Source organism: Nostoc commune NIES-4072 (genome assembly GCF_003113895.1).
GTDB classification, from domain to species: domain Bacteria; phylum Cyanobacteriota; class Cyanobacteriia; order Cyanobacteriales; family Nostocaceae; genus Nostoc; species Nostoc commune.
This window is the reverse complement of sequence record NZ_BDUD01000001.1, coordinates 3,747,271-3,804,941: the sequence shown is the minus strand read 5'-3', so window position 1 is coordinate 3,804,941 and position 57,671 is coordinate 3,747,271. Positions and strand designations below refer to the sequence as shown.

At 42.2% G+C, this 57,671-nt stretch carries 40 protein-coding genes and 1 pseudogene (2 of these 41 only partly in view); 20 read left to right on the top strand and 21 right to left on the bottom strand.

All coding sequences use genetic code 11. The features are described from left to right. On the top strand, positions 1–743 hold the 3' portion of the coding sequence (locus CDC33_RS16900; protein ID WP_109009449.1) for an AI-2E family transporter. 409 nt of this gene lie to the left of the window's left edge; only the last 743 of its 1,152 coding nucleotides appear in the window; the start codon falls outside the window, past its left edge; it ends in the stop codon at positions 741–743. A gap of 221 nt (positions 744–964) precedes the next feature. Here CDC33_RS16900 and CDC33_RS16895 read toward each other — a convergent pair whose 3' ends face one another. The 3 genes from CDC33_RS16895 to CDC33_RS16885 all read right to left on the bottom strand — a co-directional run bounded on the left by CDC33_RS16895 (position 965) and on the right by CDC33_RS16885 (position 5,456). After that, positions 965–1,786, bottom strand: coding sequence for a DUF928 domain-containing protein (locus tag CDC33_RS16895; RefSeq protein WP_109009448.1), 822 nt, complete (start codon positions 1,784–1,786; stop codon positions 965–967). A 199-nt stretch (positions 1,787–1,985) separates the two neighbouring features. Further along, complete coding sequence (locus CDC33_RS16890) at positions 1,986–4,319, bottom strand: CHASE2 domain-containing protein (protein WP_109009447.1); 2,334 nt, start codon at positions 4,317–4,319, stop codon at positions 1,986–1,988. A 168-nt stretch (positions 4,320–4,487) separates the two neighbouring features. Beyond that, positions 4,488–5,456 (bottom strand): DUF1822 family protein, encoded by a 969-nt coding sequence (locus CDC33_RS16885; RefSeq protein ID WP_109009446.1) that lies wholly within the window; start codon positions 5,454–5,456, stop codon positions 4,488–4,490. A 745-nt stretch (positions 5,457–6,201) separates the two neighbouring features. Between CDC33_RS16885 and CDC33_RS16880 the strand changes: the two genes are divergently transcribed. The 4 genes from CDC33_RS16880 to CDC33_RS16865 are packed head-to-tail and all read left to right on the top strand — an operon-like array spanning position 6,202 to position 11,060. Beyond that, on the top strand, positions 6,202–6,897 hold the full coding sequence (locus CDC33_RS16880) for a sigma-70 family RNA polymerase sigma factor (protein ID WP_244919252.1): 696 nt from the start codon (positions 6,202–6,204) through the stop codon (positions 6,895–6,897). 34 nt (positions 6,898–6,931) lie between these two features. After that, positions 6,932–7,903: a DUF1822 family protein gene (locus CDC33_RS16875; protein WP_109009444.1), complete on the top strand. Its 972-nt coding sequence runs from the start codon at positions 6,932–6,934 to the stop codon at positions 7,901–7,903. A 26-nt stretch (positions 7,904–7,929) separates the two neighbouring features. Further along, on the top strand, positions 7,930–10,266 hold the full coding sequence (locus tag CDC33_RS16870; RefSeq protein WP_109009443.1) for a CHASE2 domain-containing protein: 2,337 nt from the start codon (positions 7,930–7,932) through the stop codon (positions 10,264–10,266). Between the two features lie 38 nt (positions 10,267–10,304). After that, the gene (locus tag CDC33_RS16865; protein WP_181374042.1) at positions 10,305–11,060 is read left to right on the top strand and encodes a DUF928 domain-containing protein; all 756 of its coding nucleotides are present in this window, start codon (positions 10,305–10,307) and stop codon (positions 11,058–11,060) included. Positions 11,061–11,208: 148 nt separating this feature from the next. Here the strand turns inward: CDC33_RS16865 and CDC33_RS16860 are convergent, their stop codons facing one another. The 3 genes from CDC33_RS16860 to CDC33_RS16855 form a co-directional block, all read right to left on the bottom strand. Continuing rightward, complete coding sequence (locus CDC33_RS16860; protein WP_109009441.1) at positions 11,209–11,583, bottom strand: hypothetical protein; 375 nt, start codon at positions 11,581–11,583, stop codon at positions 11,209–11,211. Positions 11,584–11,723: 140 nt separating this feature from the next. Continuing rightward, positions 11,724–11,942: a hypothetical protein gene (locus tag CDC33_RS37850; protein WP_146195829.1), complete on the bottom strand. Its 219-nt coding sequence runs from the start codon at positions 11,940–11,942 to the stop codon at positions 11,724–11,726. Positions 11,943–12,011: 69 nt separating this feature from the next. Beyond that, positions 12,012–16,502 (bottom strand): two-partner secretion domain-containing protein, encoded by a 4,491-nt coding sequence (locus CDC33_RS16855; protein ID WP_109009440.1) that lies wholly within the window; start codon positions 16,500–16,502, stop codon positions 12,012–12,014. A gap of 156 nt (positions 16,503–16,658) precedes the next feature. On the opposite strand from CDC33_RS16855, the gene CDC33_RS37845 reads away from it, so the two are divergent. Next, positions 16,659–16,886: a hypothetical protein gene (locus CDC33_RS37845; protein WP_146195828.1), complete on the top strand. Its 228-nt coding sequence runs from the start codon at positions 16,659–16,661 to the stop codon at positions 16,884–16,886. Here CDC33_RS37845 and CDC33_RS16850 read toward each other — a convergent pair. Beyond that, entirely contained in the window at positions 16,837–20,865 is a 4,029-nt protein-coding gene (locus CDC33_RS16850) for a two-partner secretion domain-containing protein (protein ID WP_109009439.1), read from the bottom strand. The genes CDC33_RS37845 and CDC33_RS16850 overlap by 50 nt on opposite strands. A 174-nt stretch (positions 20,866–21,039) precedes the next feature. On the opposite strand from CDC33_RS16850, the gene CDC33_RS16845 reads away from it, so the two are divergent. Beyond that, on the top strand, positions 21,040–21,279 hold the full coding sequence (locus tag CDC33_RS16845; RefSeq protein ID WP_244919251.1) for a hypothetical protein: 240 nt from the start codon (positions 21,040–21,042) through the stop codon (positions 21,277–21,279). 66 nt (positions 21,280–21,345) lie between these two features. Here the strand turns inward: CDC33_RS16845 and CDC33_RS16840 are convergent, their stop codons facing one another. The 6 genes from CDC33_RS16840 to CDC33_RS39870 form a co-directional block, all read right to left on the bottom strand. Beyond that, positions 21,346–23,928, bottom strand: a complete 2,583-nt coding sequence (locus CDC33_RS16840; RefSeq protein WP_109009438.1) for a CHAT domain-containing protein — start codon at positions 23,926–23,928, stop codon at positions 21,346–21,348. Positions 23,929–23,981: 53 nt separating this feature from the next. Continuing rightward, positions 23,982–29,306, bottom strand: coding sequence for a two-partner secretion domain-containing protein (locus CDC33_RS16835; protein WP_219930040.1), 5,325 nt, complete (start codon positions 29,304–29,306; stop codon positions 23,982–23,984). Positions 29,307–29,445: 139 nt separating this feature from the next. Beyond that, positions 29,446–30,828: an HlyD family secretion protein gene (locus CDC33_RS16830; RefSeq protein WP_109009436.1), complete on the bottom strand. Its 1,383-nt coding sequence runs from the start codon at positions 30,826–30,828 to the stop codon at positions 29,446–29,448. Between the two features lie 6 nt (positions 30,829–30,834). Beyond that, positions 30,835–33,051 carry a peptidase domain-containing ABC transporter gene (locus CDC33_RS16825; protein WP_109009435.1) on the bottom strand — a complete coding sequence of 739 codons (2,217 nt, stop codon included), beginning with the start codon at positions 33,049–33,051 and terminating at the stop codon, positions 30,835–30,837. Positions 33,052–33,320: 269 nt separating this feature from the next. Further along, positions 33,321–33,650: an SH3 domain-containing protein gene (locus tag CDC33_RS16820; protein WP_109009434.1), complete on the bottom strand. Its 330-nt coding sequence runs from the start codon at positions 33,648–33,650 to the stop codon at positions 33,321–33,323. A 112-nt stretch (positions 33,651–33,762) separates the two neighbouring features. Beyond that, the gene (locus tag CDC33_RS39870) at positions 33,763–34,071 is read right to left on the bottom strand and encodes an SH3 domain-containing protein (protein WP_109009433.1); all 309 of its coding nucleotides are present in this window, start codon (positions 34,069–34,071) and stop codon (positions 33,763–33,765) included. 641 nt (positions 34,072–34,712) lie between these two features. On the opposite strand from CDC33_RS39870, the gene CDC33_RS16810 reads away from it, so the two are divergent. After that, complete coding sequence (locus CDC33_RS16810; RefSeq protein WP_109009432.1) at positions 34,713–35,207, top strand: helix-turn-helix domain-containing protein; 495 nt, start codon at positions 34,713–34,715, stop codon at positions 35,205–35,207. 251 nt (positions 35,208–35,458) lie between these two features. Here the strand turns inward: CDC33_RS16810 and CDC33_RS16805 are convergent, their stop codons facing one another. After that, positions 35,459–36,127: a DUF6875 domain-containing protein gene (locus tag CDC33_RS16805; RefSeq protein ID WP_109009431.1), complete on the bottom strand. Its 669-nt coding sequence runs from the start codon at positions 36,125–36,127 to the stop codon at positions 35,459–35,461. A 782-nt stretch (positions 36,128–36,909) separates the two neighbouring features. Continuing rightward, the gene (locus CDC33_RS16800; RefSeq protein WP_109009430.1) at positions 36,910–38,583 is read right to left on the bottom strand and encodes an alpha/beta hydrolase; all 1,674 of its coding nucleotides are present in this window, start codon (positions 38,581–38,583) and stop codon (positions 36,910–36,912) included. A gap of 762 nt (positions 38,584–39,345) precedes the next feature. Here CDC33_RS16800 and CDC33_RS16795 point away from each other — a divergent pair. Continuing rightward, positions 39,346–39,801 carry a hypothetical protein gene (locus CDC33_RS16795; protein ID WP_109009429.1) on the top strand — a complete coding sequence of 152 codons (456 nt, stop codon included), beginning with the start codon at positions 39,346–39,348 and terminating at the stop codon, positions 39,799–39,801. A gap of 69 nt (positions 39,802–39,870) precedes the next feature. Here CDC33_RS16795 and CDC33_RS16790 read toward each other — a convergent pair whose 3' ends face one another. Together CDC33_RS16790 and CDC33_RS16780 are read right to left on the bottom strand one after the other, a co-directional pair. Beyond that, positions 39,871–40,923 carry a M28 family peptidase gene (locus CDC33_RS16790; protein WP_109009428.1) on the bottom strand — a complete coding sequence of 351 codons (1,053 nt, stop codon included), beginning with the start codon at positions 40,921–40,923 and terminating at the stop codon, positions 39,871–39,873. A 699-nt stretch (positions 40,924–41,622) separates the two neighbouring features. After that, on the bottom strand, positions 41,623–42,915 hold the full coding sequence (locus CDC33_RS16780; RefSeq protein WP_181374040.1) for a hypothetical protein: 1,293 nt from the start codon (positions 42,913–42,915) through the stop codon (positions 41,623–41,625). 427 nt (positions 42,916–43,342) lie between these two features. Between CDC33_RS16780 and CDC33_RS16775 the strand changes: the two genes are divergently transcribed. Together CDC33_RS16775 and CDC33_RS16770 are read left to right on the top strand one after the other, a co-directional pair. After that, positions 43,343–44,614, top strand: coding sequence for an urease accessory protein UreH domain-containing protein (locus tag CDC33_RS16775; RefSeq protein WP_109009426.1), 1,272 nt, complete (start codon positions 43,343–43,345; stop codon positions 44,612–44,614). Next, on the top strand, positions 44,589–45,284 hold the full coding sequence (locus CDC33_RS16770) for a hypothetical protein (RefSeq protein ID WP_181374039.1): 696 nt from the start codon (positions 44,589–44,591) through the stop codon (positions 45,282–45,284). The genes CDC33_RS16775 and CDC33_RS16770 overlap by 26 nt, the downstream gene beginning before the upstream one ends. A gap of 121 nt (positions 45,285–45,405) precedes the next feature. Here CDC33_RS16770 and galE read toward each other — a convergent pair whose 3' ends face one another. After that, on the bottom strand, positions 45,406–46,404 hold the full coding sequence (gene galE, locus CDC33_RS16765; RefSeq protein ID WP_109009424.1) for a UDP-glucose 4-epimerase GalE: 999 nt from the start codon (positions 46,402–46,404) through the stop codon (positions 45,406–45,408). A gap of 410 nt (positions 46,405–46,814) precedes the next feature. Between galE and fraI the strand changes: the two genes are divergently transcribed. From fraI to CDC33_RS40525, 4 genes and pseudogenes are all read left to right on the top strand, one after another. Further along, a complete protein-coding gene (fraI, locus tag CDC33_RS16760; RefSeq protein ID WP_109009423.1) occupies positions 46,815–47,441 on the top strand; it encodes a septal nanopore formation protein FraI in 627 nt (208 codons plus the stop codon). Between the two features lie 251 nt (positions 47,442–47,692). Continuing rightward, positions 47,693–49,444: an ABC transporter ATP-binding protein gene (locus CDC33_RS16755; RefSeq protein WP_109009422.1), complete on the top strand. Its 1,752-nt coding sequence runs from the start codon at positions 47,693–47,695 to the stop codon at positions 49,442–49,444. 88 nt (positions 49,445–49,532) lie between these two features. Continuing rightward, positions 49,533–49,949 (top strand): annotated as a pseudogene (locus CDC33_RS16750) (sensor histidine kinase); the annotation flags it as partial. A gap of 774 nt (positions 49,950–50,723) precedes the next feature. Continuing rightward, on the top strand, positions 50,724–50,912 hold the full coding sequence (locus CDC33_RS40525) for a helix-turn-helix domain-containing protein (RefSeq protein WP_244919250.1): 189 nt from the start codon (positions 50,724–50,726) through the stop codon (positions 50,910–50,912). Here CDC33_RS40525 and CDC33_RS16740 read toward each other — a convergent pair. Continuing rightward, positions 50,846–52,684 carry an endonuclease gene (locus CDC33_RS16740; protein WP_109009421.1) on the bottom strand — a complete coding sequence of 613 codons (1,839 nt, stop codon included), beginning with the start codon at positions 52,682–52,684 and terminating at the stop codon, positions 50,846–50,848. The genes CDC33_RS40525 and CDC33_RS16740 overlap by 67 nt on opposite strands. Positions 52,685–52,949: 265 nt before the next feature. Between CDC33_RS16740 and CDC33_RS16735 the strand changes: the two genes are divergently transcribed. Next, entirely contained in the window at positions 52,950–53,693 is a 744-nt protein-coding gene (locus CDC33_RS16735; RefSeq protein WP_146195827.1) for an SGNH/GDSL hydrolase family protein, read from the top strand. Between the two features lie 93 nt (positions 53,694–53,786). After that, entirely contained in the window at positions 53,787–54,458 is a 672-nt protein-coding gene (locus CDC33_RS16730; RefSeq protein WP_109009419.1) for a HupE/UreJ family protein, read from the top strand. Positions 54,459–54,465: 7 nt separating this feature from the next. On the opposite strand, the gene CDC33_RS16725 is transcribed toward CDC33_RS16730, so the two are convergent. Beyond that, positions 54,466–55,716 (bottom strand): RNA-guided endonuclease InsQ/TnpB family protein, encoded by a 1,251-nt coding sequence (locus CDC33_RS16725; RefSeq protein WP_109009418.1) that lies wholly within the window; start codon positions 55,714–55,716, stop codon positions 54,466–54,468. Positions 55,717–55,776: 60 nt separating this feature from the next. On the opposite strand from CDC33_RS16725, the gene CDC33_RS16720 reads away from it, so the two are divergent. Continuing rightward, entirely contained in the window at positions 55,777–55,965 is a 189-nt protein-coding gene (locus CDC33_RS16720; RefSeq protein WP_109009417.1) for a hypothetical protein, read from the top strand. Positions 55,966–55,989: 24 nt separating this feature from the next. Here the strand turns inward: CDC33_RS16720 and CDC33_RS38835 are convergent, their stop codons facing one another. Then, entirely contained in the window at positions 55,990–56,157 is a 168-nt protein-coding gene (locus tag CDC33_RS38835; protein ID WP_181374038.1) for a hypothetical protein, read from the bottom strand. A 260-nt stretch (positions 56,158–56,417) separates the two neighbouring features. On the opposite strand from CDC33_RS38835, the gene CDC33_RS16715 reads away from it, so the two are divergent. After that, a complete protein-coding gene (locus CDC33_RS16715; RefSeq protein WP_109007605.1) occupies positions 56,418–56,813 on the top strand; it encodes a four helix bundle protein in 396 nt (131 codons plus the stop codon). 3 nt (positions 56,814–56,816) lie between these two features. Next, positions 56,817–57,671, top strand: the 5' portion of a protein-coding gene (locus tag CDC33_RS16710; protein WP_109006963.1) for a transposase. The gene runs 333 nt beyond the window's last position; the window shows 855 of its 1,188 coding nt (coding positions 1–855); its start codon is at positions 56,817–56,819; its stop codon lies off the right edge, out of view.

The window sequence follows — 57,671 nt, the reverse complement described above, 5'->3', positions numbered from 1 at the left end:
CCTTTGCCTTTGTATCTGGGTCTTTGGAAGTTGTCCTCAAGATTTTGCTAGTGTTGGTTTTAACGGGAATGATCTTAGCCGACCCCGTGGCTTACCGCAAAGTATTTGTGCGGCTTTTCCCCTCATTTTATCGGCGGCGGGTAGATGGGATTTTAGATAAATGTGAAGTCTCTTTGGAGGGATGGATTACAGGCGCTTTAATTGCCATCTTTGTAGTGGGGTTGATGAGTCTGATTGGCTTATCAATTTTGCATGTCAAGGCAGCATTAGCTTTAGCGGTTTTAGCGGGATTCTTTAACTTAATTCCCAATCTGGGCCCGACGATGAGTGTAATACCAGCAATGGCGATCGCTTTCTTGGATGAACCTTGGAAAGCGATCGCTGTCTTAATTCTCTACTTTTTTATTCAACAGGCTGAGAGTAATTTCATCACGCCCGTTGTTATGGCGCATCAAGTCTCATTGCTACCAGCCGTAACCTTAATTGCCCAACTATTTTTCGTCACTTTCTTTGGCTTTTTAGGATTATTTCTGGCGCTACCCCTAACTGTTGTTGCTAAGATTTGGTTGCAAGAAGTACTCATCAAAGATGTTTTGGATGAATGGGGCAATGACCATAAAAAAGAAACTGAGCTTGTAATAATTCCTGAATCGCTTGGAGGAGATGATAATTGGACATCAGAAAATCCCGATGTTAATCGGGAGCGACGCATTGATGATGATATCTTGCAAAAAGAAGATTAAAACAGCTTAGACCCCTAATTCGCCAGCAGTATCCTTGAAGAAGTCGGGGATCTAGTAGCCCTGCAAAATTAATGGGACAGACCATTAGGTTAATCAATTTTAGATTTTAGTTCTGAAAATCCTACTTGGTAGTGGTCGATTTACCGCTCACTACCAACTAGAATTTTATTTTATGTTTAATTATGGCTACCTACTTAGTTGCTGAGAATGTGTTTCTTCGTCTAAAATTTTTCCGAAACAATCGGTTCTGTTGCAATATCATCTAAGCGGATGCTGCTTAACAAATTCCGCCACTCTGCTTGTAATCCTGCATTTTTAGGATTTTGATCGCGCAGTTGGGCCAGTGTCGTCAGTGCCTCATACCATATCCCATTTTGGGCATAGATAGCATAGCGCTTTAGAGGTTCTGTGGTTTGTAGCTCTTTGAGAGCGGCTGGTTTGAGTTCGATTCGTTGTATTACTCCTTCGACGAAAGTCGGGGGAGAATTCTCTTGGCGGTCACAGTTAACAGTTAAAAACCAGCGATATTGTTTATTTAGTGCTAAGGCAGGAGCGTTGGTAGGCAGAGAAACGCGGATAACTCCTGCTTTATCTGGTAGAGCGATCGCTTCTTTGTAAATGTCCTTCAAGTCCTGATCTTGAAGCACAAATTCAACTGCGTAGGGCAAATCTTTGGTATAAGGCACGTAGAAAAACCAACTTGGGTGTTCTACCGTTGTCTGTCCCCAGACATTAATCACTGAGTTATCTTCCTCAGTAAAGGGCACTAAAGCAGTCAAGTCAGTTTTAGTAATAGGAAGTGGACATGCATCCCCGCCGTCGCGCTTTGCTCCACCACGAACCCGGCCTCCAGGAGGCGGGCCAGATGGAAGCGAAGGTTGATTAAAGGCTGTAGCTTGAGCAAGGTTCGTTTTAGCACCACGAGCGCTAGGTGAAGAACTAAGAGTTGGTTTTGCCAGTACTGGAGTCAAGCTAACGAGTAAACTGGTGCAGCTAAGAGCTACTACTAAAAACAGTTTTATCTGTTGTGAATTTGACTTCATAAAAACCTTCCCTTAAGTATGCAAACCTTGTATGTAGATTTATCTGCTGGTTATCCAAAAATTTCATAAAATAATCCTTCTCCATTCTCTATTAAACTCCAAAATTTAAATTATCTAAATTCTTCTGTCCAATACAATTATCAGGTTCTTTTCCCCTGCCTGCCTTAACAGATCAATTTTCTTAACTAAGTGTATTGCCCTATTCCTGGGTAGCCACCCGAACTTTTGTTGTTGAATTAAATATTGACATCAAGCCAACCGTGACAACCAACGACAAAGCCGAAGGTACAAAAGGCACCCAAGCACCCGAAATTAACAGAGCAAAGCAGACTAAATATAGAACACTAGAGGTAATAATAACTGCCAATGCCAACCAAGGGAAGGAAAGCTTTCGCCAAGCAGCCAGGACTCCCCCTATTAAAGACCAGCCCCAAATCCAGGCTACCTCAGCCCACAGTGACCAAACCCGCAGCAAGGGTCGCCCATCCTGCACTGCACTAAGGATTTGGCTGATCATCTGCGCTTGTACTAGCACTCCTGGCATTTGCTCATCTAAAGGAACGCCATAAGGTGTAGGCCAGGTGTCTGGAGAATCCCCCTTTGCTACTACACCAATCAAAACAATTTTATCTTTGATAGCACTGGGGTTAATTGGACTAGATAAAAATTGGGTTAGCTTTACCTGTTGGGCTATTTGTTTTGGGGAACGGTAATTGAGTAAGACTTGACCGCCATTGGCATCAATATTTTGATAGCCGCCAGTCCGAGATTTCAGGTTCCGAAAAATAGTTTTACCTAGCTGCAAATTTCCTTCACGGGTGAACTTTGGTTCAATTCCTGAAGGGCGCAGATAGAGGGAAGCGAGTTCTAGACTGAATGCAAAGGGAGCAGGACATAACGATGTCGCCTCTTGGTTCATGAACAGAAGATGCCGACGGATAACTCCATCGCGATCATGAATAAAGTCACTGAATCCCAAATTTGTTGTGGGGATTTCTGGCGGCGGCTGATTTCCTGGAATATTTACTGTGACATCGCTCCCTTTACATACGCCAATCAAATTCTGAGTTGTTTGAAGACGAGCAATTAAATCTGGTTGTTTGGCTTTAAAATCACGGTAGATATCCAAGCCGATCGCACGGGGTTGGTATTGATTCAGTTTTGCCAGGAGTTTGTTAAGAGATTTTTCGGAAATGGAAGCTCCAATCAAATCCTCGTTATTTTTTCTTTGAATTGCTAGATCGTTATCGTCAATTGTGATTATTAAGAGTCGAGAATCAAGTCCCTCCGCAGGGCGCTGACGCATCATTAAGTCATAGGCTGCAATCTCTGGATTTTCCAGCAATCCCAGCAATCTCGGCCCACAAACTAAGCCTGTAATCGCCAAACTAGATAACAAAGTTATCATAAGTCTTTGTCTGATAGACAAACCTAAATTTGGTGCTTCAGTTTTTGTAGACCTTAATTCATCCCAAGTAGGTGGGATCTGCGCTGGATTTTGGCAAATCATTGGTAGCCAAGTCGCACAGGGAAATTTATCCTCAAGCCCTTGCAACCGTTCCCGCGCTTGGCGTACTGACTGATATAAAGGTTCGCCACTGGCAAAACCTTCGAGAAAATACTTTAAGAACTCCTTGGCAACCTGATCTGGGACAGGTTCACGCATAATGATCATCTGAGGAATTTGCAAATCAGCCAGTTCTCGCGCCAATCCCAATCCATCACAGGAGTTGAATATAGCTAGTTGCAAGCCGTTTTCTATGGCTTTCTTGAGAGCATACTTTAACTCGCTAATGGTGAGGCTATCAGTTTTATTCAGATAAATTCGTCCGCTTTCTCCATTTTTGTTACTGGAACTGTGCCCAGCAAAAAACAGAATATCCCAGTTTTTTCCCCAAAGATGCTCAGTCAATTCCTTGCGTTGTGGTTCTACTAGAAAGCTAACCTCTGCATTACTACACTGTTGCAGCAAAGCTTGATCAGCCTGGGTGTCAATTCCCTGACTATTGCCCACAATCGCTAAAATGTTGACTAATTGATTTTTTGTGCGTGGTTTGTGAATGCGATCGTAAGATGGTGAAGAAAGGGCGATTTCAGCCTTGGGGTAGCGTTCTAACAAATCCCACAGATGCCAGGGTAATAGCTGCAATTGGCTATTTTCTGTTTGCAAAATTACCCGCACTTCTTCCGTGGACGACAATCTTTCTAACCATTTTTCCCTCAAAGGGCGAAACTCCTCCGCTCGCAGCCACGTATTAAAGCGGGCCCGCAAAATATGAGAAGCGTTTTCGCAATCTTGAATCATCGATACATTCGTCACCTGCATTTTGTCAGCATGGAGACGATAACGATTGCCTATCTGGCGATAACTAGACTGCCAATGACTGTAATAAAGCGGCATTTCGGGAAATGAAGGTAGTCTCCCCGTAATTTCTGTTGTAGCACGCTCGTGTTCTTCACCAATTTCGAGGGTGACAGCAAACCCTTGCTCAAAACTACCCTCTCCAAATTTCAGAACCACTAACTTACCCATGACCGTCGCTATCCCCTGTACGAAACCATGCCCTGTTCTCCTGTCTCATAACAGGCTCTACAAGCATTTACAGATTTTTTTCAAAATCCCTAAAAGCTGGCTTGAATTTTTAATTAACCAATTACCACTTAATAAATTATCGACAAAAAGGGAAAATAGCTAGATGTTTTAAATTCTAAAATATTCGGTAATACTTGTATCATTTATGGCTATTTTAACGCTAAATTGCTCTCTAGGTTCACCGCGAAACTGCAACTGAATGTAGTTATCTAATTTTCTAGATTGAGCATCTAGAAATACTGTTCCCGAACTATCTAAAACGGTGAGATGAACTCCTGCTGGCAAGTAAATGTGATTACCAGTAGCGTGCAATTGGAGATGAATACTGGTTTGCTGATCCTTTTCTGGGCTGATTTTTACAATCAAGATGACGGGTTGGTTGAGAATTTGGATACCCAAATCAATCAGTTTTGCACGTTTAGTAATTGATTCTGGTCGGTTAAGGGCATTTAGTTCCAAAGTATCAACACTGCGAAAGGCATAAGTTGGTCTCAGTTCCGGCACGTTCCATAGGGATTCAACAGTCTGCCAACCTGTCTCAAATATACCAGCAAACCATTGGCTTAAATTCACTAGTGGACTAGCTACGGATTGGCGCAGTTGGGCCAGGTGGTCGATAAACGCTTCTAATGGTTGCAGTTGCGCTAAAGGCAACCTTTCATTTTTGACACTGGGGATAAAACCAAGCAGCCTCGCTTCTTGGAGCGATTCATCAAATTGAACTACTAAATAACCCACCCGTTCTTCCCAGGTTTCTGGAGGAATGGAACATATCTGCTGATGTCGATGGACAGGACGACACTCCAGACGACCAATTGAGGGCACTTCTAAATCAGCTACATCACCACAGAGGCGCATAATCGGGTTCCAGCAGTCACTAGCTTGGAGGTTAGTAGGAATATCCATCATTTCTAAGTAGTCATTCACCACCCACACAGCCAGGGTATTCAGCCGAACTTGCTCTGCTTTTTCAGAATTTGGCTGCTGGTTAGCAAATTGCTGGGCAGTTATGCGAGCGGATTGGGAAATTGGCAATGTTAAAGCGGAATCGTCTAGCTGGTAGGTGGAGTTATTCATAAGGAACTTCTTAGTGATCAATGCTGCTGTATACATATCACCCGCATTAACTAAATTTATGCCACAAAATAAAGAATAATTATTGGAAAAAAATAATTAGGGATTGAGGGCTAGCCCTCAACAGTTATGAGTTATCAGTTAATTTGTCTGTTAGAAGTCAGAGTCCCCTACAAATATAGGACTTACGCAAAAATTGCTAAAAAGCTTAATTTCTCGAACCGCCAAGACGCCAAGAGCGCCAAGAATTCGTAGAGTGTGCGTAAGTCCTAAAATATAAGTGGCGTGTTTCATTCGGGGTCAAATCTCTGACTGCTTCTAATGATTAAGCTAATCGTCATTCATTTTTCCAGGTTGATTTGCTTGTAGCAAGCAGTTCTAACCCTGCTTTTATGCAACTTAATGCTCATTATTAACTGTTCACTGATTTAATCTGGTTCGGATAAGCAGGGTAAATAGGGGAGACAAGAGGGTTATTGTTAAGTAATTTTTCTCTTCAGAACAGCTTGTTTCCGAACTGCCCTCTTATCTGGTAGGCAAGATGCTCACCTAACAAGATTAGATAATTTATTGGAGTTCCTTTAACTAAGAAATTCCTTAACTAAGCAGTATTAATACCTACTTACATTTTTTTAATCTCTGAATTCCTTAACTAAGCAGTATTAATACTTACTTACATTTCTTTAATCTCTGAGCGAAAAGTTTTGTAACGATTGTGGCTAGTTTGTGTAAAAATCGCAATCTATATATGAGATATATACAGATTCGCAAGTTGGTGCGTTTGAACTTGAGGTCTTTTATGACTAATGACTGGAGAAAACAACAAGATGTACAACTTAAAGAATTAGCGCTCAAAGCCCAACAACACCCACAGGCAACTAAGGAACAACGGGTAGCCTTAACCCGGCTGATGAATGCCATTTGGCAGTCGGGTAGACTTATTCATCCTTATAAAGGCCAATTTCAACTACTTTATGAAGATATTTATGATGAGGCGGTACAAAATTTATTTTTCTATCTTTGCCAAGATAACAATATTAATAAGTATGACCCAGAACGCGGCGAAGTTCTAACTTGGGTAAACATGCTATTGAGTAAACGCTTTTTTCCAGAAGCTATCCCCAAAGTTATCGGCAAAGGAAATGAAATAAATCTTGAAGACTCTCATCTAGAAAATATCCCATCATCTCAATCTCAAACAATGTCATTATCTGAACAAATAATAGAATGTATAGAATCTGATCCAGAGTTTATTTTTGGCAAAGAACATATAAAAGGTCATCCAGAGGCAAACTTTCAAGCTATAGCTAAAAGAAGATATTCTGGAATTTCCTGGAAAGAGATTTCGGCAGAATGGGGGATTGGAATCACATCTCTACATAGTTTCTACCAACGATGCCTGAAAAAGTTTACTGAGAAACTCCAAGAATATATATGTATTTAATATTTAAGAAACTTTAACCCTCTGGTCAAAAAATATGGAGAAAATCGCAGATTCTTTAAAATTTACAGGCCCTATACCGCCAGACGGAAGACATCGAGCAGAAGAGTTATGTAGGCGACAAGTCACGCAAAAAAAAGCTGAACAAGTTTATCTCAATACTTTGTCCGTGTCTTTTGTAAACTCTTATCTACAATACATGGGATTTGAGACAGACTTAGACAAAAGCGATAGTTGGAACCCTGTACAGCAAACACTTATGGATGTAGCTGATTTGTCGCTAAAAAACTTGGGTTCGTTAGAATGTCGCCCAGTGTTTGAAGATGCACAATTTATTGACATACCGCCTGAAGTACAGTCAAATCGAATTGGCTATGTGGCTGTGCAGATAAAGAAATCATTTCGAGAAGCAACGCTGCTGGGATTTGTCAGAAAGGTAGAAACTGATTTGTTACCAATCAAGCATTTGCAACCTTTGGACAATCTACTGGAGTATTTAGAAGAACTTACTCAAGTGAGGCAAGCTGAGTTAGTTTCTCAATTGCCCACTGACAACAAGACTTTAATTAAATTGAAACAATGGTTGGAAAATGTTTTTGAGGTTGGTTGGCAAGAAGTTGAAACTCTCTTTGATAATCAATGGGCTAATGCAGATTGGAATCTAAGAAGTGCTAATGGTTCTTTTGTTAGCAGAGGTAAGCTGATTGATTTAGGAAAAACAGGAATAATTCAATCTGTAATTCTAGTCGTTGGCTTTATTCAAGAGAATCAGCAGGAAATAGACATTATCGTAGAAGTGCATCCTATATGGGGAGAAAATTATCTGCCACCAAATCTTCAACTGATGGTAATTGATTTTGAAGGAGTAGAGGGAGAATCTATTATGGAAGCGCAAACTAGAAGCAGTAATAAAAATATTCAATTACAGTTTAGTGGCGATGTGGGAGAACGTTTTAGTATTAAATTAGTCTTAGGGAATATTAGCGTGATAGAAAGTTTTCTCATCTGAAGCGAAAAACAATAGGGGTGCTGCAAATGGGAAAGTTAGTTGTTCTGAAGCTAGATGGCGATTTGGAGTTAGGGGTGCGGGTGACGCTGGAGATTGGAGAAGATGGCAAACGCCCCAGCATAGAAACCTCTGGTCATTTACCTGCCAATCTAGAAATAGCTAAAGTAATTGATGAGTGGCGGTCAACCTATTGTAGTCTAGGAAGTGCTCGCCTCAAAGCCAAAAAAATTATTTACGATGGTTCTATTAGCCAACGGCGTGATGAGTGTCAAAACAAAGCTTGTGAGTTGCGATCGCACTTAAATCACTGGCTAAAGTCAGAGTCATTTTGGCGGATTCGGGAAAAATGGCTGAAACACTTAATGCCCAATGAAGAAGTACGAGTGCTGATTCGCACTGCTTCTATGCAGCTAGAGAAAATTCCTTGGCATCTATGGGATTTGCTTGATTTGGACTACACCAAAGCCGAAGTAGCTTTGAGTCTTCCAGAGTTAGAACAAGTAACTAGATTGCAGACATCTACCTACAGGCACAAAATTAACATATTGGCGGTTTTGGGCGATAAAACTGATATTAATGTAGACGAAGACTGCGAATTACTAAAAAAATTACCTAATGCTACCACAACCTTTTTGACACAGCCCCAACGCGATCGCATCAACGATCAGCTGTGGAACCAACCTTGGAACATTTTATTTTTCGCTGGTCATAGTAAAAGCGAGGGTGAGACTGGTCGCATCTATATCAATGACAAAGATAGTTTAACGATTGCAGACCTGAAATATGCCCTGAGAAATGCTGTCACCAATGGGTTACAGTTAGCGATTTTCAACTCCTGTGATGGATTGGGATTAGCGCGAGAACTACAAGATTTACATATTCCCCAAATTATTGTCATGCGAGAACCTGTGCCGGATCTTGTGGCACAAGCATTTTTAAAACATTTTCTGGCAGCTTTTTCTTCAGGCGTATCTTTATATATTGCAGTTCGCACTGCCAGAGAAAAACTGCAAGGATTAGAGGACAAATTTCCAGGGGCAAGTTGGTTGCCGATAATTTGTGAAAATCCTGTTGCCATACCGATGACTTGGCCAAAGCCCCTAATTAAATCTAACAGCAGCTTACTGATAAGGGGATTGCTCATGAGCGTGATGCTCACCATTAGCGTGCTAGGAGTCCGGCAAATGGGAAGATTGCAAACATGGGAGTTACAAGCTTACGATCAATTAATGCGATCGCGTCCTCAAGAAAAGCAAGATCCGCGCCTGTTGATAATCACTGTCACCGAAGAAGATTTTCAGTTACCAGAACAAAAGGAAAGAAGAGGGTCGCTATCGGAGCTAGCACTAACCAGACTTTTGGAAAAACTTGCACACTTGGAACCCAAAGCCATTGGCTTGGATATTTATCACGATCAGCCATCACAACGCAACCAAGCTTCTTTGGCAACTAGGTTGAAAACAGATGACAAGCTTTTTGCAATTTGCAAAGTTCAAGAACTCACAAAAGAACGTCCTGGAATTTCAGCTCCTTTGGGGGTGACGGTAGAACGTCAAGGATTTAGTGATATTATCCCAGACTCAGACCACGTTCTGCGTCGTCATTTATTGGCAATGCAACCAGCAGACGTAACCTCCCCTTGTACTGCACGCTACGCCCTTAATGCCCAATTGGCATTCCACTATTTAGAGGCAAAAGGTATCTCTGCCAAATACACTGATTCTGGGGATTTGCAGTTAGGCAAGGTCATTTTTAAGCGGTTGCAGCCTCAGATGGGTGGCTATCAACAAGCGGATACACGGGGCTACCAAATGTTGCTTAATTACCGGTCTGTCCAAGGTTCTCCTGGAGAAATTGCTCCTAAAGTCACGCTCACAGATGTTCTCAAGGGGAAAGTCAACCCTGAACAAGTCAAAGACCGAATTGTTCTCATTGGTACTACTGCCCAAAGCTTTCGTGATTATAGTCCTACCCCTTACATGACTGGGCAAGGTTTTTCCGAAGAGATACCAGGAGTGGTTCTGCAAGCACAAATGGTAAGTCAGCTGGTGAGTGCGGTGATGGATGGGCGACCTTTGATATCTGTTTTGCCAGTTTGGGGGGAAGTTTTGTGGGTTTGGAGTTGGTCAGTGGTTGGAGGTGCGTTTGCCGCAGCCGGATCAGTGGCGATCGCAGCAAGCGATCGCTCAAGACTATATTTAGTACTAGCAGCAGGAGGTGTACTTGGAGTCTTATACGCTTTTTGCTTAATTCTCTTTTACCAAGGAATTTGGGTTCCCCTAGTTCCATCAGCTTTGGTTTTAGTAGCTACTGGCGGCACAGTGGCAATTTATTTGTTTTCACAACAAAGCAACGACAACTGATTTTTACTACTTGAGGAATAAAAAAGATGAAATTCTCTATGCAAAAGATTCAAATTTTCCTCGCCGTTAGTTTAACATTTCTTAGCTCTATAGGTGTGCAGGCACAGCCTGCATCCAATGGACAATTAGAACAATCATTGATTTTCGCTGCCCCACCTCCACCAAAAGATATTGGCGAACCAGGTAAGCGAGGAGAAGCAGGTAGTCGTGGCTGTGGTCAGGATATGAATAAGCCACTGACTTCTTCTCAAAAGCGGCTCACAGCTTTAGTACCTGTTTATTCAAACTCAGAATTAGTGTTTGGAACCACGATCAGAGAGCATCCTAGTTTTGTATTCTATGTTCCTTATCCATCTGACTTTGCATCTGGAGAGTTTGTCCTAGAAGATGAAGCACAAAATCAGACTACTTACAAAACTTCTTTAACGGGGACACCAGGAATAATAAACCTTCGCTTGCCTTCAATTGCAGCACCTTTAGAGATTGGCAAGCAATACCGATGGTATTTTAACATCTACTGTCAGAAGGATAAGCAAATTATTGCTAATGTTGAAGGTTATGTAAAACGGGAGCAACTAAAACCTGCTTTGAAAACTCAATTGGAAAAAGCAACACCAAGCCAGCAAGTAAATCTTTATGCAGCTAATGGTATTTGGTATGAAGCGCTGAGTGCTGCTAGTGAATTGCGTCGCACCAATTCGCAAGATACTTCTTGGAGGGCGCTGTTGAAAGCTGTGGGTTTGAATGATTTTGCAACTGAACCAAAAGTAGAGTGCTGCAATCTTAAGAATTAGGGCGTTGCATAAATGTGGGATGATTTTATAGAGTTTCCTTTGCATGGCAGTTGTCCCACAACTATGCAACGCCAGAATTAGCAGTGAAAAGCGATCGCTTTTGGAGAAAAGTCAGCGATGCTCTACACTGACTCATTGGTTAAGTTAATTAACTTACAGCCGCAACTGACTTTTTACGGTTAGAACGCTTGCGTTCTGATTTTTTCTTTAGTCCAACTGCTTGAGCTTGATCGCTGTCTGACCCATATTGCCCGCGCACAACTTCTTTCATAGCTAATATAGCATTGTGAAATTCCCATTCTGCTAATCGCGCAGCATCAGCCGCAGCACGGTATAAAGTTAGTTTCTCGATTTCGGCTTGTTGAAAACTCAACATAGTTTGATAAGCTTGCTGTAAGTTTGCAGCAGAGGCATCAGCACGGGTTGTATTGTATGTGCTGATGGTTTGAAAACCGTGCAATGAAGTAATATCTTGACTAATTGATTGAGGAGGCAAACGGCGTGTTGTATCTTGGGTAGGCATATATCTATACCGTAATAAAGTATACATTTAATATACCCATTACAACTCTAAAGATAACAGGAGGCTTTTACAGCTATTTTCGGGTAAATGTAGCACATCTTTTTTATCTCACGCAAAGCCGCTCCAGACGCACAGAGGAATCAAGAGTGTGGTCTAAAAACATAAAAACTGCTGTAAATTATGTAAGCCGATGCAATGGCATTGTTAGGCGATGCAATAACGTTGTAAGGCGATGCGATCGCATTGTCAGCCGATGCAATGGTATTGTTAGTCGATACAATCGCATTGTCAGTTGATGCGATCGCATTGTTAGGTGATGCAATGGCATTGTCAGCCGATACAATCGAATTGTCAGTCAATACAATGGCATTGCAGGTCGATATAAAAACCAGATTGCAACCTGACTTTCTTAAATTACGAATTACGAATTACGAATTACGAATTGCTTTGCAAGATGCAGGCTTCAACCAAGGAGTATGGGGCGTAGTGGTGGAGACCTCTTGCAAAAGTGTTTTTTGCAAGAGGGGGAAAAGGGTAAAGGTTAAAGGGGAAGGGGACAATACAGAACTTTTCCCCTTCCCCCCGCCCCTTATCCCCAGAGGGGTCCCCACCTTCCCCTTTTCCCGACTTATGCAAGAAGTCTTGGGAAGATTTGCTGTCAGGACGACTTCTCCTTTTTGGTTTAGCGTCAAACCAGTAGCTTCTATGATCGGTTCTGGTGCAGGGGTAGTTATTTTGCTGGTAGAATATGAGCGATCGGGGGGATCGCCCTTCGGATTGAGAGTCACCAAATCTACCTGCACTGCGTCAGCGCTGAGGGCTTCACCCGGATTAGGTGGTAAGCCACCGCGTCCAGTGATTGTAAAACTGCTTTTAGCTAAATTTCCACCAGCTTGACAAGTCTGTGCTACTTGGGTATCAACTGGTACGGCTGGCAGGTTGACTAAGCCACTGTTAGGGTCAATATCCGGCGTGTTAAGTTCTACAGTACCGTTTACACCAAACTCAGAACTAGCGGTGATATCCGAAAGAGAAGTTGGGAATTGGCTCTTTTGAATGCCATAGATACCAAAGGCTCGAATATCTACTCTCCCACCACTGCCTGTGTAGGCATTAGCAGTGATGTCGCTATCTTCGTTTGGGACAGCAACAATGAAGCCTGACGGGGCATTGATAGTGATGTTGCCACCATTACCACCAGCTAGTGCTGTGCCTGCGGTGGTGGTAATGGAAGCGCCACGACGCAGAAGCAGTAAATCAGTTTGTAAGTTTATGTCGCCACCGTTACCTGATGCAGATTGGGCATTGAGTGTGCCACCGTTGTCTAAAGTAACTCTAGGTGAGGTGACGATAATATCTCCAGCAGTACCCGTCGGACTTTGGGAGTTCACAAACAAGCCAGTGTTAATGTTTGAACTGTTGCTAGAAATGGTGAAAAAATCAGCAGCATTAACTTTAATTGTGCCTGCATTCCCAAGTCCCGAAGTTGAGGCAGCAAGTTGAGCGCCATTTTGTAATGAGAAAGAACCAGAATTTATAGTAATATTACCCCCATTGCCAACTGCCCCCGTTTGCAGATTGCTGCCAATCCCACTGCTAAAACCGTTTTTCTGTCCAGCAATATCAACAATACCTGTAACATTTATATTGACATTTCCCGCATCCCCCCGTCCTGCTGGCGCTGTTGCAGATGCATCATCAGTAAGAGTTAGCAGTTGAGCGCCATCAAATAGTGATAGTGTTGCCGCATTGATGTCGATATTGCCACCTTTACCTACACCCCCTGCTGACACCGTGCTGAAGATGCTAGCATTATCTACAAGGGAAACAGCATCAAGTGCCCGCACTGTTACATTCCCTGCATTCCCAAGTCCCGAAGTTGAGGCAACAAGTTGAGCGCCATCTTGTAACGATAAAGAACCAGAATTTATAGTAATATTACCCCCATTGCCAACTGCCCCTGTTTCCACCCGGCTGCCAATCGCACTAACAAAACCGTTTTTCTCACCAGCAATATCAACAATACCTGTAACATTTATATTGACATTCCCCGCATCCCCCCGTCCTCCTGGCTGGGTAGCAAATGCGCTACGAGTACTGGTTAGCAGTTGAGCGCCATCTAGTGATAGTATTGCCGCGTTGATGTCGATATTGCCTCCCTTACCTACACCCCCTGCTTCTACCGTGCTGAAGATGTTAGCATCTGCTAGAGTTACAGCATCAAGTGCCCGCACTGTCACATTCCCTGCATTCCCAAGTCCCGAAGTTGAGGCTGCAAGTTGAGCGCCATCACTTAGAGAGAAGGAACCAGAATCGATAGTAATATTACCCCCATTGCCAACTGTCCCCGTTTCCAGATTGCTGCCAATCCCACTAACAAAACCGTTTTTCTGTCCAGCAATATCAATAGCGCCTGTAACATTTATATTGACATTCCCCGCATCCCCCCGTCCTGCTGGCTGGGTGGCAGATGCATCATCAGTACGGGTTAGCACTTGAGCAGCATCTTTTAATGACAGGGTTACAGCATTGATGTCGATATTGCCTCCTTTACCTACACCCCCTGCTTCTACGGTGCTGAAGATGTAAGCATCTGCTAGAGTTACAGTATCAAGTGCCCGCACTGTTACATTCCCTGCATTCCCAAGTCCCGAAGTTGAGGCTGCAAGTTGAGCGCCATCACTTAGAGAGAAGGAACCAGAATCGATAGTAATATTACCCCCAGTGCCAACTGTCCCCGTTTCTAGATCGCTGCTAATCGTACTAAAAAAACCGTTTTTCTGTCCAGCAATATCAACAACGCCAGTAACATTTACATTGACATTCCCCGCATCTCCCCGTCCTGCTGGTTGGGTAGCAGATGCTTCACGAATAAGGGTTTGCAGTTGAGCGCCATTAATTATTGATAGGGTTGCAGCATTGATATCGATATTTCCACCTTTACCTACACCCCCTGCTGACACCGTGCTGAAAATGCCAGCACTATCTGCAAGGTCAACAGTATCAAGTGCCCGTACTGTCACATTCCCCGCATTCCCTTGTCCAAATGTTGAAGCAACAAGTTGAGCGCCATCTTGTAGTGAGAAAGAACCAGAATCGATAGTAATGTTACCCCCATTGCCAACTGTCCCCGTTTGCACACTACTGCGAATCCCACTGAGTATACCGTTTTTTTCCCCGGCAATGTCAACAATGCCTGTAACATTAACATTGACATTCCCCGCATCCCCCCGTCCTGATGCCTGGGTAGCAAACGCTTCACGAGTAATGGTTAATACTTGGGCACCATTAATTATTGATAGGGTTGCAGCATTGATGTCGATATTACCTCCCTTACCTACACCCCCTGTTCCCACAGTGCTGAGGATGGCAGCATTATCTACAAGGGAAACAGCATCGAGCGCACGCACTGCCACATTCCCCGCATTCCCTTGTCCGAATGTTGAGGCAGAAAGTTGAGCACCATCGCGTAAAAAGAAAGAACCAGAATCGATAGTAATATTACCTCCATTGCCAACTGTCTCCGTTTCCACCCGGCTGAAAATCCCACTGCTAAAACCGTTTTTCTCCCCAGCAATATCAACAGCGCCAGTGATATTAACATTGACATTCCCCGCATCCCCTCGTCCTGCTGGCTCGGTATCAGATGCACTATCAGTAGTAGTTTGCAGTCGAGCGCCATCAATTAGCGATAGTGTTGCAGCATTGATGTCGATATTACCTCCTTTGCCTACACCCCCAGCATCCACCCTGCTGAAGATATTAGCATCTGCAAGGGAAAGAGCATCTCGTGCCCGCACTGTCACATTCCCTGCATTCCCTTGTCCAACGGTTGAGGCAGTAAGTTGAGCGCCATCTTGTAATGAGAAGGAACCAGAATCGATAGTAATGTTACCCCCATTACCTTTTGACCCCGTTTGCACAAGATTGGCAACTATGCTCCCAGCAACTTTGATTGACCCGGTAGCATTAAGCGTAATATCTTCGGCAACAGTTTCAGATGTCCCCAAACCTGACCCAATACCACCGTTTAAAACACTTCCTCCCAATATCTCTAGATTAAAGGCATTGACTGCAATATTACCGCCACCAGCGCCTTCTACATATATACCTGCTTGATTGGTAAGGGATACCGAAGTTCGCGCTACATTCTCAGGAAATCTTAAGCTGAGATTATCGCCATCTACACTCAACGCTACAGTACCAGGTTTCGCCAATCCTCCTAACTCAACTCGTCCACTATAAGCATTTAATTGTCCCTCATCCATGCTGACGTTACCACCCACCAGCAGTAAACTTTTACCATCTGGTACTCGTAAACCAAATACATCAAAAAAGCCTGTTGGATCTTGTCCTGCGAATGCAATTGAGTTATTTTGAATCACTGCGTTTTGATTAATCTGATTAAACAGCAATGCTGAAGGATTAATAGTCAACAACGGTGAAGGGATATTTTTCTCACTAGCACTAAAAAATCCTCGATTTCCAAATTGCAGTGCATTCGCTGTAGTCGCCACAAACGAACCACCAATATTTAATTGAGCATTCTTACCAAATACAATTCCATTGGGATTAATTAGAAACAGGTTCGCCGTAGGATTAGTGCGGATTATCCCATCAATATCAGAACGTGACCCACCCGTTACTCTACTGATAATATTTTGAATATTTACAGAATTATTAAAGAAAGCAGTGCCGCCAAAAGGCACAGAAAACTTACTAAAGCTGTGAAACAAATTACTTCCTACTGGCGTTCCTCCTGTAATATTCAAGGTGCTGCCATCTGGTGTAACGATGGAATTATTAGGCAGAGTGCCATCTGGGGTAATTTGGGCAAAAGCGCAATTTGTACTCCCAATGCTTGAACCACATATTGCAATTCCTATAAACCAGCCCCAACGAATATTTATCTTAGACATTTTACCTCTCTAAGCAAACAGCGATCGCTAAACTTTTGGTTATGTCACACTACTAATGTGGGTTTACGGTGGTTGCAGTCACCCCTAGATAATTCTCAGTTGCGATCGCGTTAGTTTTACGCAAAACTGGCTAATTTATTTACATAACTTTATACAATGGCATTGTCAGTCGATGCAATGGCATTGTTAGTCGAAACAATCGAATTGTCAGTCGATACAATGGCATTGTTAGTCGATACAATCGAATTGTCAGCCAATACAATGGCATTGTTAGTCAATACAATCGAATTGTCAGTTGATGCGATCGCATTGCGTCCTATTGAAGTCTCTAATATTAACTTACTCTGCAAGATGCAGGCTTTAACCAAGGGCTATGGGGCGTAGTGGTGGGAAGATTTGCTGTCAGCACGACTTCCCCTTTTTGGTTTAGCGCCAAACCAGTAGCTTCTATGATGGGTTCTGGTGCGGGGGTAGTTATTTTGCTGGGAACAAAGGAGCGATCGGGGTTATCAGCGTTTGGATTGAGACTCACCAAATCTACCTTCACTGCATCAGTGTTAAGAGCTTCACCTGGGTTAGGGGGCAAGCCGCCGCGTCCAGTGATTGTAAAACTACTCTTAGCTAAATTTCCACCAGCTTGACAGGTCTGTGCTACTTGGGTATCAACTGGTATTGTTGGCAGGTTGACTAAGCCACTATTAGGGTCAATATCCGGCGTGTTAAGTTCTACAGTGCCGTTTACACCAAATTCAGAACTAGCAGTGATATCCGAAAGAGAAGTTGGGTTAGAGCGGGGTTGAATGCCATAGATACCAAAGGCTCGAATATTTACTCTCCCACCACTGCCTGTGTAAGCATTAGCAGTGATATCGCTATTTTCGTTTGGGACAGCAACAATGAAGCCCGACGGGGCATCAATATTAATGTTGCCACCATTACCACCAGCTTCTGCTGTGCCTGCGGTGGTGGTAATGGAAGCGCCACGACGCAGAAGCAGTAAATCAGTTTGTAAGTTGATGTTGCCACCGTTACCCGATGCAGATTGGGCGTTGAGTGTGCCACCGTTGTCTAAAGTAACTCTAGGTGAGGTGACGATAATATCTCCAGCAGTACCCGTCGGACTTTCGGAGTTAACGAACAAGCCACTGGTAAAGTTGGCACTTTTGCCAGAAATGGTGAAAAAATTAGCAGCATTAACTTTAATTGTGCCTGCATTTCCTTGTCCAAGGGTTTGAGCAGAAAGTACACCGCCATCACTTAGAGAGAAAAAACCAGAATCGATAGTAATGTTACCTCCATTGCCTTCTGTCCCCGTTTCTACCAGACTAAGAATCCCACTGGTAAAACCTTTTTTCTCTCTAGCAATATCAACACTACCAGTAACATTAACATTGACATTCCCTGCATCGCCTCGTCCTGGTGGCTGGTTAGCAGATGCACCACGAGTAAGGGTTAGCAATTGAGCGCCATCAATTAGTGATAATTTTGCAGCATTGATATCAATATTACCACTTTTACCTACACTTCCGGCTTCCACAGTGCTGAGAATATAAGCATTATCTGCAAGGTCAACAGCATTTTTGGCACGCACTGTTACATTTCCCGCATTCCCTTGTCCAGCGGTTGAGGCAGTAAGGATAGCACCATCTTTTAATGAAAAAGAACCAGAATCGATACTAATGTTACCTCCATTGCCTTCTGTCTCCGTTTCTAAATTGCTACGAATTCCACTGCGAAGAAAATCGTTTTTCCCCCCAGCAATATCAACACTACCAGTAACATTAATATTGACATTTCCTGCATCTCCCCGTCCTGCTGGCTGGGTATCAGATGCACCACGACTAGTGGTTTGCAGTTGAGCGCCATCAATTAGTGATAGTGTTGCAGCATTGATGTCGATATTGCCACCTTTACCTACACCCCCGGCTTCCACTGTGCTGAAGATGTTAGCATCTGCAAGGTCAACAGCATTTTTCGCACGTACTGTCACATTCCCCGCATTCCCCTGTCTAAGGGTTGAGGTAGCAAGAAAAGCGCCATCTCGTAATGAGAAAGAACTAGAATCGATAGTAATGTTACCCCCATTAGCAACTGTCCCCGTTTCCACCTGACTAAGAATTCCCGAATCTTCCAATCCTGCTAGCTGGGTATCAGATGCACCACGAGTAGTGGTTTGCAGGCTAGCGCCATCAGTAAGTGACACTTTTGCAGCATTGATGTCGATATTGCCACCTTTACCTACACCCCCGGCTTCCACTGTACTGAAGATGTTAGCATCTGCAAGGTCAACAGAATTTTTCGCATGTACTGTCACATTCCCCGCATTCCCTTGTCCAAATGTTGAGGCTTGAAGTATGGCATCATCAGAAAGTAACACTTTTGCAGCGTTGATGTCGATATTGCCACCTTTACCTACACCTCCTACATAAACCTGACTAAAAATGCCACCGTTTGCAAGGTTAACAGCATCTTTTGCCAGCACTGTTATATTACCCGCATTCCCTTGTCCAAATGTTGAGGCAGTAAGTTGAGCGCCATTTCGTAAGGAGAAAGAACCAGAATTGATAGTAATATTACCTCCATCCCCCCCTCCTGCTGATTGAGTATCAGATACACCATTAATAAGAGTTGCCAATTGAGCCGTACTTAAGATTAAAGCATCTGCAAGGTCAACAGCATTTTTGGCACTCACTGTTACATTACCCGCATTTCCTTGTCCAGAAGTTTCCGTTGTCAGAATAGCTCCATCAATTAGTGACACTTTGGCAGCATTGATGTCAATATTACCACCTTTGCCTACACCTCCTTCAGCAACCGTACTTAAGATTAAAGCATCTGCAAGGTCAACAGCATCTCGTGTACGCACTGTCACATTCCCTGCATTTCCTTCTCCAAATGTTGAGGCACTAAGTTGAGCGCCATCTCGTAACGATAAAGAACCAGAATCGATAGTAATGTTACCCCCATTACCAACTGTTCCCGGTTGCACTAAGCTGCCAATCCCGCTGACACCATTTTGTCCCCCAGCAATATCAACAATACCTGTAACATTAACATTAACATTCCCCGCATCCCCCCGCCCTGCTGGCTGAGTAGCAGATGCAGTACGAGTAAGGGTTACTAGTTGAGCATCATCAATAAGTGACATGGTTGCAGCATTAATGTCGATATTGCCACCTTTACCGACACCCCCTCGTTCCACACTGCTGAAGATGTTACTGTTTACAAGGGAAACAGCATCTTTTGCACTGACTTTCACATTCCCTGCATTTCCTTGTCCATAAGTTGAGGCTTCAAGTTGAGCGCGATCGCCTAACGACAAAGAACCGGAGTCAATAGTAATATTACCTCCATTGCCAAGTGATCCGAAGCGCACAAGATTGCGAACTACGCTCCCAGCAGCAACTTTGATTTCCTCGGTAGCATTTAGCGTAATATCTCCCGCGACAGTTTTAGGTGTCCCCAAACCTTGCCCAATACCACCGCTTAAAATACTTCCTCCCAATATCTCTAGATTCTTAACATTGACTGCAATATTACCGCCACCAGCAGCTTCTACAAAAACACCAGCCCTATTAGTAAAAGATATATCTGCTCGCGTCACATTCTCAGGAAATCTCAAGCTGAGATTATCGCCATCTACACCCAGCGCGACAGTCCCAGGTTCGCTCAATCCTCCTAACTCAACTCGTCCACCATTAGCATTTAATCCTCCCCCATCCATGTTGATATTCCCACCTACTAGCAGTAAACTCTTACCATTTGCTACTCGTAAACCAAATCCATCAAAGCCTGCTGGATCTTGTCCTGCGGGTGCAACTGAGTTATTTTGAATCACTGCGTTTTGATTAATCTGATTAAACAGCAATGCTGAAGGATTAATAGTCAACAACGGTGAAGGGATATTTTTCTCACTAGCACTAAAAAATCCTCGATTTCCAAATTGCAGTGCATTCGCTGTACTCGCTACAAAAGAACCACCAACATTTAATTGAGCATTCTTACCAAATACAATTCCATTGGGATTTATCAAAAATAAATTAGCTATGCCATTAGCGTAAATTAACCCATCAATATTGGAAGCTGACCCACCCGTTACTCGACTGATAATATTTTGAATATCCGCAGCATTATTAAACAAAGCAGCGCCGTTAGGAGGTACAGAAAATTCCCGAAAGCTGTGGAACAAGTTGCCACCTGCTTGGGTTCCTCCTTCAATGATGCTGTTGTTCCCTTCTAATTTGACAGTAGAGTTATTAAGTAAAGTCCCATCCGGGATAATTTGGGCAAAAGCGCAATTTGTCCTTCCAATGCTTGAACCACATATTGCAATTCCTAAAAACCAGCCCCAACGAATACTCATCTTGGACATTCTACCCCTCTAAGCAAACTGCGATCGCTAAACTTTTGGTTATGTCACACTACTAATGTTGTGGGTTTACGGTGGTTGCAGTCACCTCTAGATAATTCTCAGTTGCGATCGCATTAGTTTTACGCAAAACTTGCTCATTTCTTTACATAAATTTATACAATGGCATTGTCAGCCGATACAATCGAATTGTCAGTCGATGCAATGGCATTGTCAGTCGATACAATCGAATTGTCAGCCGATACAATGGCATTGTCAGTCGATGCAATGGCATTGTTAGTCGATGCAATGGCATTGTTAGTCGATGCAATGGCATTGTCAGTCGATACAATCGAATTGTCAGTTGATGCGATCGCATTGTTAGCCAATACAATTGAATTGTCAGCCAATGCGATCGCATCTGCGTAAGTAAATGGATAAAAAGTTAACTCCAACTCTAGCCTGAATCCCACCACATGAAATGGCGAGAGTGACTCAAAGCCAATTACCCAAAAGAACATAGGGGGCCCAAAACCTGGGACGTTTGTATTTGGGATTTTGCAAAAGAGCTAGCTGGGCGCGACGGAGTACTTCAGCTTTAGTCAGGTTTTTGTTAGCTAACTCTTGGTAAAATTGATTCATCAACACAGCAGTAGATTCATCATCCAAGTTCCACAAAGAAGCGATCGTACTGCGTGCGCCTGCCTGAAAAGCGACACCAGCAATTCCTAGTGCAGCTTGTTCGTCCCCGGCTGCTGTTTGACAGGCACTAAGAATAAGCAACTCAATCGCTTCGGGTCTATTTTGCTCTAGCGTTCGTACTAACTCATTTAACTTTTTCACATAAATACGCTCATTCCAAGCGACAATAAATGTCTCCTCAGCCTTAGAGCTAAACTGACCATGAGTTGCAAGATGAACGATAGGGAAAGATAAAGAATTAATCCGGTTTTGCAAAGCTTTGCTAGTAAATTCTTGATTTAGAAGGATGCTGCTAGGAACTTGAGAGCGGATTTGTTCTAATTCAAGTTTGACGTTGGGTAATGCAGAAAATCCCGAACTTGCTTCAGTTAATCCTGCGGCTATTGCTTTTAATCCTTTCTCCAATGGTTTGGGTTCAATCAGTTGCAAACTGGGGGTAAGTGCAATGTTATACTTCTCAACTAGATACTGTTTGCCATCGTAGAGAACTGCCATCGGAATATTTCGCAACCAACCATCCAGCACAAACACCAAAGTAGGAATCTTAGTCTCAGCTAAGGCAGCTTCAGCAGGTTGAATCAGCCATTTGTAAACCTTCTGAGATAAAGATTGAACCTGTCGGAGCGTCTGTGGTTTGGGTAAATTTTCCTGTAGTTGCGCTAAAGTAGTTTCCAATTCTTTTTCAATTACAGGGGTAGTGTAGTGCAACCAACGCTGTTGAGGCAACTCAACGATCACCTCTAGTCGGTCTGGCAAAATAAATGGATAAACAATTGCTGCCGTTGGATCTTTTTTGGGATTACGGATTTGAGCATTTAAACAGTTGTTGCGAAAGAAGTTTTCTAGTTCTGCTATTTGGAGTGATTCGATTGTATTGCTGGCTTTGGCGAGATTTTCTGAGCTAACTTGATTATCCTGAGATTGCAAAAGTAAATCAACCAACTGTCGATAAACTGGTTCAACTTCCTCTCGAAAGGAAAATTTTACCGCAGAATTGACAGCAACTAAATCACTACGGAGGGCTTGGAGATTATTAACTGCTTCTGTGTAAGCTGCTACTGCTCCTTTGATATCTCCCTTAGTTTTAAGCAAACGTCCCAGTTGCCATTGCCATTGATAGCCTATGTCTTTAGCATCGATATCTTGAGCGATGAGCAAGGCTTGTTGAGTGAGGTTTTGAGCATCAGACCACTGTTGAGTTTGTTCGTACACTTGCCCTAAAACACCAAGAGCATAGGATTCTGTGCGTTTATCTTGCAAACTTTTTGCTTGCTCAATAGAAGTTGCTAGTAATTGGGCAATGTCCAACCATGAGTCCGTGTCTGCGGCAGTTTTTTTTCGGAATTGCATTAGACTTTGGGCAAAGTTAATGCGGGCAGAAATTGCTGTCCGACTAAGGGGTAAGTCGTTAAGCTGAGTTTTAATTTGAGAAGACAATGTTTGGAAAGCTGAGAATTGGTCAGTTTTCAGTAGTAGTCTTAGTTGATTGGCTTGAGCTTGGATGCGTGTAGTGGGTGAGGTTGCAGTTTTAATAGTTTGTTGATAGTATTTTATAGCTGTTTGCGTGTCTTGCTGAACACGGGCTGTATTACCCAGACTGAGGAAAATATCAGCGATCGCTTCTTTATTTGGCAACGATGAAGCTAATTCTAAACTTTGCTGCAATATCTGCCGAGATGTTTCTAAATCACCTGTGACTTGCACGACATTGCCGAGACTATGTAAGGCTGCAACTTTAACAGCTGAGTTGGGTTGACTTTGGAGAATTTGGGTACTTTCTCTTAAAGTCTTTTCGGCTTGACGATAAAATCCTAAAGTTTGCAAAGCTTGCGCTTGGTTGATGTGATTTTGAATAACCGCCCTCGTATCGCCGATTTTGGTATAAATGTCAGATGAGACTCGCCAAGTATCCAAGGCATCTTCAGCTTTGCTTTGAGCCAATTGCAGGCGACCTTTGATATCTAGGACTTGGGCTAGAATTTGCGAGGAGTCTTTGCTATCTATATTTTTAGCAGTTTGTAATAAGTTGAGACTTTGAGCGATCGCAGTTTCTGCCTCTGACCAGCGTCCCAATTGTTGATAAGCTAATGAGAGATTACCCAGTGCGATCGCAAGCTTTAGTTTATCTTCATTAGCTTTGAATGCAGAGATAGACTGTTGCCAAGAAGTAGCAGCTTCAGCAAACCGTTCAGCTTCATAAAATTTACTGCCCTGTTCCAGCAAATGGGCATAGGACAACTTTTGAAGACTAGAGTTTTCCGCAGTTACATGTGCGAAAGTAGGGGGCAATAACCCCGCCCCTAAGAACATAGCCAAAAGCAGCAGTAAACTTAAAAGGCGTTTGATTTTCCGTAATTTAGATTTTTTTCTTGCCATGTTTTTGCCCTCCTCGCACCGCGTTTTTACTAAAAATAGACAGTGTAAGTTGCTCAACCTCCCTGGTGTTGATTAAACACACGGCAATCGGTTGTCCTCTGCCAAGAAGAATGAGGCGTGACGGTGGGTGTACTAGTGAGAATTACATCGCCATTAGCAGCAATTACCCAACCAGTAGCTTCTACAATGCGAGATGGTGTTGGGTTAATGGGATTTGTAGAAACTGCTGGAGTGTTACCTACTTCTGGGTTGAGAGACACCAAATCTACCTGCACTGCGTCAGCGCTAAGGGCTTCACCCGGATTAGGTGGTAAACCACCGCGTCCAGTGATTGTAAAACTGCTCTTAGCTACAGTGCTACCTGCGGTACAAGTCTGTGCTACTTGGGTATCAACTGGTACGGTTGGCAGGTTGACTAAGCCACTGTTAGGGTCAACATCTGGCGTGTTAATTTCTACAGTACCGTTTACGCCAAACTGAGAACTGGCAGTGATGTCACTCAAAGAAGTTGGATTAGAGCGGGGCTGGATACCAAAAATACCCTTAGCTGTAATGTCAACTCTGCCACCTCTACCTGTGAAGGCATTGGCGCTAATATCGCTATCTTCACTAGGGACGGCAACAATGAAGCCGTTGGGGATATTAACTTGGATATTTCCGCCATCTCCACCCTGCTGTCTAGTACCCGCAGTAGTAGAAATTTCACTGCCTTGACGCATCAGCAGTAAGTCTGCAATATTTAGCGTTATATTGCCACCATTACCAGAGAAAGTTTGGGCGCTAATCGCTCCATTGTTGAGTTCCACAGATTTAGCAGTAATGTCGAGGTTGCCTGCTACTCCTGTTGCTAGGCTGCCAACTGTAGCTTCTGCACCGTCAGATATCAGTAATTGCTGTGTATTGATTTTCATATCTCCTGCCTTTCCTGTCCCTTGAGTTTGAGCAGACAAGACGCTAGCAGACTGACCATTAACTGAAGTGCCAATCACTTGTATTGTTTTAGAGGCATTGATATTTAAACTTCCTCCCTCACCTGAACCAAAGGTACTAGCATCAACTTGTCCTCCATCAAAAACAAATAATTCTGGAGAGTTAATTGTCAAAGAACCCGCCTTTCCTGTATCCTGAGTTCTGGTACTTAAAACGCTAGCAGACTTACCATTGGCTGAGATGCCATTCACTTGCACCGATTGTGAGGCATTGATATTTAAACTTCCTCCCTCACCTGAACCAAAGGTACTAGCATCAACTTGTCCTCCATCAAGGACAAATAACTCCGGAGAGTTAATTGTCAAAGAACCCGCCTTTCCTGTACCCTGAGTTCTGGTAGTTAATACACTATTAGACTGACCATTGGTTGAGATGCCATTCACTTGCACCGATTGTGAGGCATTGATATTTAAACTTCCTCCCTCGCCTGTACCAAAGGTACTAGCATCAACCTGTCCTCCATTAAGGACAAATAACTCCGGAGAGTTGATTGTTAAAGAACCCGCCTTTCCTGTTGCTGTCTGGCTAGCTTGAGTAGACAAGGTGCTGACAGCCCGACCACTAGCTGATTCTCCAATCACTAAAACCGATTTGGAAGCATCAATATTTAAACTACCTCCCTCACCTAAACTTCGGGTAGCAGCTGAGATTAATCCTCCATTAGAGACAAGTAACTCACGAGTATTAATCGTCAAAGAACCCGCTTTTCCTGTACCTTCAGTTCCAGTGAATAAGCCGCTAGGAGACCTTTCATTGACTGAAGTGCCAAACACTTGCACCGATTCTGACGCATTGATATTCAAACTTCCTCCTTCGCCTGCACCATCGGTACTAGCACTTATCTGTCCTCCATCAAAGACAGACAAATTGGGAGTGTTTATAGTTAAGGAACCTGCTTTTCCAGTGGCTGTCTTTCCAGCTTGAGTAGTCAAGGTGCTAACATTTGTACGATTGGCTGATTCTCCAAACACTAGCACCGATTCTGAGGCATTGATATTTAAATTTCCTCCTTCACCTGAACCTAAAGTACCAGCATCAACTTGTGCCCCACCATAGACAGATAACTCAGGAGTAGTAATTGTTAAAGAACCTGCTTTGCCTGCGCCTTCGGTTCTAGTAAATAAGCCGCTACTAGGCTGACCATTGGCTGAAGTGCCATACAGTTGCACCCATTGTGACGCATTGATATTTAAGTTCCCGCCCTCACCTGTACCAATGGTACTAGCGTCAATCTGCGCTCCATCAGCGAGGAGTAGTACAGGAGTGGTAATTGTTAAAGAACCTGCTTTTCCTGTCCCCGTAGTTCTACTAGACAAACCAGTGGTGAAATTACTATCAGAGGAGATGCCATACATCAGCACAGATTTAGAGGCGTTAACATTCAAACTTCCTCCTTCACCAGCGCCAAGGGTAGCAGTAGTTATCTGTGCTCCATCAGAGAGGAATAAAATGGGAGTGTTTATTGTTAAGGAACCTGCCTTGCCTATACCCGCAGTTCCGGTAGACAAGCCACTGACGTATCCATCTGAAGTGACTCCAAAGATATCAACCAACTCAGAAGCATTAATTTGAATACTTCCTCCTTGTCCGCTTCCAGTAGGAAGATTGTTACGTGAATTCTCAACATTTGCTCGGATTTGCGAGCCATCTCTCAATTGGAGCGATCGCGTTTGAATATTAATATCTCCCCCATCTCCTGTAGATCCTGGTGCTACGGAGCTGCTAATCTGGCTATTGTTTGCGAGAGTCAAAAAGTCATTAATTTGCAAAAATATATCTCCAGCATTCCCTTTTCCACTGGTGGCAGCAGCAAAAAGAGCATCATCTAAAGCAAGAGAATCAGCAATGATACTGATATTACCTCCTTTACCTTCTGCTTCTGATTCTCCAATACCTAGAAACTTCAAGCTAGTAGTAGCACTCAAGATATCACTGCCACTAGCAAACGAAACAGAACCACTGGCATTGACAAATACATTACCTGCATTTCCCTGACCATAAGTACTGCTACTTAGTCTAGATTCATCACTTAAGGAAAGCGACCCAGTGAGAATATTAATATCTCCTGCCTTGCCTGCTAATTTTCCTATTTTGTTGAAGATTTCGCCGTCACTATCACTAGCAATGTTACTGTTTATAAGTGAAATTGAGTCATTCGCTTGAATTAAAACGTTGCCAGCATCTCCTTTTCCAGCCGTCGCAGTACTCAATTTAGAGTCATACAAAGATAGCGAGTTGGCTTTAATTTCAACATTGCCCCCTTTCCCTACTGCTGTTGGTAGCAAGTCGCTACTAATCGAGCTATTAAATAGTAAAACTGAGTCATTCGTTTGCACAGAGATACTACCAGCATTTCCTCTGCCAACAGAGCTAGTACTGAGCCCAGTACCGTCTAAATCAAGGTCATTTGTCCATAAGAAGGATGTGGCTTGAATATTTATATCACCCCCATTGCCAATGGCTGGCTGTGTCATACTGCTAGAAATAAAGCTACTTTCACCACTAACCAAGTCACTGGTTTTGATAAAAATACTGCCAGCATTTCCCTGTCCCGAAATGTCAGTATTTAATGAGGAATTGTCTGTCAAAAACAATGACGTGGCTTGGATATTGATGTCTCCGCCATTACCTATGGCTTCCTTTCCCACATCGCTATTGATCGAGCTATTAGTTAGAAACACTGAGTCTCTGGCTTGCACAGATACCTTGCCGCCGTCTCCTCGTCCATAAGTGCTAGCATTCAGTTGCGCTTCATTGTCTAAGAAAAGTGACCCAGTTTGGATATTGATATCACCGCCCTTTCGCACTGCTTGCTCTACTACAGCGGGGAAGTCGCCCAAAATTTGGCTATTAACGCCACTATCAAAAAATGCAGCAGAATCATCGGTCTGAATAAATACGTTACCACCATTTCCCTGTCCGACAGAAAAAGTATCAATAGAGGCTTTATCAGTTAAGGAGAGTGACCTAGCTTTGATTTCGATGTTACCGCCATTACCTACTGCTTGCTCCAATATACTGGTGGTCAACGAGCTATTGGTGAGAGAAATTGCATCATTAACCTGTACAGATATACTACCAGCATTTCCCTTTCCGGCAATGAAAGTACCCAGTATAGTGTTATTGAGGGAGAGTGATCCAGCTTTAATGTTGATGTCGCCGCCTTCACCTGCTCCCTTTTCCAATACATTAGTGCTGAATAAGCTATTAGCGATCACTACTGAGTCGTCAACCTGTATAGATATATTACCTGCATTTCCCAAGCCATTAGTAAAGGTACTCATTCTAGTATTATCAAAAGAGAGTGACCCAGCTTTGATGTTGATGTTACCACCTTTGCCTATTGCATTCTCATTTAAAACATTGAAAATCTGACTAAAAGAGTTTTCGCTACTACTAGCAACTGTGATAGCTCCTGTTGCATTGAGTGTAATATCTCCTGCTTGAGTATTCACCGATCCTCGTCCTGAGTCAATTCCAGCAAGCAGGGAACCTCCCAAAATATCCAAGTTCCGGGCGTTGATGGCAATACTACCACCGTCCCCAGATACATTAATTAAAGCTGGATTTGTGAGGGTCACATCAGCTAATGTTACGCCATCAGAAAAATTTAAGCTTAGACTATTGCCCTCTACATTTAACCCAACCGTTCCGGCTGCGGTTAATCCTCCGAGTTCAACTCGTCCACTGGGAGCAGATAGAGAGCCTTCATTTAATATTGCTCCAGTTGCAGTTAGAGTTGGGGAGATTTTGCCCCCCACTAGTAACAGGCTTTGACTATCACCAACTGAGAGAAATCCTCGATTCTCAATAGAATAAACTGGCTGAGATGTAATTTGATTGAATAACAAAGCTGAAGGATTGACTGTCAGCAAAGGTGGAGTATTTGGATTAGTGGCACTAAAAAAACCTTGATTGCCAAATTGCAGTGCATTAGCTGTTGTCGCAACAAAAGAACCACCAATATTCAATTGAGCATTCTGACCAAATATAATTCCATTAGGATTAATTAGAAACAGGTTAGCTGTACCATTAGCCCGAATTAACCCATCAATATTAGAAGCTGATCCACCCGTTACCCGACTAATAATATTTTGAATATCCGCAGCATTATTAAAGAAAGCAGTACTCCCATTTGGAACAGAAAACTCCTGAAAACTGTGGAATAAATTTCTTCCAGCTTGAGTTCCCCCTTCAATGGTACTGATGTTGTCTTGTGTTGTAACACTCGAATTATTGGGTAGAGTGCTATCGGGGGTAATTTGGGCAAAAGCGGAATTAACAGAAAAAGCGAATGTCTGCAATACAGCTTCGCCGATCGCACTACCCATTACCAACCAACTTCCCAATGCGAATTTCCAGCACCAATGCTGCCTATATCGCTTCATTCTAGACATTGCACCCCTTAAATAACCAGCAAGTAAATTACACCCTCTTATAAGGATAGATAGAAAATCCACAGTAGGATTACGAGAAATAATTACGAATAGTTACGCTGCGATGCCTGCGGCGGGCTACGCCAACGCACTACAAGTCTGCAATCAACCTCGCCTTCCTCAAAAAGAATTGCAACACAGTCTCTTCTCTAGAAATAATATCAACTGTGCCCTCCATTCCTAATTGAATAGCACACTGATGTTTTTCCCTACCTAGAGAAAGGTTTTCTGGCTTAATTGTTACCTCATAGAACCCACCAACATCTGTCATTTTTTGACTAGGAGATTTTGTGGCGGTGGCATTAGCAGCATTCCCTTGAGGTGCGATTGCATCCGCAGAAATCGTCTTAACCTTGCCTTTGAGAGTACCATAATCTGGATAAGGACAAGCAGAAACCCGCATTTGTACTGTTTGACCTTGTTTCAACTTATTTTTATCCTGAAGTGCTACTGCTGCCTTAATCTCCAAGGAAGCATCACTGGGGACAATTTGGGCAATCTCCTGTCCAGCAGGAACAGTTTGACCAGAGTTTCGCAGGTTTAATTTAGAAATAATTCCGTCTGCTGTGGCAGTAATTATAGTCTGACTGAGGTCGATATTTACCTGTTGGAGTTCGCGGGTGTCGCTCTCTAGCTGTTTTTGGATTTCAATTCGTTGCTGGATTAAAGCAAGGCGTTCTTTATCTAAAGTAGCAATGTTGGCTTTACCTGTAGCTTTTTCTTGGGCAATCCGTTGAGAAGCGATCGCTACTTGTGCATTACTAGGATTAAGGGCAGTTTGGACATTTTGCAATTTGGCTTTAGCTGCTAAGAGTGCTTGTTCTTGCTGGCGAACAGCTAGTTGTGCTTCTTCAAATTGATCTTGAGATAAGGCTCCGGCTTTAGCTACAGTCTCATAACGATTTCGCTTTGACTGGGCAGCTTTCAAACTAGCATCCGCAGCTTTGACATTGGCATTCGCTTCTTTGACATCAGTAGCGGTAGTAATCACTTTATCTTGATAGTTCCGGCTGCGATCGCTTAATTCAGCTTCAGCACCAGCTATAACCCGGTTGAGGCGCTCAGTTTCAGCTAAAACCTGGCTATTAATGGCGTTAATCTGGGCGTTGATTTGAAAGAGTTGTAAACGACTTTGCCCAATGTTACTTTGCAGTTGGCTCTTTTTAGTTTGTAGCTTCGAGTTGTCAATAGTGGCAATGACATCCCCTTTTTTGACAACTTGATTTTCTGCAACAAAAACCCGCGTCACCTGACCTTCTGTAGCAGCTTGAACAAGCCGCAATTCACCAGCAGGGCGGACAACAGCTTGTCCTTTAACGGTTACTTTATATTTGGTAACAGAGGCGAGTGGAACGCCTAACCCCACAGCACAGACAAGAACTAGTCCGCCCCAAGTAGTCCAACGACCAAGTGGCGGGAGAAACTCGTTGTCTTGAATTGGGGGCAAGTAGTCTGAGTTGGAATGGCTAATCATGCTATTTTAGTTAATGATTGTGCTGAATTTACCGTTAGAGTTAGAGGATTTAGGCACTAAACCATTTCTAAATGGGTCAACGCTGTCTAAAAAGTCTAAGTGTTCACCAGCTTGATGGCGCAGAGCCTCTGGAGTGCCTTGGATTTTCAAACGCCCTTCTTCCAGCAGTACAATCCAATCAGCCCGCCCAATAACTTTGGGGCGATGGCTAATCATAATTGTGGTTTTGCCCAGGCGATGAGACAGCAGTCTATCTAGCAGTTTGGCTTCACTTACTGGGTCGAGAGCGCCAGTGGATTCATCTAAAATTAATACTGGTGGATCAGTAACTATAGCTCTAGCGATCGCTAATCTCTGTCGTTGTCCACCAGAAAGATTCGCGCCAAATTCACCTAAAACAGTTTGATACTTATCGGGCAATTTACTAATAAACTCATCTGCACCAGCAATCTCGCAAGCTTGTACAATTTGTTCAAAGCTGATTTGAGGATAGCTGAAGCGGAAGTTTTCAAGAATTGAGCGACTCCAGAAGTGGGGTTCTTGAGGTACTAGCACCACCTGTTGCCGCAGACATTCCATCGAGAGGTCTTGCTGATTATAGATGCCATAGCGAATATTGCCAGATTGGAGGAAATATAAACCAGCAAGCAGTTTGGCGAGGGTGCTTTTACCACAGCCGGATTTACCAATCAGAGCAACGACTTGACCGCCAGGGATAATCAGCGAAAAATCTTGCAGCAAGTCAACTCTACCTGCGTGATGGAAATTAAGATTGGTGCAAGTAATATCTATATTGCCCTTAAGTTCTGCCCAAGGTTTTTTCTCGTCTTTGCCGTCTTCTGGGGTAGCATCAATCACCTCCGTTAGGCGTTGGATGACAATCTGGGCAGTGATAAACTCATCAACTAAGCCGATAACTGAACCCAAAAAGCCGAGAAAGTTGCCACTCATACCAGTAAACGCTAGCAGCTGTCCAATACTTAAAGTGCGATTAATTACCAAGTAAGAGCCTAACCAGAGTAAAGCAATATTAGTGCAAGTAGAAAAAATATTAGTAATTGTGCCACTGTAAAGCCCCAGCTTCATCGTACTCCAGCCCAAGTTAGCAAGCCGGCCATAGTTGGTCTGATACTCTTGCCAAGCTTGGGGAGTGGCTTGGGTAGTTTTTAGCACCTGGACACCATGAAAAGTTTCGACGAGAAAGCCTTGGTTTTCTGTACCTAAGACGATCTCACTGCGGGTTTTCTGGCGCAAGGCTGGGAGAAAAAGCAGGTTGACGAGGGTGACAATAATAAAGGCAGCAAGGGTTGCCAAAGTCAGACCCCAACTGTAGAACAGCATGAAGCCCAAAGAAACCAAGGCGATAAAAAATTGGCTTGGTAAACCGAGGACAATTTGAGAAACTAGCTCATTGATGTGATCCACATCGGCAATCCGGCTGACGACTTCCCCACTGCGCCGTCCTTCAAAGTACGAAAGGGGCAAGCGCAGGAGTTGTCGCCCGTATTCTAGGATCAGCCCTAATTGCAACCTTTGACCAAAGTGACCAATTAGGTGAGACTGTACCAAACCCATCACACTGCTAAATAAACTCAGAGCGATCGCTCCAATTGCCACGACGGTTAGCAGTTGGGTATCTCCCCGCACTAGCACGTCATCAGTGAGCAGTTGCATCATTAAGGGAGAGACAAGGGAGAGCAGTCCGATGGCAATGTTGATTGCTATAGCCTGGATGAGAATGGCGCGATAGGGTAAAACCCGCATCAAATAACGCCCAAAGCCGCCAATTTTATCATCTGATTGCTGATAAAAGCGGTTATCATCTGGCGTTAGCAACAACATAATACCATTGCTCCAACCCTCGACTAACTCTTTGCGGGTGATGTAGCGGATGCCTACACCTGGGTCAGCAATTACGTATTTTTTACCCTTTTGTCCATACAAAACGACCCAGTGGTAGCCTTTCCAGTGAATGATTGCTGGTAGAGGGGCTTTATTCAATTGATCGACCAGTTGCTCTGAGGCTTTGACTTGGCGAGCATTGAATCCTAAAGTTTCAGCACCCCGGCTCAACCCCAGCAGAGAAGTTCCTCGTGACCCTGTACCGACGGCTTCCCGCACCCGACTGATGGCAAAGGTGCGTCCGTAGTGTTTGGCAACAGTGGCAATGCAAGCAGCACCACAGTCTTCTTCACTGTGTTGAAGTACACTTTGGTAGCGCATTTTTCTTAAAGACCTATCCTATTTTGTATTTGAGCTTAAAATGAATGCTTCGCTATTAAAATACAAATGAGTCTATCAACAATTAACCCAATTGGTATTATCTTGGGGAGAAAGTTCGGTCGGAGCAATTGCTCCGACCAAAGTGAGTGTTCAGCTTGTCTAATCAGACTACTAGGCGTTGGGCTACTGTTGCAAAGCTGTAATTTAAACAATGAAAATTATTTAGCTTGCCTAGTAGCTCCTCGTGCTTTGATTTTGTCTACTTGACTCTAAGTTAATTTTATAAACCCAGCTGAAGTTTTCAAGACGCGCCGGGTGAATTCAGCTGACACCCATCCTGCTCGTCCTAAGAGTTTGCGGAACCCGTTCGTGACCTTAGCTGACGCGTTAAAGACTGCGCCAGGCCGGAAAGAGCCGATCTTGTCGGACTTGGTGGTGGCACGCTCACGAATATTCAACCTGGTGGTGACTCCTTCCGTTGTGTACAGAAGGCCTCCCTCGACGGTAGCTGCTGCTTCGGGAGTCAACTCGGTCAACAATGGTTCCCGTTGAATAGTGTCCATCTCAATTTGTTTGAAGTGTTCTTTAGTATTTAACATTGTCGTTTTCCTTTTCGAGATTGATGTTGATGGCTACCGCTGCAAAGCTGTAATCTAAACGATGAAAATTATTTAGCTTGCCTAGTAGCCCCTCGTGCTTTCATTTTGTCTACTAGACTCTAATCAGAAAAGGCTTGGTGAAACTCGCTGCTACCCATCCTGCTCGTCCTAAGAGTTTGCGGAACCCGTTCGTGACCTTAGCTGACGCGTCAAAGACTGCGCCAGGCCGGAAAGAGCCGATCTTGTCGGACTTGGTGGTGGCACGCTCACGAATATTCAGCCTGGTGGTGACTCCTTTCGTAGTGTACAGAAGGCCTCCCTCGACGGTAGCTGCTGCTTCGGGAGTCAACTCGGTCAACAATGGTTCCTGTTGAATAGTGTCCATCTGAATTTGTTTCAAGTTTTCTTTAGTGCTTAACATTGTCGTTTTCCTTCATTCGAGATTGATGTGGAATTAGTGATGTCTTGTCTAACTCCATTGAAATATTCTGATATTAACTTGATAAAAACAATAGGTTCAAAGTGATTTTTTACGCATAACTCAAGTACTTATGTTTTTATTATTTAAGTTTTTAAAATTTCAAGTTAAAGGTATTTTTGTCTTGTAAATTAAAGTGTTTTGACGCTCTCAGATACTCCAAGTCACCCACCTTGATACTGAAGCTATACCTTTGATTTCATCGTCACTTTTTTATCGCTGCTGTTTGACCAGTCACAGCATCAACGCGTGAAAAGCCTAACTTTTGACTATTCATCCGATAATTGTGAGGTTTTGTAACAAGTTGTGGAATTCATAGACTTTTGATTCCGATAAGTAAGCAGAGGTTCGCAAAGAAGCTAACCCGGATTTCTCACAAAGGTTTAAACGAGTAGCCCAAAACGCTTATGCCACTTAGACTTGAGATAAAATACGCCGTTCACATATTGTTGTGATTCGTGCAGTGTCTAAAACGCTCAAAATCTAAGCCTGATAAAGGTTTGGTAATAGCGATCGCACCGCTTGTGAGAAATGCGGGCTAAACGAACTTCCAAAGAGTGCAAGTTCTACCAGGGGGAATCGTTATGGAAAATCCAGGTCTTTGCTTAACACCCTTTCAGCGCAGATACTTACTGAAAAGCTTAGAAAACGACTTACGTGCAGAATACCGCCGTCGCATTGAAATTATGCTACTTTTCGATGCAGGTGAATCTCAGACTCAAATTTGTGAAGCTTTGGGATGTTCTCAAGAGACTGCACGCTACTGGATTACGATCGCACAAACAGGACAAGCTCACAAATGGAGCGATCGCTTGATGGGACGACCTAAAACTGTGAATGAGCAATACCTCGATCGCTTAAAAGAATTGGTAAGCCATAGTCCGCGCCTTGCTGGCTATTCATTTGAACACTGGACAGCACAATGGTTAAGCAAGCATTTGGCAAAAGAATTGGGAATTCAGGTTAGCAGTTGTCACATTAACCGTTTGCTCAAGGAGATGGGGCTTTCCACACGGCCAAAAGGCAACACAACTAAGCAAGAAACCTTACACCAAAAAGATTTAGTGCGGTTTTTATAAAAAAACAGTACTCTTTGAAATAGTAAAAAAGTCATTAGTGATTAGTACCAATGACTAATGACTAAATCGGCGGACGACTAAGCTAATCAGCATTTAAGTTGCATAATTAGCGCGGGCAAGATACTCACCGCACAACATATTAAGAAAATTTTAATATGCACATTTAGATGTGTTATGGCTTATTCCTCCCACTGCTTGAAAGAATGGGATTCCCGCCGATTTTCCTTGACACTACAGAGTGGTTGGTAGATTTACCTGAAAATCGCTGTTTGTTCTTTCGCTAAAGCTAGCGCTTGATGAGCATTTCTAAACTTTGTTTCATCTGTAAATTTATGACCAAAACACTTTAAATAAGCTTCCAGATATCGAATACGTAAGTATGGATCAGCCGGACTCTCAAGAAAGGGTAAATCAGCTTCAACCATAAACCGGATAGCCAATAAGGGGATAGGGCTACGAAGTGGACGAAAGTTTGGGTTATGCAAACCAGGACTTTGATTACGGTTATGAAATTCTCCTATCATTAGTCCTGACTCAACAAACAAAGGTTTAAGTTTTTGTTGGACACTATCTACTAGCTTAGGAGCATCTTCTACATGGATGTCAGGAAAGATAAGTAAAAAAGCTCTATTTATTGCTAATTCATCCTCTTTAACTTCCATCTCAAGAAAGATATCTCGGTAGCGTCCAACAAGTTCTTCTAATTGCTCTACATACAAATCTTTTGTGTGAATAACTGCCAGACGAATACTGTTTGACTTGAGAGAGTGAGGTACAAAAGGGCAAACTACGCCGGGTCTTCCTAAATTAGGATGAGGTCTTCCTAAAAAGTTTTTCACCCAATTCATAATTTCAATCAAGTAAGGAAGGTCTTCATTGTCCTGGAGTTTTTCGATTTCAAGAGTTGTATAAAGTTTCATGAGCTTGACTTAAATAGAGTAATTGTCTAGTTCTGAGTCCAAAATTACTTTGACAATATGATATGTCTGAAACTACTTATTATCTAAGTAAATAAACCAAGCCTTGAACTCTCCTATTTTGGGTTTATCTGTCGCTTTAGCGGCTAAAAATGCTTTAACATTTTTGTGAATTTAAAATAGTTTACACCAATAAATACACAAACCTATTTTGCATCAAGCCAGTTGTATTCATTTATCTGTTCTCCGAGCAAGGCAGAAGGTAGAGGGGAGAAAAAGTTTTCAGCTATGCCTTTGTGCTTTGCCCAAGCTGGGTTTAAGGCTCCCACTAAATCCTAAATTTAGTGGTTTTCAATTAGAAGTGATTCAGACCTCCTCTGATTGCCTTCAGCATAGCTACCTTCTTCAATTTGGAAGTTTGAGGTAGAATACATCTGTATTATTCAGCAAATACCCATACTTTTTTACACTCTTAAGCTTCTATTATTTTTAATAAGTATATTATAAAGTTTATGTGTAAATAGTTATCTTTACTGTAAAAATTTGGTGTAGATTTAACAGTAAGGACACATTTAATATCAAGTTACTATGATTTAATCTAGCTCAAATTACTATAATTTAATCTAGCTAGATATTATAAATTAAGCCTAATTTTATAACGCTGCATATTACTTAATAGATAAAGTCTAATCTATTAAGATAAGTTAGTACCTTTTCGACAATGGCTTAGACATCTGCAAAATCCATTTAGTACAAAATTGGATATTTGTTTAATTGGAAGCCGCTTATTTCTCAACAAATTCTTTCACCACTGCCATAGCATCAGGAGGAATCTGCGTAATTAGGCGAAATGGAAATGCCTTAGTTGAAGCAAATTGGGCATAATCTGATGTCAGAAAAATAGCATATTTTTTAGCTTCTGGAGTCATTTGGAAAGCAAAGGCCAAAGCTATAGCTTTAACGTACTTGCGAACATCTGCTGCTTGTTCACCCACAACTTCACCGCCACTAATTGGTGTATTTGGTTTTCCTATCTGATCCGATGTGGTAGTGGGGTCTTTTACACTCAGATGAGTACCGCCAACTATACCAACTAGCCATTTTGGGGATGGGATTTTGTCAAATCCCGCAATCTGTTCTGTTAAAGCTGGGGTGGTTTTATCTGCGGAACTTGCTAACACTAAGGTAGGAACTTGCACTTTAGTTAACCCAGTTTCGCCAAAAATCAGAGAAGTTGTAGGATTGAGAGCGATCGCCTGTTTTATTCTAGTATCCCGTAGTTGATAGGTATTTTCTGGTAGCTTTTGAGCGATGCACTGCATAACTTCTCCTTCGCTGAAAGTAGTCAAGTTATTCTTACAGCGTTGTTTGAGTTGTTCAAGTTGTAACTCTGCTCCAGCAATTTCTAAAGCTGTACCACCACCAAAAGAATGACCAATAACCATCGCGTTATTGGTTGCAAGTTTCCCTTGTAGCGGATGATTAGCCGTTTGGTTGAGCTTTTCTAATTCGTCGAGCATAAAACTAATATCACGAGGGCGATCCAAAAACTCTTCAGGCTTCATAAGACTGGTTTTGCCTTGTAATGCTGAGTTAGTATTTGCCTGGTTACTACCGGGATGTTCTAAAGCTGCTACTACATAACCGTGGGATGCTAAATGTTCTGCCAAGTAATATAAGTCTGTACGGACTGATGTGAAGCCGTGAGAAAGGACAATCAGGGGTTTGTCGGGAGTTGCAGCAGTTGACCAGTAAACATCAACTGGAATTTTACGATCGCGCTTTTGGTCATTCAGGCTTAAGTTGAGTATTTTTACTTGAGCAGTTCCTGGTTGACTGGGATCAAAAGGGTAAGCAATCTGCGGTGTTATGGTGTCGATTCGGGGAGCGATGTCTAACGACAAGCCGCTACGCGTCAACGCTAGCATAAATTGCTGGGTACGCCAAAAAGCTGTATTCAAACTTCGTGCAACTATAAAAGCCTTTGGTAAATCAATTTCTAAACGTTTACTGGGATAAGCCGCGATAAAACTCAGTATAGAAAGACCTTGCGGTGCAGTAGAACCTAATACCAATCCTGCTCTCAGTGCTTGCACCCCAGCTTTGTCCTTTCTAGCTAAGGCTGTAGCAAAGTCACTAAGAATAGTTGTACCAATCTGGGTATTAACTAACCTACTAACTGTGACAACATCCATCGGTATACTCATACCTAGCGCCCCTAAGAAGAAACGGCGTTGTTCTTCAGATAATCGTTTAGCGTAAGGCTGTAAACTCCCAGGCAATTCCCCAGTTTTTGCAGCCTTTTGCAACTCAGCAAGGGAAATGGTTTCTGTAAATAAACCCAAACGTACAACAACTGTGTCAGCCGCAATAGCCGGAGTATTTACTCCGAATTGTGTAAGAGCAATCGCGCTAAAGAAACCTGCAACTGTCTTAAGACTTCCCCAACTTCTTCTCATAAATATATACCAAGTGTTACTTACGGGAATATAACGAATATTTGTGTATTCGGCTACCCTACTAATTATCTAGAAATAAAAGCAGATTTATAGATTAACTTGATAGCGATGTCTACGATGGGCTATGACGCAATACAGTTCAGTTAAGCTTTATATTCTCTCCCCCTGCCTCCCCTGCCTGCCCTGCTCCCCCTGCCTGCCTTAACAGGTAAATTTCTTTAACTGAACCGTATTGGGCTATGACGCTCGTTCGTGTAGCGTGCCGTAGGCAAGCAAGACTCGTTATCGGCGTTGCACTGATCTCCTCAAAGCACTAGTAGATGCGAACAGAATTACATCAAAAACTTGAAGAAGAATTCAGAATCAATTCTGGCTCCTAACTTCTGACTCCTGTATTCTATTTTGATAACAAAAGCAACGAATTGTAGAATTCATCACAGCTAAAAAAATTAAGGATAAATCAGTGTTGACAGCCACAAAAGCCTGATTGCTTCTCAGCTAGGTTTAATACTGTAAGGAAAGTCTAGAACAGGGTAAGCGATGCCTGCGGCGGTAAACTACGCATTTACAATCTAAACTTTTTGTCGGCTGATATCTTGACTGCAATTTTTTTGACAGCAAAGTTTAGCCGATTGCTTAATGTTCTCTTTTTGTCCTTTATAACGTGGTGCAGAAATGTTGCTGGGGATAGTCTTACTGCTTTAGCAGCTTATCATTACCCATCAAATTCTACCAGCCATATCAACCATTTTTCTTGGCATTATGCATCGCAGACTCCGCTATATTTTGATTTTGTTGCTCTCCCTGAGTATTATTATACTGTGGTGGCCTGTGAATAATTCTGATTGCAATTCTGAAGCAATTCTTGCTGCAAAAACTACAAATTTCCAAGTACATGCTACTCAGGTTATAGTTCAGCCGTGGCGTGGTCGTCACCATGTATATGGAATTTTTATGATTCCTGACAACTACAAAAAAGCTCCGTTTTTTGTATTAACCGTAAAAGGTGCTGGCAGTTACTGTTCAAAACAATTTGGTCAGATAAAAAACTATAATGATATCTTTGCTGAACCAGGAACTTATCTGGTGAAAAATTTTATTAGAACTCGAACGGCTCTGCGGCTGATTCTTCAAGGTTTGTACTTTCAAATCAATGATAAAAAGAATTGGACATTGACTTTCCCTGAACCCAAAACTAGTACCGCTACACAGAATTAGTCATTTATCCTTTAATTACGAATTACGTAGCTTGCTTCTCGCCGGAGGCGAGTATTACGAATTATTCAGTCAGCTTGGTGGTTGAGTTTCCAAACCTTCGTTTTTTTCTAACAAGGCACTAGTAGCATTAACCACAATCTGTGCTGCTCCTGTAAAAAACGATCGCTCGATAGTCGCTGGAACATCGCTAGGTTGATGATAGTGCGGAGTACGTAAATTTGCGGTATCTGTCACCAATACAGCACCCACACCTTGATACCAAAATGGTGCATGGTCGCTGCGTAGGGTGTCTGGTGTCAGTAAACCTTTAAAAGGAATTGGTAGTGTTAGGACTGATGGCATTGATTTTTGTTTATTCAGAGCATCTGAGGGGTGCATCTGTGAGTTTTGAAAAGCACTCAGCAAAGGCAAATGTTCTGTATCACCGACTACTGTCAAAAAGTCGCCTTTGTCGCTAATTGGGGTAACAGGTAACCCCGCAGGGTATTTTTGACACCCAGCAGTGTAACATGCATAACCTACCATATCCATGATGATCGCTCCGCCTAAATTTTGCAAGCGTGCTGTCTTACTGATAAAAGCCTGACTACCCAAAAGTCCTGCTTCCTCTTGGTCAAAAAAAGCTAGCTGTAACGTCCGTGGCGTGGGACGAGAACCAAGCAACCGGGCTACTTCCAGCACCACAGCTACACCACTGGCGTTATCATCAGCACCAGGGGATGAGGCAACAGTGTCGTAATGCGCTCCCACGACAATTGCTTTAGCGGCAATGCTCGTTCCTGGGCGTTCGGCAAAAATATTCACACCCTCAGAGAACTTTTCCAATTTGGGCTTCCAGCCTAATTTTGTGAGTTCAGTTGTGATATAAGTGCGAGTAAGCGATCGCTCTTTTGTTGTGAAGCGCTGATAATTCAACTTTTGGATATGTTTTAATAGCTCATTAGTAGACACTTGCGGCGCACTGTCAACTTCCTTTGACTCTGGCTGTAGTTGGGGTGTTTCCACTGGAGTGCGCTCAACAATTGCTGGTGACGGACGCTGTTCAAAAAACGTGCTACCTCTGCTACCCACCACTGCAACTACCATCAGCACCAACAGCATCAGCCAAATCCATTTTTTCATGTGATTTATCCTTGGCTTCCAGACTTAGGGTAACGCAAATCCCCAGGCATAACTTTCCAGGATTGCTAGGAAGGATTTAGTATTTTGGTTCCTTAAATTCTTAGATAAACCTGCAAAGCTACTTTGCAATCAGCTTAATTGCCTCACTCAACCAAAAAATATCATTCACTTAGCTAGCTCACGAAGTGCATTCCTATACTTACTACTTACTTTTTGATAAGCTTCCATAACTTTTTCAAATTCAGACTTGTCAGATGTGGTTTGAGGATTACGAAAATATTTCAAAACGAAAAGTACCCCATTCTTACTACGTCTAAATTTTAGACTTTGAAAAGATGGTATCAATTTGTTTTTTATCTTACGAAGTCTCAAGGTTTCCATGATAAACAAAGCTAGTGATTTTGGCTTTAATCTATTTGTCCTAAGCTCAATATACCTTATCTAATTAGGTAAGGTCACTTTAGTTAAATTGCTTAAGCAATAAGCAAGAATTAATGAGATTATTTTAACTCTATTGCAAATAGACTTCTATTACTGACATGATGCAGCCGTTCTGGTATATGTGGCACTTAACCAGCAGAATCAACCTCAAAATTTTAACTCATACCCCTTACTTCCGGCCTAATCGCTATAACTGCGATCCTCTTCAATTTTATGAACTTTTTACACAATATTAAGTCGCACATCGCTTTAGATTTTCTAATTATATTCAACTGCTGCTAATAGTTCTGATATATTTTGATTGGCAAGCCAAATTAAAAAACCTCTGTCTACCACATTTAATCGTCTATTTGTCTGATCGTAATCAATTATTATTGGTTTGATACCTTTTTTAACTTGAAGTGAAGATGTCGATTTTAAAGCTTGAGTTAAATTCCCAGGATTAAGGTTTTTTCCTTGTGGATGACGCGATTGAAGTTCCTCACGTATTCGCGCATAAGTAAGTCCCTGCTGTAACTCCTTTAATTTTAGTGAAAGAATAGGGTAAAGAATCCATTTATACATCTCAAGTTGTGTATCTTGAAATCCTTCAGAAAATTGATTTATAAAAGACATATATCGCCCATTTTGCTGATTAACAACAGATTTGATTAGATGATGCACAAGCAATCTACCACCAATGGTACGGAATTGGCTTTGGGTTTCTTTTACTTGTTCTTGATGACACGCTTGAGAACAAACTTCTTGAACTATATAAACACTCTCGTATGATTCTTTTATAACAGTCGTTTTAAAATGTTCGGTAAAACTAATATTTAATAATTTAGCTCCCTCATCAATTACTTGCATTAATTCTCTATGAGTCCATTTATCAGCATCTATAGCAATTACACGTCCAGTCAAGTCGCCATTATGTACAATTAACCTATTCTCTTCTAACCAAACACCTATAATTATGAAACAAAACTTAGATGCTTCATGAAATGCTTTTAATACAACTGCAAAGTCTCTTTGAATATCTATATCAAGATAATGAAAATCTTCTAAAACAATATACTTTTGAAATTTTATCGCATTCAAGCAAGCAATAATATCATTTACATCTTCTGGATCAACATCAAAATTTTCTAATAAAGTCTCAGTAGTTTTTTGTTGTTCTGTGTCAGTTGAAATTGTTCCTTTACTTCCAGCAAGTCCGAAAAAATTTACTAATCCTTCAAAAGAAGCTGCAACCTTTTGCTTGCCAGAAGCAGTTTGTTTAACAGATTGAGTAGTTTGGTAGCCCGCTTGTTTCAGAATAGCAAGATGTATATCTGTTAATTTCCAATGATTAAGACATTGAATATTAATATATTCATCAGATTTCAGGCAACTCTTTTTTAAAGATGTTTTTCCCTGCTTGGAGCTACCATATATAACAATGTGTCTACTTTTGTCTAAATTTTCAATAAGTTTTTGATCAACTTCTTGCCTCCTTATATAGTTTAAAGGAAGGTCACGGCTGATACCATAAACATCATTTGCTTTATACATTTTATTGTGAAATAACATATTTTTTGTACTTGTATTTAGTTGAAACTATCTATTTAAGAGAGATTTATGAATATAATTTAAGATAGTAATCAAAAGAATGGACAGACATTTTTAAGTAGATGCTACTTGATATATTAAGATTATACACAATCTCAAGTATAATACTATACTATATATACTTTTGTATCTCAAGTTATTAGTTTAGGATTCACGCGCCTACAGGGAGTTTTATGAGTGTTTACACCCAAGCTTTCTTCCTTTTTTCTTTTCCTACGTAAACATCAAGTTTGACAACTTGTCTTTTGACAGCGATCGCAACTTGACTTACAGTGCCCCACTAGAGGAGTGCTGAGTACTGAGCAAAGAAGAAAAGAATTTATTATTACTTCTTCAAAATCTTTATTCTGACACTCAGGACTCATGATTTAGAACTCAGGGCTTTTTTATGGTAGATTTGTTGCTGATCGCAATACTGGGGTTCCTGGGGAGTTTTGGACATTGCTTTGGGATGTGTGGCCCTTTAACAATGGCATTTTCCCTATCTCATCAGCCGAAAACACCACCAGCAGCCTCTTTGGGACGCACATCAACCTTAGAAAAGTCCGGCACTTGGCAACAGCAATTAAAATTTCATATTTTGCTAAACCTGGGGCGGATATTGAGCTATGCTCTAGTCGGTGCTGGCATTGGGGCGCTAGGTTCGGTATTGTTGCAAGGCGGACAACTAGCGGGTGTTGGTAGCGACTTCCGGCGCTGGATGGCAATTCTAACTGGCGTAATGCTGATTTGGTTTGGCTTAGGACAAGTAAAACCCGATTTACTACCGCGAATACCCGTGTTACACCCCTTGTTACAAGGTAGTTTACACGATCGCCTCAGCACAGGAATGGTTAAGCTTTCCTTAAAAACCAAATGGTGGACACCAATGCTTTTAGGGATGACTTGGGGTTTAATGCCCTGTGGTTTCCTGTATGCTGCCCAAATTAAAGCTGCTGAAACTGGCAATTTATGGATGGGTGGGGCAACTATGCTGGCTTTTGGACTGGGAACCCTGCCAACTATGCTAGGTGTAGGCGTTTCCACATCTTTGGTAAGTAAAGACAGGCGCAGTCAGTTATTTCGATTAGGCGGTTGGGTGACACTCATCATTGGCGTTATCACCTTGCTGCGAACTGGTGACACAATGGTAGATTACACCGGACACGCTGCCTTAATCTGCTTAATTTTGGCTTTAATTGCGCGTCCTATTAGTGGCTTGTGGGCATCACCACTGCGTTACCGTCGAGCCTTGGGAGTGGGATCTTTTGTGCTTTCTGTGGTTCACACCGCCCACATGATGGAACACTCATTGCAATGGAAATTTGCCGCCTTTTCTTTCCTGCCGCCAGAATTTCAGTGGGGTATGGCTGCGGGTGCTGTAGGATTGTTATTAATGTCCCCCGCCGCTTTAACGAGTTGGGAATCGTTGCAGAAATCTTTGGGCAAGCGTTGGCGACAGATTCATCTATTGGGTGTGCCAGCCTTGCTCTTGAGTGCCATTCATGCCGTGTTGATTGGTTCCCATTACCTGGGTTCCTCGCAATCAACTTGGGGAAATAAATTAGCAGTAGTACTGATGGGAATTGTTACCCTCAGTGTCTTAATGGTGCGATCGCACTTTTTTTGGTCAAAGTTAGCCGTAGAAAAGTTTTATGTTCCCCCAACCAAATCACGGTAAATCACCCTTATTTTCTGGCTCCATCTCAATGAGTCAAAAACAGAGGCGTTACCCGCTCAAAGGCATTTCCTGGCATCAAGGAAGAATAAAGTATTTATTATTTCTGAGTTGCTTAGTTATATCAGTAACTAATCTTTCTCCTGCATCTGCTCATAAAGTGGAAGTAGCCGGAGATGTTGGCGGCACCCTCCACATTGAACCAAATGATAATCCTCGTGCTGGAGAACCGAGCCAAGCCTGGTTTGCCCTTACCCGCAGAGGTGGAAGAGTGATTCCCCTGTCACAGTGTAATTGTCAGTTAGCTGTTTATGCCGAACCTTATGCAGCCGGAGAGCCACCCCTGTTAGAACCACAGTTAGAACCTGTGGCAGCTGAACGTTATCAAGGTATTCCAGGTGCGGAAGTTGTCTTTCCCAAGCCAGGTATTTATCAGTTGCAACTAAATGGTAAACCAGTCTCTGGGGCAAGATTCAAACCCTTTGAGTTCAAATTTGAAGTTACTGTGGCAGGCGGCTCTACAGAAAATACACAAAATCTGCGAGATGTCAACAGTAATTTAGGAGAGGGTGAATCTCAGCAATTACCAATTTGGGCGATCGCACTTCCAATCCTCGGATTTATTGGCATCTTAATTGTCGTACTGCGAAGTATGAGAGGGAGTGGGGAGTAGGGAGACATTTTTCTTTGTGTCTACCCTTTCAGCCCGCCTTTCTTTTTATTTAGTTAATAATATACAAGTGTTGGCGACAGCAATTCCCCCAACACTTGTAATTGTTTACTTTTAATTTCTTTTACCGATGTCGCTTTTGATGCCACTGCCACGCATGATCGACAATATCTTTGATGGATGGATACTGAGGTTTCCAGCCTAAAATTGTTCTGGCTTTCTCGCTGGCGCCAATGAGAATTGGAGGATCACCAGGACGGCGATCGCGTTCTTCTACTGGTATAGAAACTCCTGTTACCTGTTCGGTAGCTGCAATGACTTCTCTGACAGAGAAACCACTGCCATTGCCCAAATTGAAAACTTCGCTATCGTTACCTTTTAATAAATATTCCAATCCCAAAATATGGGCATCTGCTAAGTCATTAACATGAATATAATCACGAATACAAGTACCATCGGGCGTAGGGTAATCAGTGCCAAAAATTGAGATGGATTCTCGTTTGCCTAAAGCTGTCATCAGCACCAAGGGAATCAAATGAGTTTCTGGATTGTGATCCTCGCCAAGCAAGCCACTGGGGTTAGCACCAGCAGCATTAAAATAGCGGAAACGCACTGATTTAAAACCGTAAGCAACATCAAAATCAGAAAGAATCCGCTCCACCATTAGCTTTGTAGCCCCATAAGGATTAATCGGATTTTGGGGATGGTTTTCTGGAATGGGTACAAATTCTGGTACACCGTAGGTGGCACAAGTAGAAGAAAAGACAAATTTCTTCACAGATGCCGTCAGCATTGCTTCTAACAGGGTTAAAGTGCCAACAACGTTATTACGGTAATATTTAGCCGGGTCAGTCACCGATTCTCCTACATAGGCATAAGCAGAAAAGTGCATCACAGCAGCAATATCGCGGGTTTTAAATAGATGATCTAGCAAAGCGCGATCGCCTGTATCCCCGACTATCAGTTCTACCTGTAAAACTTTTTCTACCAAATCACGATGCCCATAGACCAGATTATCAAGTATGACAACGTTATAACCCGCTTGCTTCAAGGCAAGCACCGTATGAGAACCAATATATCCAGCTCCCCCCGTGACCAAAATGGTAGGCTTTCCAGGCGACATAGTTTTTCCTTTTGAGTCGATTACTCGATTGATTTAGTTTACCGGTACTATATTACTCTTCTAGAAAAATATAAATAATAGACGCAGTGTCAAAAAATTGCACTAAAATCACTACGACGGTAGTCATTGGGTGTGAGGTTTGAGGTATTTTAAGTCAAACAGTGCGATTACAATTTGGCAATAAAATAAATTCATTTCCCGAAACCTCTAGGTTCCTTACGGGTGACGCTCCTAGCGTCGCTAAAGCTAAGAAGTCGCTAGTTGTTTTATGCAGGGAAACCATGCACGACAGTTCCTCTTGGGGAGCCACTTCTTCTCTAAACAAGAGAAATGGTGTGGAAATCCCAAGCAAGGAGGACTGTCTCACCACCACATTGGCTCACTGCACCAGAAAATTTGAGAGTTAATCTATGTTTCTATTATTAAGCCGAGTACTGCTGTGGCTGCTGATTGGCACTATCGTATATTCTCTGTTCCAGCGATTTTATCCCTCTGGAAGTTTTGTAGGGCGATTGATCTTAGTCGTTATCTTGGTAATCATAGCCCTATCTTTTGTTAACCCCAATGAACCAGCTGTGGCGTCATTGTGGAGGATGCTGTCTTTTCCACTCAAGCCTCTAGGAGCTTCTATTTTAATGATGATTTTTGCAGCTCAGAGAATCAAAGGAGGCGGGATAGACAAACCAGGAGGATACTTGATAGGTTGGGCACTGACAATTTTGCTGTTGGCAAGTACACCAGCAGTCGCCTATTTCCTTTATAGGGCACCTCTAGTAACTTCTACACCATCTGGGACACTGGTGGCATTAGGGCAACAAACCACCGCAGCAAACATCTCAGATGTTACAGGGGATGGCATTCTTTCTTATAATTTGAGAGTGCCCCCCTATCTATTACAAGGAAATCCCCAAGATATTCGCACACGCGGTTTACGACTTGAAGACTTTGTACCGAATGCGGAAACGTTGCAATTGACAACAAGAACTTGGGAAAGTTATCTCGTTGAAATTTACAGGTTCTTACGTGTTCAGAGGTAATAAAGGTAAAGAAGGCAGGAGAAAAGAAGCAGGGGAGCAGGGAGCAGGGAGAATTGGGGAAAATCTTTCCCCCTACCTTTGCACCAATTCTTCTTTCCCCTCTGCCCCAATTCCTCTTCCCTCCTGCCTTTCTCGATAACTATCCAGTTAAAAGGTAATAAAAGCTTGATTTACAAGCAATATTCCCTCTACATAGCTGTCTTGTTGGACTAGCAGTTAATCTAGGATGATAAAGTTGCAAAATTGCTTTAATGGCAAAATCTCGACGAATCACTAAACTTCTTGCTTACCTACGTCCCCATTGGCGGGAGGCGTCTTTAGGCATTCTCGCTTTGTTGTCTGTCAATGCACTGGGCGTTTATATCCCCTTGTTGATTCGTGCTGGTGTTGACAAACTCTCCACAACCTTCGTCTTGAGCCAAATAATACATGACGTAGTAATCATTGTCTTACTCAGTTCAGCGATGTGGCTAATGCGGATGGCATCCCGCATTTGGCTATTTGGAGTAGGGCGACAGGTAGAATTTGACCTGAAACAAAGGATTTTTGAACACTTACTCAAGCTGGAGCCGGCTTATTTTGCTAGTAATACTGCCGGTGATTTGATTAGTCGCGCTACCAGTGATGTGGACAATATCAAGCGGTTGTTGGGTTTTGCAGTCTTGAGTTTGGCAAATATCGTGTTTGCCTATGCCCTGACACTGCCAGTAATGCTGGCAATTAGTGTGGATCTCACACTAGCCTCTCTGGCAGTGTATCCTTTTATGCTCTTGTTAGTGAGTCTGTTTAGTAATCGCTTACGCAAACAACAAGCAGCAGTCCAAGAGCAACTCTCTGACATCAGCGAACTCATCCAAGAGGATATCAGTGGCATTGCTTTAATTAAAATCTATGCCCAAGAAGCAAACGAGCGTCGAGCCTTTGCCAAGAAAAATCAGCAGCTATTGACTGCTAACTTGGAACTGGCAAAACTCCGAAATATACTGTTTCCGGTAATTAACGGGTTAGCCAATGTCAGTTCGCTGATAATCATCTGGCTAGGGACGGCACGAATGTCTTCTGGGACGCTTCAGGTTGGTGATTTTTTAGTACTATTAATTTATGTAGAGCGTCTAGTTTTCCCCACAGCCATTTTAGGATTTACAATTACAGCCTACCAACGGGGTGAAGTTAGTATAGATCGCCTTGAATCTATTCTCTCTGTCACACCGAAAATTCAAGATACAGCCGATGCCATACATCTACCTGTGGCTGAACTTAAAGGGGAAGTGACAGCTAAAAATCTCACCTATACTTACCCTGGTTCCACTACTCCAGCCCTAAATAATGTTAACTTTACTATTGCTCCGGGAGAAACCGTAGCCATTGTTGGGGCAATTGGTTCGGGAAAATCTACTTTAGCCAATGCTTTGCCGCGCTTGTTGGATATTGAATCAGGACAATTGTTTTTAGATGGTGTGGATATTACTAAGATAGCGTTGGCAGATTTACGAGGTGCGATCGCCTACGTTCCTCAAGATAGTTTTCTATTTAGCACTACAATCAAAAATAATATCCGCTACGGTGATCCAATTAGCGAACAAGAGCAGATACAATCTGTCGCTAAACTTGCCCAAATTGAATCAGAAATTCACAATTTTCCGCAGCAATATGAAACTATTGTTGGTGAACGCGGTATCACTCTTTCTGGCGGTCAACGGCAACGTACTGCCTTAGCTAGGGCTATGCTGGTCAATGCTCCAGTGTTAATTTTGGATGATGCCCTCTCTAGTGTGGATAATCAAACAGCCACGCAAATCCTGAAAAATCTCTCTAGTGGTACTGTACGCAAAACAGTAATTTTCATTACCCATCAATTATCGGCGGCGGCAGCTACTGACCGAATTTTAGTGATGGAAAAAGGAAGAATTGTTCAGACAGGTAATCACCTAGAACTTTTAAAACAAGAGGGTCTATACAGAACTTTGTGGAGCCAACATCAAGTTGAAGAATTACTGCACTAGTACAACATTTAACATTTAAAGACAATTTTTAATACAGCGTGTATAATTTGTCATTCGATATTTGACAAATTACTTCGTTTGATCGTGTATGCTGCAATTTTTGCAAGATTTTTTGACTGATAGCTCATTTATTCCACATGGACATTGTTACCTCTGGAAACCGAGTTTAGTGTGGCTAAACATTATCTCAGATTCTCTGATTGCTTTGGTGTATTATTCTATTCCGATCATTCTTGTTTACTTTGTCCATAAGCGAAAGGATTTTCCTTTCAAATGGATACTTTTATTATTTGGAGCTTTTATCGTCTCTTGTGGTACAACCCATGTGATGGATGTATGGACGCTTTGGCATCCAACTTACTGGCTGTCCACTTTTATGAAAGTTATTACAGCTATTATTTCACTATATACAGCGATCGCACTGTTACCCATCATTCCCCAGGCTCTGGCTTTGCCAAGTCCGGCACAACTAGAAGCAGCTAACTGCCAACTAAAATTGACCTTAAACATTACCGTTTTAGCTTAATCAAAAATTCATCCCACATCTGACCGAAGGCAGTGTGGGATGAATTTTTGGGCGATGACGAATTGACCCACAACCAATTCAATCCGCAGGATTGACTTGGTTGTGGGTCGATGATAGCGAAGCGTTAGCGGGTACTCCCGCGTCGGAGTCGCCATTTTCAGGTTTATCTTGAGCTTGAATATATTGCTTCAAGGTTGAGATAGTTACGCCACCACAACTAGCAACAAAATATGACCCATTCTACCGTTGAACGGTTCAGTAAAAAGACCAACTATAACGGATACCCAGAACCAACAATACTGTTTAAAGATGTGTGTCTTGTAGATACTGGCAAGCAAGTTACAGACCATATCTGGTATCTGGTTCACTGTCGGCAAAACAATCCAATCTCTAGACTTAAAACCTGGAGACACTGTAGAGTTCGATGCCCGTGTTGGTGATTACGTTAAAGGCTATGTAAATCATCTTCAGTAGTGCTGAGTACTGAGTATAACCCCATAGTTAAAACTAGGGGATTGAAAACAAGGACGTATTTTTTCTTGCACTACGTGTCTCAAAAAAAATATTTTTATTTTTTTCATAAATAAATTGTAAGGATTCAGACCCTATATGCTGAGTGCAATTAATTTTACTTTTTACTCAGCACTCGTTACTCGGCACTCAGCACTGTTTTGGTGAATATATTGATGAGCGCACAGTAGACTACAAACTTAACCGTCCTACTCGTTTTATTGCAGTTGTTGTAGCTTAATTATGTTGCTTAATTACCAGTATCGAGCCTACCCAAATACCAATCAAAAACTAGAACTCAATTATTGGTTGCGAGTCTGCCGATACTGGTACAACAAGCAACTAGGAGATAGATTTGATTGGGTTCACGAATTACAGTATGCCCGTTCTGCTAAGGTGGCATCTAATACGAATGGATTGTCATTACCTTGAAATTTAGCGATCGCATGACTGCGTTCTATTTCAGTAATATCAGGTAGGTCTTGCTGATTCCATTTACACAAAGTTTGACGCTGATTCTGAAAGTAATTTCGGTCTACGCTCTCAGCCTGATTCCGATAGATAGTGTAAAAGTAGAACACTGCTCTAGCTATATCTCCTTTTACTTTCTCTCTCGGCTCAAATTTGGCAGATCCTGATTCGCTAAACTCGTCAATTCCACTAGTAGGAATTGTAGATTGAACAGTATCATTTCGATACCATTTCTTAGTTATCGTGTCGGCTATATCATCGAAGGGTTTATTGCCTCGCTCACTATTGATATCTTCTCGTGCAGGAAATAGATGGTGAAGGTCACTTCGGGAATTACCTTTATCAGCACCTTTACTCTGTGGCCAAACATGTTCCGTATTCAGTCCTAATTTGTCAGCTTCCTGACTAGGATCGCCATTACCAGTTAAACGGATTGGGTAACTGGCATAAATATCTGTCACAATCCCTGCTCGGTTATCAATAATGCCAAACATTTCATCTCTTGCGCGATCGTAATTCAAGATTTTGCTAGGCGTATACTCTTTAGCTAGTTCGTCAACTAAAGCGAATTTGGCTAATTGAGGCAATATAATTGCCGGATCATTCGCGGGAGTAGGTTGGCTAACAGGAGGGATGGTATCACTTACGGGAGGTTGGCTAACAGGAGAGATGGTGTCAGAGGTAGACTGGTTAGCAGGTAATGTAAACGCTGCAATCACCGGATCGTGGTCGCTGACAGGTCTACTAAAGCCAACATTGACATGCACAATGTCAATTTCCGGTTGAGCAACACGAGAAAGATTTTCACTGACCAACAAATGGTCAATAAGTTCAAGATTTCCACTAAATTTAAAACTAAACCGATCGCTAACAGGTAAACGATCAGTCAGATTTTCCAGAATATTACCCTTCAAGGTCTTCAGAGATAGGGAATCTGGTACATCGTTTAAATCACCCAGTACAATTACTTTGGCTTGCGGGTCAACTTGTAGTAGTTGCGCTACGAATCCATTAACGATTTCGGCTTGTTTCACTCGTTGAGCGTCGGTGGGAGAACCCCCTCTTTTAGAAACAAAGTGATTAGCAATGATAAACAGTTTTTGATCGTTAAATATAAACTCTGCCGCAAGTGGCTTACGGCTTTGCTCGAAAGCACTATTTGTAGGGTCAATGCGACCTGGGTTAAGCGAGAGGTCAAGACCATTTGAACCTTGAGTAATAGCCACAGCATCTAATGAACCGCCTCTTCTGGGCAGTTTTGCTAGAGTTATCCGGCTGGGTCGAAACAATAAACCGACACGGATATTGCCTCCAGGTTCTCCACCATCTTGATCGTCACGGGGCGGAATATCAACAAAATCGTATGCTGGACTACCGATATCTTCGAGCGCAGCAATCAGTTTTTGGTAAGTCTGGTTTGCATTCACAACGTCATCATTGATTGGCCCGTTATTATCCTGAACTTCAATTAAACTGATGACATCTGGTGCATTCAAATTATTGAGAATAATTTTGGCAATATTATCAAAGCGTCGATCTTTCGGGTCTAAATTCTCAACATTAAAAGTCGCAACAGTCAATACATCCTGGGAATTTTTCAGAGATGTTGTTTCACGTTCTGGAACTGAAGGTACAGGAGTTGGCAATTGAGCTATTGGACTAGCTTGCAGTGGACTAATCCAGGCAAAGAAGATGAGAGCAATATTAAGTAGTAGCAATTTAATAAATTTCATTCTCTCTTTCAATGAAGGTATTTTCTAGATTAGTCTTCTTCTTAACATAGTTCAGTTAAGATAAGCTTTAGCTTAGGTAAAGCTTGTGTTCTATAAGAATCGTATTTGATTTTTGAAATTATCTACATGGGCGGGGAGTAGGAAGTAGGCTTTTCGATCTGTACCTAAAAAAGCTTGTTCAATAATAAGTTATGCGGCAAAAGTCTTAGTGATGATAAGCACAAATATAGTATATGTATGTTTATTCCTCTTTTTGATGATTGCTTTGTTTCAGCTCATAAAGAAGCCAACTGAAGCAAATACCTTCCAAGGAACAGAACAGCAGACAATCAGAGTTTTATTTATTGGCAACAGCTATACCTATGTTAATGACCTTCCTTGGTTGACACAACACTTGGCTGAGTCGGCAAAAGAAACTAGAATGCTCGAAACTGAAATGGTTGTGGTTGCTGGAGCTACCCTCAAAAACCACTGGAAACGTGGTAAAGCACTCAGGCTATTGAGAGCGAAACGGTGGGACTACGTAGTACTTCAAGAGCAAAGTACCTTACCGATTACTAATCCCAAGGAAATGTACAAGTACGCCAGTCTGTTTGATGCCGAAATCAAGCGAGTGAATTCTCAAACAGTATTCTACTTGACTTGGGCAAAGCAAAATCAACCAGAAACGCAACAGATATTGACCGATTCATACATGACAATTACTAAAGAACTGAAAGCCAAAGTTGCACCTGTTGGAATAGCTTGGCAAAAAGTTCAGGAAGCTAATCCGAAATTAAACCTTTATAGTCCAGATCAAAGCCACCCTAGTCCTATTGGCTCATACGTAGCAGCTTGCGTATTTTATACAACATTTTTACAAAATAGTCCGGTAGGGTTAAGTCGCCGTATATACAGTAGCCAATTTAATACCCCACAAGAAGGCAACAGACTTGAATTGGAAAGTTTAAGTGAAACAGATGCTGAAATAATTCAAAATTTGGTTGAGTGCATCGTCAGAAATACTTGATGAAGCTAGTGTAATTTGGCATGATTACCAGGTTAGTTTTTTTGGGTATGTGGGTAGTATAAATTACCGAAACAACTAACTTGGCAGATGCTAATGTTCAAAACTAAATTATCACAATCCCATGCTTGGGGCGAATTTTCTACCTTAAGGTTAATGCATCGCCATATTGGAGCGATCGCAGTCCTAATTATAATTAGCTTACTGAGTTCATTGAGTAGAACACCAGATATTCATACCATCTCTAACTGCTGGGAAGGCTTTATCTGGGGATTGGCAGATCCAGTAATTGGTTTGAATTGTTTAGTTGGTATTGTTGCTATTGGCTTACTCTCATCTGTATTTATTCGTGGTGCTGCGATCGCTGGGTGTTTTGTCTTAGCAACAGTTTTAGGCATTGTGATTCATTTATTTCAGCTAAATTTACCAGGTACAGAAATAGCCATCGCCATTTCTACCATCGTTTTTGGTACTATGCTGATGATGCCAAATCAACCAAACTTTATAGTACTTGCTCTAGTGGGCATCAGTGCTGGTTTATTTCAGGGTTACGCTGATGCCGAATCTGTTATTGGGGCAGGAATGATGCCATTAATTGCCTATATACTAGGCATGACCTTAACTCTGTTTGCGGTTGTCATGAGTGCCAGAGAAATTGGTAGTGCAATGGGTATGGGAGAAAACCGAATTTTACCTTGGAAAATTAGCATTACTGGCTTCGCTTTGTGTGCGATCGGCATTGTGTTTTTGAGCAATTCAATAATGTGACATACTCCTACACTGACTGAGTACAGTACAGTGTAGGCTTCTCACCAAATCCAGCTATTGCTTCTCCTGGCGGAGACGCTACGCGAACGGATACTCGATGAGCTTTAAGAACCGGATGCCCCACGGCTCTATTTTTTATTACGATAGCTGCATTATGATCTCGATCTAGACTGCAACCACACAGACAAGAATGCCATCTTTCATGCAACTTTTTGGGAACCTTCACCCCACAACTAGAACAATCAAGGGAAGTACCTGATGGATTCACTGCAATTACCAATAACCCAGCATTTTCGGCTTTGGTGCTTAGAATTGACAAGAAGCTTGACCACCCAGCATCATGCACAGACTTGGCTAGCATGGAACGAGAAAGACCTTTGACGTTTAAATCTTCGTGAACTACAACATCATATTTTTTCAGTAGATTATTGACTGTTTTGAAGTGAAAGTCTTTACGCTTATCAGCTACTTTTTTGTGCTGTTTGGCAACTTGTTTAATAGCTTTTTTGCGCCGATTACTCCCTTTCTTACGGCGTGAGATACGTTTTTGAATAGCCCGTAATCGCTTCTGAGATTTCCGGTAATGCTGAGGGATTGAAACAACATCACCCTCGGAAGTTGTCAAAAACTCTTTTAAACCGAGATCAATACCTGTAATTGAGTCTGCATTGAAATCAGGTTTAATATTTGGTACTGTCGTATCTTCAAGGCTTAAAGTTAAATAATATCCATCAGCTTTTTTGGTAACAGATGCAGTTTTAATTTTAAAGCCATCTGGAATAGGACGATGCTTTAGGACTTTAACTATGCCGAACATGGGCAAAGTAATTAGATTGCCTTGCAAACATCCATCCTTCATCTGTGGATATGTGAACGTGCGATAACGGTCGCGTGACTTAAACCGAGGTCGTCCACTTCGTTTTCCATTACTATCACCTTTAAGAAAACGGTCAAAAGTTACCTTAACTCGTTTGACTATATCTTGTAGTACCTGCGAGTAAATTTCGCCGTACCAAGGATGAGTCTTTTTAAGCTGCGGTAGCGTTTTCTTTTGTGAGTAATAGTCTGGGTTATCGCGCAATTCTGGTATGTGGCAGACAAGAGGGCAAGCGTTAATCGGTGAACGATTACGCTCATACCAATCAAATCTATCAGCCAACAAGTAGTTATATTGAGCGCATAACATAGACAGCCATCTATCTATGTCAATGGCTTGTTTTGTTGTTGGTCGTAGTTTGTATTGATACGCTGTTCTCACTTGTTCGCCTCATCCTCGTCTCATTATGTTAACATAAACGAGGGAACATTGGGGGAACAAATGAAGAACAAAGAGTTAAAGATACGCATTAGTGAGCGTAGACTCAATAAAGTACGATTGTACGCAGTTCGCACTGACAAAAGTATGACTCAAGTAATTGAAGAACTCATTGATTCTTTACCAACCCTAGAGATAGGCAATTCGTCATCTCTTCGAGAGGCTTCGCCAACGACCAACATTGTCCAGTAAACTGCGTTCACTATCCCTCGTTGGTCAATTCCTCACAGCCTGTGAATTCATCCCACGCTCCCCTGAGTACAGGGTGAGACGTGGGGCTTCTTCTGCTTTAGCTAAATCACCGAAAGACGACAAGGAAGCCCAAACATCACGGTATGGGAGGAATTGTCGCCTTGCCGTCTTAGTAAGAAAGTCAATGGTCATTAGTCATTAGTATTACTGAACAATTTACAACACGACAAAATAAGTACCGCTTACTAATGACTAATGACTTCGATTTCCCTCGCCGCGTAAAGCCAGGGGATGAGTTAAATATTTGAATTGAGTGGAATACATTCATTTGTGGGGGCGTACACTCAATACTGCTCGGATAAGCAGGGGAGGCAGGGGAAGCAGCTCACAAGTGTAGGTTTTTTACAAAAAACATCTAGAATGAGGTAAGACTAGGTAGACAAGGAGGGAAAGTGGACAAGGAGGAAGAACGCAGAAAAATTATAACCCACGAAGATTTAATCATCTACCAAAAAGCATTTCAGGCAGCTATAACTATTTTTGAGATATCAAAACGGTTCCCAGAGGAAGAAAGATACTCTCTTACAGACCAAATTCGTCGTTCATCTCGCTCAGTTTGTGCCAACTTAGCAGAGGCTTGGCGAAAAAGAAGATATAAAGCCTCATTTATCGCTAAATTAAACGAATGTGAAGCAGAAGCAGCAGAAACCCAGGTTTGGCTGAAGTTTGCTCTCAGATATCAGTATTTATCGATAGAAGAGGAAAAAAATTTATCTGGTGCATATAATCAAGTATTAAGCGGATTAGTCAAGATGATTAATCAACCAGAAGATTGGTTAATTGGTTGAAGAATGCTAAAGAATAAGTATCTCAAAGAATGGGCGAAAATTGTTAGTTATCATTTCCCTGATCTATCTTTGCCAGAAGTAGCAGGTTTAGCNACTTGGAGCTTTGGGATAGTGATGACAGGCTCAAGTAGTCTAACCAGAGTCTCAGAATTTATCGGCAGGCTTAATCAAGAGAACACTAATGCAGTTCGACAAAGACTAAAAGAATGGTATCAAGAAGCAGATGCCAAAACAGGAAAAAAAAGAACTGCTATAGATGTAACTAAGTGCTTTGCTCCTCTACTCCAATGGATTTTGAGTATGTGGAACAGTGAAGAAAAATGGCTTCCTCTTGCGGTAGATAGCACTAATATTGGACAACACTTCACGGTTCTTTCTGTTCATGTTCTCTATCGGGGTTGCGGCATTCCTGTAGCTTGGAAAATTGTCAAAGGAACAGAAAAAGGAGCTTGGAAACCTCATTGGCAGCAATTATTCCAATCATTGAAAGATGTTGTTCCTCCGGAAATGCAAGTCGTTGTTTCAGCAGATAGAGGACTCTATGCTGACTGGTTGTTTGACACAATTTGTGCTTTGAATTGGCATCCTTTTTTACGAATTAATTATACTGGAACATATCAAATTAGAGGAGAGACCGAATGGCAGTTTTTAGATAAACTAGTACAAAAAACAGGGACGAGTTGGTCTGGAATAGTCACCTGTTTTAAAACTAATCCACTCAATTGCACAATACTTGCCCGTTGGGATGAAGGTTACAAAGATCCTTGGTTAATTGTCACGGATTTACTACCCCAACAAGGGGATGCTCTCTGGTATTCTTTACGTTCTTGGATTGAGTGTAGTTATCGGGATATCAAA

Coding starts and splice junctions, on each gene's coding strand:
- CDC33_RS16895 (WP_109009448.1), bottom strand. CDS start 1,786: ATGAAGTCAAATTCACAACAGATAAAACTGTTTTTAGTAGTAGCTCTT.
- CDC33_RS16890 (WP_109009447.1), bottom strand. CDS start 4,319: ATGGGTAAGTTAGTGGTTCTGAAATTTGGAGAGGGTAGTTTTGAGCAA.
- CDC33_RS16885 (WP_109009446.1), bottom strand. CDS start 5,456: ATGAATAACTCCACCTACCAGCTAGACGATTCCGCTTTAACATTGCCA.
- CDC33_RS16880 (WP_244919252.1), top strand. CDS start 6,202: ATGAGATATATACAGATTCGCAAGTTGGTGCGTTTGAACTTGAGGTCT.
- CDC33_RS16875 (WP_109009444.1), top strand. CDS start 6,932: ATGGAGAAAATCGCAGATTCTTTAAAATTTACAGGCCCTATACCGCCA.
- CDC33_RS16870 (WP_109009443.1), top strand. CDS start 7,930: ATGGGAAAGTTAGTTGTTCTGAAGCTAGATGGCGATTTGGAGTTAGGG.
- CDC33_RS16865 (WP_181374042.1), top strand. CDS start 10,305: ATGCAAAAGATTCAAATTTTCCTCGCCGTTAGTTTAACATTTCTTAGC.
- CDC33_RS16860 (WP_109009441.1), bottom strand. CDS start 11,583: ATGCCTACCCAAGATACAACACGCCGTTTGCCTCCTCAATCAATTAGT.
- CDC33_RS16855 (WP_109009440.1), bottom strand. CDS start 16,502: ATGTCTAAGATAAATATTCGTTGGGGCTGGTTTATAGGAATTGCAATA.
- CDC33_RS37845 (WP_146195828.1), top strand. CDS start 16,659: ATGGCATTGTCAGTCGATGCAATGGCATTGTTAGTCGAAACAATCGAA.
- CDC33_RS16850 (WP_109009439.1), bottom strand. CDS start 20,865: ATGAGTATTCGTTGGGGCTGGTTTTTAGGAATTGCAATATGTGGTTCA.
- CDC33_RS16840 (WP_109009438.1), bottom strand. CDS start 23,928: ATGGCAAGAAAAAAATCTAAATTACGGAAAATCAAACGCCTTTTAAGT.
- CDC33_RS16835 (WP_219930040.1), bottom strand. CDS start 29,306: ATGAAGCGATATAGGCAGCATTGGTGCTGGAAATTCGCATTGGGAAGT.
- CDC33_RS16830 (WP_109009436.1), bottom strand. CDS start 30,828: ATGATTAGCCATTCCAACTCAGACTACTTGCCCCCAATTCAAGACAAC.
- CDC33_RS16825 (WP_109009435.1), bottom strand. CDS start 33,051: ATGCGCTACCAAAGTGTACTTCAACACAGTGAAGAAGACTGTGGTGCT.
- CDC33_RS16820 (WP_109009434.1), bottom strand. CDS start 33,650: ATGTTAAATACTAAAGAACACTTCAAACAAATTGAGATGGACACTATT.
- CDC33_RS39870 (WP_109009433.1), bottom strand. CDS start 34,071: ATGTTAAGCACTAAAGAAAACTTGAAACAAATTCAGATGGACACTATT.
- CDC33_RS16810 (WP_109009432.1), top strand. CDS start 34,713: ATGGAAAATCCAGGTCTTTGCTTAACACCCTTTCAGCGCAGATACTTA.
- CDC33_RS16805 (WP_109009431.1), bottom strand. CDS start 36,127: ATGAAACTTTATACAACTCTTGAAATCGAAAAACTCCAGGACAATGAA.
- CDC33_RS16800 (WP_109009430.1), bottom strand. CDS start 38,583: ATGAGAAGAAGTTGGGGAAGTCTTAAGACAGTTGCAGGTTTCTTTAGC.
- CDC33_RS16795 (WP_109009429.1), top strand. CDS start 39,346: ATGCATCGCAGACTCCGCTATATTTTGATTTTGTTGCTCTCCCTGAGT.
- CDC33_RS16790 (WP_109009428.1), bottom strand. CDS start 40,923: ATGAAAAAATGGATTTGGCTGATGCTGTTGGTGCTGATGGTAGTTGCA.
- CDC33_RS16780 (WP_181374040.1), bottom strand. CDS start 42,915: ATGTTATTTCACAATAAAATGTATAAAGCAAATGATGTTTATGGTATC.
- CDC33_RS16775 (WP_109009426.1), top strand. CDS start 43,343: ATGGTAGATTTGTTGCTGATCGCAATACTGGGGTTCCTGGGGAGTTTT.
- CDC33_RS16770 (WP_181374039.1), top strand. CDS start 44,589: ATGTTCCCCCAACCAAATCACGGTAAATCACCCTTATTTTCTGGCTCC.
- galE (WP_109009424.1), bottom strand. CDS start 46,404: ATGTCGCCTGGAAAGCCTACCATTTTGGTCACGGGGGGAGCTGGATAT.
- fraI (WP_109009423.1), top strand. CDS start 46,815: ATGTTTCTATTATTAAGCCGAGTACTGCTGTGGCTGCTGATTGGCACT.
- CDC33_RS16755 (WP_109009422.1), top strand. CDS start 47,693: ATGGCAAAATCTCGACGAATCACTAAACTTCTTGCTTACCTACGTCCC.
- CDC33_RS40525 (WP_244919250.1), top strand. CDS start 50,724: ATGTTGCTTAATTACCAGTATCGAGCCTACCCAAATACCAATCAAAAA.
- CDC33_RS16740 (WP_109009421.1), bottom strand. CDS start 52,684: ATGAAATTTATTAAATTGCTACTACTTAATATTGCTCTCATCTTCTTT.
- CDC33_RS16730 (WP_109009419.1), top strand. CDS start 53,787: ATGTTCAAAACTAAATTATCACAATCCCATGCTTGGGGCGAATTTTCT.
- CDC33_RS16720 (WP_109009417.1), top strand. CDS start 55,777: ATGAAGAACAAAGAGTTAAAGATACGCATTAGTGAGCGTAGACTCAAT.
- CDC33_RS38835 (WP_181374038.1), bottom strand. CDS start 56,157: ATGACCATTGACTTTCTTACTAAGACGGCAAGGCGACAATTCCTCCCA.